This window comes from Pseudomonas sp. Xaverov 83, from assembly GCF_019352905.1.
GTDB lineage: Bacteria > Pseudomonadota > Gammaproteobacteria > Pseudomonadales > Pseudomonadaceae > Aquipseudomonas > Aquipseudomonas yamanorum.
This window is the reverse complement of the sequence record NZ_JAAAFU010000053.1, coordinates 123,319-177,993: the sequence shown is the minus strand read 5'-3', so window position 1 is coordinate 177,993 and position 54,675 is coordinate 123,319. Positions and strand designations below refer to the sequence as shown.

General features: G+C 60.8%; 58 protein-coding genes (1 of these 58 only partly in view). 24 read left to right on the top strand and 34 right to left on the bottom strand.

Translation table 11 applies throughout. The annotated features are described in order from the left end of the window. Both K0H47_RS18060 and K0H47_RS18055 read left to right on the top strand, forming a co-directional pair. On the top strand, positions 1-448 hold the 3' portion of the coding sequence (locus K0H47_RS18060; protein WP_177071634.1) for a tRNA (adenine(22)-N(1))-methyltransferase TrmK. The gene continues 272 nt to the left of window position 1, outside the view; the window shows 448 of its 720 coding nt (coding positions 273-720); the start codon falls outside the window, past its left edge; it ends in the stop codon at positions 446-448. Positions 449-603: 155 nt separating this feature from the next. Then, positions 604-1,476: a DNA/RNA non-specific endonuclease gene (locus K0H47_RS18055; protein ID WP_219273352.1), complete on the top strand. Its 873-nt coding sequence runs from the start codon at positions 604-606 to the stop codon at positions 1,474-1,476. A gap of 18 nt (positions 1,477-1,494) precedes the next feature. Here the strand turns inward: K0H47_RS18055 and K0H47_RS18050 are convergent, their stop codons facing one another. The 7 genes from K0H47_RS18050 to K0H47_RS18020 form a co-directional block, all read right to left on the bottom strand. Next, entirely contained in the window at positions 1,495-1,674 is a 180-nt protein-coding gene (locus K0H47_RS18050; RefSeq protein ID WP_081253191.1) for a DUF1289 domain-containing protein, read from the bottom strand. 4 nt (positions 1,675-1,678) lie between these two features. Next, complete coding sequence (locus tag K0H47_RS18045) at positions 1,679-2,050, bottom strand: hypothetical protein (RefSeq protein ID WP_219273351.1); 372 nt, start codon at positions 2,048-2,050, stop codon at positions 1,679-1,681. A gap of 247 nt (positions 2,051-2,297) precedes the next feature. Next, complete coding sequence (locus K0H47_RS18040; protein ID WP_219273350.1) at positions 2,298-3,512, bottom strand: MFS transporter; 1,215 nt, start codon at positions 3,510-3,512, stop codon at positions 2,298-2,300. 5 nt (positions 3,513-3,517) lie between these two features. Next, positions 3,518-3,847 (bottom strand): hypothetical protein, encoded by a 330-nt coding sequence (locus K0H47_RS18035; RefSeq protein WP_219273349.1) that lies wholly within the window; start codon positions 3,845-3,847, stop codon positions 3,518-3,520. A gap of 2 nt (positions 3,848-3,849) precedes the next feature. Beyond that, a complete protein-coding gene (locus tag K0H47_RS18030) occupies positions 3,850-4,413 on the bottom strand; it encodes an isochorismatase family protein (RefSeq protein ID WP_219273348.1) in 564 nt (187 codons plus the stop codon). A gap of 27 nt (positions 4,414-4,440) precedes the next feature. Next, a complete protein-coding gene (locus K0H47_RS18025; protein ID WP_219273347.1) occupies positions 4,441-4,890 on the bottom strand; it encodes a MarR family winged helix-turn-helix transcriptional regulator in 450 nt (149 codons plus the stop codon). Positions 4,891-5,100: 210 nt separating this feature from the next. Continuing rightward, positions 5,101-6,096 carry an AraC family transcriptional regulator gene (locus K0H47_RS18020; RefSeq protein ID WP_177071639.1) on the bottom strand — a complete coding sequence of 332 codons (996 nt, stop codon included), beginning with the start codon at positions 6,094-6,096 and terminating at the stop codon, positions 5,101-5,103. Between the two features lie 64 nt (positions 6,097-6,160). On the opposite strand from K0H47_RS18020, the gene K0H47_RS18015 reads away from it, so the two are divergent. Continuing rightward, entirely contained in the window at positions 6,161-7,393 is a 1,233-nt protein-coding gene (locus tag K0H47_RS18015; RefSeq protein WP_219273346.1) for an MFS transporter, read from the top strand. Between the two features lie 108 nt (positions 7,394-7,501). Here K0H47_RS18015 and K0H47_RS18010 read toward each other — a convergent pair whose 3' ends face one another. The 6 genes from K0H47_RS18010 to K0H47_RS17985 all read right to left on the bottom strand — a co-directional run bounded on the left by K0H47_RS18010 (position 7,502) and on the right by K0H47_RS17985 (position 13,297). Next, positions 7,502-7,879: a LysR family transcriptional regulator gene (locus K0H47_RS18010; protein ID WP_242488320.1), complete on the bottom strand. Its 378-nt coding sequence runs from the start codon at positions 7,877-7,879 to the stop codon at positions 7,502-7,504. Between the two features lie 6 nt (positions 7,880-7,885). Further along, on the bottom strand, positions 7,886-9,223 hold the full coding sequence (locus K0H47_RS18005; protein WP_219273345.1) for an MFS transporter: 1,338 nt from the start codon (positions 9,221-9,223) through the stop codon (positions 7,886-7,888). Positions 9,224-9,372: 149 nt separating this feature from the next. Beyond that, positions 9,373-10,713, bottom strand: coding sequence for an amidase (locus K0H47_RS18000; protein WP_219273344.1), 1,341 nt, complete (start codon positions 10,711-10,713; stop codon positions 9,373-9,375). Between the two features lie 6 nt (positions 10,714-10,719). Further along, the gene (locus K0H47_RS17995; protein ID WP_063031838.1) at positions 10,720-11,397 is read right to left on the bottom strand and encodes a DUF2848 domain-containing protein; all 678 of its coding nucleotides are present in this window, start codon (positions 11,395-11,397) and stop codon (positions 10,720-10,722) included. Between the two features lie 22 nt (positions 11,398-11,419). Further along, complete coding sequence (locus K0H47_RS17990; RefSeq protein ID WP_063031836.1) at positions 11,420-12,109, bottom strand: GntR family transcriptional regulator; 690 nt, start codon at positions 12,107-12,109, stop codon at positions 11,420-11,422. 285 nt (positions 12,110-12,394) lie between these two features. Further along, on the bottom strand, positions 12,395-13,297 hold the full coding sequence (locus K0H47_RS17985; RefSeq protein ID WP_201142548.1) for a LysR family transcriptional regulator: 903 nt from the start codon (positions 13,295-13,297) through the stop codon (positions 12,395-12,397). 175 nt (positions 13,298-13,472) lie between these two features. On the opposite strand from K0H47_RS17985, the gene K0H47_RS17980 reads away from it, so the two are divergent. Together K0H47_RS17980 and K0H47_RS17975 are read left to right on the top strand one after the other, a co-directional pair. Further along, positions 13,473-14,684 carry an MFS transporter gene (locus K0H47_RS17980; protein ID WP_219273343.1) on the top strand — a complete coding sequence of 404 codons (1,212 nt, stop codon included), beginning with the start codon at positions 13,473-13,475 and terminating at the stop codon, positions 14,682-14,684. A 92-nt stretch (positions 14,685-14,776) separates the two neighbouring features. Next, a complete protein-coding gene (locus K0H47_RS17975; protein ID WP_219273342.1) occupies positions 14,777-15,715 on the top strand; it encodes an alpha/beta hydrolase in 939 nt (312 codons plus the stop codon). Positions 15,716-15,791: 76 nt separating this feature from the next. Here K0H47_RS17975 and K0H47_RS17970 read toward each other — a convergent pair whose 3' ends face one another. Next, entirely contained in the window at positions 15,792-17,462 is a 1,671-nt protein-coding gene (locus K0H47_RS17970) for a M24 family metallopeptidase (protein WP_219273341.1), read from the bottom strand. 77 nt (positions 17,463-17,539) lie between these two features. Here K0H47_RS17970 and K0H47_RS17965 point away from each other — a divergent pair, with 77 nt between their 5' ends. The 3 genes from K0H47_RS17965 (at position 17,540) to K0H47_RS17955 (ending at position 21,240) form a co-directional block, all read left to right on the top strand. Beyond that, positions 17,540-19,039: a PLP-dependent aminotransferase family protein gene (locus K0H47_RS17965; protein ID WP_219273340.1), complete on the top strand. Its 1,500-nt coding sequence runs from the start codon at positions 17,540-17,542 to the stop codon at positions 19,037-19,039. A 77-nt stretch (positions 19,040-19,116) separates the two neighbouring features. After that, positions 19,117-20,331, top strand: a complete 1,215-nt coding sequence (locus K0H47_RS17960) for an MFS transporter (protein ID WP_219273339.1) — start codon at positions 19,117-19,119, stop codon at positions 20,329-20,331. A 108-nt stretch (positions 20,332-20,439) separates the two neighbouring features. After that, positions 20,440-21,240: a GNAT family N-acetyltransferase gene (locus K0H47_RS17955; RefSeq protein WP_219273338.1), complete on the top strand. Its 801-nt coding sequence runs from the start codon at positions 20,440-20,442 to the stop codon at positions 21,238-21,240. A gap of 148 nt (positions 21,241-21,388) precedes the next feature. Here the strand turns inward: K0H47_RS17955 and K0H47_RS17950 are convergent, their stop codons facing one another. After that, positions 21,389-22,108, bottom strand: coding sequence for a hypothetical protein (locus K0H47_RS17950; RefSeq protein ID WP_219273337.1), 720 nt, complete (start codon positions 22,106-22,108; stop codon positions 21,389-21,391). Positions 22,109-22,231: 123 nt separating this feature from the next. Next, on the bottom strand, positions 22,232-22,786 hold the full coding sequence (locus tag K0H47_RS17945) for a GNAT family N-acetyltransferase (RefSeq protein ID WP_219273336.1): 555 nt from the start codon (positions 22,784-22,786) through the stop codon (positions 22,232-22,234). Between the two features lie 120 nt (positions 22,787-22,906). On the opposite strand from K0H47_RS17945, the gene K0H47_RS17940 reads away from it, so the two are divergent. Continuing rightward, on the top strand, positions 22,907-24,034 hold the full coding sequence (locus K0H47_RS17940; RefSeq protein WP_219273335.1) for a saccharopine dehydrogenase family protein: 1,128 nt from the start codon (positions 22,907-22,909) through the stop codon (positions 24,032-24,034). A 3-nt stretch (positions 24,035-24,037) separates the two neighbouring features. Beyond that, complete coding sequence (locus K0H47_RS17935) at positions 24,038-24,529, top strand: DUF2269 domain-containing protein (RefSeq protein WP_219273334.1); 492 nt, start codon at positions 24,038-24,040, stop codon at positions 24,527-24,529. A 36-nt stretch (positions 24,530-24,565) separates the two neighbouring features. Here the strand turns inward: K0H47_RS17935 and K0H47_RS17930 are convergent, their stop codons facing one another. From K0H47_RS17930 to K0H47_RS17920, 3 genes are read right to left on the bottom strand one after another with little or no spacing between them, the layout of a single operon-like run. Further along, the gene (locus tag K0H47_RS17930) at positions 24,566-25,018 is read right to left on the bottom strand and encodes a thiol-disulfide oxidoreductase DCC family protein (RefSeq protein WP_219273333.1); all 453 of its coding nucleotides are present in this window, start codon (positions 25,016-25,018) and stop codon (positions 24,566-24,568) included. Positions 25,019-25,042: 24 nt separating this feature from the next. Further along, positions 25,043-25,702: an aspartate/glutamate racemase family protein gene (locus K0H47_RS17925; RefSeq protein ID WP_219273332.1), complete on the bottom strand. Its 660-nt coding sequence runs from the start codon at positions 25,700-25,702 to the stop codon at positions 25,043-25,045. 37 nt (positions 25,703-25,739) lie between these two features. Further along, positions 25,740-27,077, bottom strand: coding sequence for an MFS transporter (locus K0H47_RS17920; RefSeq protein ID WP_201142538.1), 1,338 nt, complete (start codon positions 27,075-27,077; stop codon positions 25,740-25,742). A gap of 219 nt (positions 27,078-27,296) precedes the next feature. Between K0H47_RS17920 and K0H47_RS17915 the strand changes: the two genes are divergently transcribed. From K0H47_RS17915 to msrA, 3 genes are all read left to right on the top strand, one after another. Beyond that, complete coding sequence (locus K0H47_RS17915; protein WP_063031801.1) at positions 27,297-27,773, top strand: hypothetical protein; 477 nt, start codon at positions 27,297-27,299, stop codon at positions 27,771-27,773. A gap of 12 nt (positions 27,774-27,785) precedes the next feature. Next, positions 27,786-28,028 carry a hypothetical protein gene (locus tag K0H47_RS17910; protein WP_063031799.1) on the top strand — a complete coding sequence of 81 codons (243 nt, stop codon included), beginning with the start codon at positions 27,786-27,788 and terminating at the stop codon, positions 28,026-28,028. A gap of 101 nt (positions 28,029-28,129) precedes the next feature. Further along, complete coding sequence (gene msrA / locus K0H47_RS17905; RefSeq protein ID WP_017478755.1) at positions 28,130-28,636, top strand: peptide-methionine (S)-S-oxide reductase MsrA; 507 nt, start codon at positions 28,130-28,132, stop codon at positions 28,634-28,636. Positions 28,637-28,761: 125 nt separating this feature from the next. Here the strand turns inward: msrA and K0H47_RS17900 are convergent, their stop codons facing one another. From K0H47_RS17900 to K0H47_RS17890, 3 genes are read right to left on the bottom strand one after another with little or no spacing between them, the layout of a single operon-like run. After that, positions 28,762-30,105 (bottom strand): cytochrome c, encoded by a 1,344-nt coding sequence (locus tag K0H47_RS17900; RefSeq protein WP_219273331.1) that lies wholly within the window; start codon positions 30,103-30,105, stop codon positions 28,762-28,764. 17 nt (positions 30,106-30,122) lie between these two features. Continuing rightward, the gene (locus K0H47_RS17895; protein WP_219273330.1) at positions 30,123-32,375 is read right to left on the bottom strand and encodes a molybdopterin cofactor-binding domain-containing protein; all 2,253 of its coding nucleotides are present in this window, start codon (positions 32,373-32,375) and stop codon (positions 30,123-30,125) included. After that, the gene (locus K0H47_RS17890; protein WP_063031790.1) at positions 32,375-32,827 is read right to left on the bottom strand and encodes a (2Fe-2S)-binding protein; all 453 of its coding nucleotides are present in this window, start codon (positions 32,825-32,827) and stop codon (positions 32,375-32,377) included. The genes K0H47_RS17895 and K0H47_RS17890 overlap by 1 nt, the downstream gene beginning before the upstream one ends. Positions 32,828-33,169: 342 nt before the next feature. Here K0H47_RS17890 and K0H47_RS17885 point away from each other — a divergent pair, with 342 nt between their 5' ends. After that, entirely contained in the window at positions 33,170-33,733 is a 564-nt protein-coding gene (locus K0H47_RS17885; RefSeq protein WP_219273329.1) for an NADAR family protein, read from the top strand. A gap of 175 nt (positions 33,734-33,908) precedes the next feature. Here K0H47_RS17885 and K0H47_RS17880 read toward each other — a convergent pair whose 3' ends face one another. Then, positions 33,909-34,487: a hypothetical protein gene (locus tag K0H47_RS17880; RefSeq protein ID WP_201139933.1), complete on the bottom strand. Its 579-nt coding sequence runs from the start codon at positions 34,485-34,487 to the stop codon at positions 33,909-33,911. A gap of 108 nt (positions 34,488-34,595) precedes the next feature. Then, positions 34,596-34,964, bottom strand: a complete 369-nt coding sequence (locus tag K0H47_RS17875) for a hypothetical protein (protein ID WP_219273328.1) — start codon at positions 34,962-34,964, stop codon at positions 34,596-34,598. 268 nt (positions 34,965-35,232) lie between these two features. Between K0H47_RS17875 and K0H47_RS17870 the strand changes: the two genes are divergently transcribed. Continuing rightward, entirely contained in the window at positions 35,233-35,466 is a 234-nt protein-coding gene (locus K0H47_RS17870; RefSeq protein ID WP_219273327.1) for a hypothetical protein, read from the top strand. Positions 35,467-35,488: 22 nt separating this feature from the next. Here the strand turns inward: K0H47_RS17870 and K0H47_RS17865 are convergent, their stop codons facing one another. Both K0H47_RS17865 and K0H47_RS17860 read right to left on the bottom strand, forming a co-directional pair. After that, positions 35,489-35,821: a DUF6124 family protein gene (locus K0H47_RS17865; RefSeq protein WP_167662448.1), complete on the bottom strand. Its 333-nt coding sequence runs from the start codon at positions 35,819-35,821 to the stop codon at positions 35,489-35,491. Between the two features lie 325 nt (positions 35,822-36,146). Further along, positions 36,147-36,419, bottom strand: coding sequence for a DUF3630 family protein (locus K0H47_RS17860; RefSeq protein ID WP_076016096.1), 273 nt, complete (start codon positions 36,417-36,419; stop codon positions 36,147-36,149). Positions 36,420-36,550: 131 nt separating this feature from the next. Here K0H47_RS17860 and K0H47_RS17855 point away from each other — a divergent pair, with 131 nt between their 5' ends. From K0H47_RS17855 to K0H47_RS17835, 5 genes are all read left to right on the top strand, one after another. Continuing rightward, complete coding sequence (locus K0H47_RS17855; protein WP_219273326.1) at positions 36,551-37,252, top strand: hypothetical protein; 702 nt, start codon at positions 36,551-36,553, stop codon at positions 37,250-37,252. A 35-nt stretch (positions 37,253-37,287) separates the two neighbouring features. Beyond that, positions 37,288-37,680: a hypothetical protein gene (locus K0H47_RS17850; protein ID WP_063031770.1), complete on the top strand. Its 393-nt coding sequence runs from the start codon at positions 37,288-37,290 to the stop codon at positions 37,678-37,680. A 124-nt stretch (positions 37,681-37,804) separates the two neighbouring features. After that, a complete protein-coding gene (locus K0H47_RS17845) occupies positions 37,805-38,245 on the top strand; it encodes a TspO/MBR family protein (RefSeq protein ID WP_063034020.1) in 441 nt (146 codons plus the stop codon). Between the two features lie 147 nt (positions 38,246-38,392). Further along, positions 38,393-39,292 (top strand): alpha/beta hydrolase fold domain-containing protein, encoded by a 900-nt coding sequence (locus K0H47_RS17840; protein WP_219273365.1) that lies wholly within the window; start codon positions 38,393-38,395, stop codon positions 39,290-39,292. Between the two features lie 33 nt (positions 39,293-39,325). Beyond that, positions 39,326-39,709, top strand: coding sequence for a c-type cytochrome (locus K0H47_RS17835; protein WP_093199451.1), 384 nt, complete (start codon positions 39,326-39,328; stop codon positions 39,707-39,709). Positions 39,710-39,825: 116 nt separating this feature from the next. Here K0H47_RS17835 and K0H47_RS17830 read toward each other — a convergent pair whose 3' ends face one another. The 3 genes from K0H47_RS17830 to K0H47_RS17820 all read right to left on the bottom strand — a co-directional run bounded on the left by K0H47_RS17830 (position 39,826) and on the right by K0H47_RS17820 (position 42,299). Continuing rightward, positions 39,826-40,164: a hypothetical protein gene (locus K0H47_RS17830; RefSeq protein WP_219273325.1), complete on the bottom strand. Its 339-nt coding sequence runs from the start codon at positions 40,162-40,164 to the stop codon at positions 39,826-39,828. A gap of 168 nt (positions 40,165-40,332) precedes the next feature. Continuing rightward, positions 40,333-41,544: a YeeE/YedE family protein gene (locus K0H47_RS17825; protein WP_219273324.1), complete on the bottom strand. Its 1,212-nt coding sequence runs from the start codon at positions 41,542-41,544 to the stop codon at positions 40,333-40,335. 98 nt (positions 41,545-41,642) lie between these two features. Continuing rightward, positions 41,643-42,299, bottom strand: coding sequence for an O-methyltransferase (locus K0H47_RS17820; RefSeq protein ID WP_219273323.1), 657 nt, complete (start codon positions 42,297-42,299; stop codon positions 41,643-41,645). A gap of 129 nt (positions 42,300-42,428) precedes the next feature. Here K0H47_RS17820 and K0H47_RS17815 point away from each other — a divergent pair, with 129 nt between their 5' ends. After that, positions 42,429-43,067, top strand: a complete 639-nt coding sequence (locus tag K0H47_RS17815) for a TetR family transcriptional regulator (protein ID WP_063031759.1) — start codon at positions 42,429-42,431, stop codon at positions 43,065-43,067. 34 nt (positions 43,068-43,101) lie between these two features. Here K0H47_RS17815 and K0H47_RS17810 read toward each other — a convergent pair whose 3' ends face one another. After that, on the bottom strand, positions 43,102-44,493 hold the full coding sequence (locus tag K0H47_RS17810) for an aldehyde dehydrogenase family protein (RefSeq protein ID WP_219273322.1): 1,392 nt from the start codon (positions 44,491-44,493) through the stop codon (positions 43,102-43,104). 104 nt (positions 44,494-44,597) lie between these two features. On the opposite strand from K0H47_RS17810, the gene K0H47_RS17805 reads away from it, so the two are divergent. Continuing rightward, the gene (locus K0H47_RS17805; RefSeq protein WP_063031754.1) at positions 44,598-45,473 is read left to right on the top strand and encodes a LysR family transcriptional regulator; all 876 of its coding nucleotides are present in this window, start codon (positions 44,598-44,600) and stop codon (positions 45,471-45,473) included. Positions 45,474-46,023: 550 nt separating this feature from the next. On the opposite strand, the gene K0H47_RS17800 is transcribed toward K0H47_RS17805, so the two are convergent. Together K0H47_RS17800 and K0H47_RS17795 are read right to left on the bottom strand one after the other, a co-directional pair. Then, a complete protein-coding gene (locus tag K0H47_RS17800) occupies positions 46,024-46,233 on the bottom strand; it encodes a hypothetical protein (RefSeq protein WP_093199424.1) in 210 nt (69 codons plus the stop codon). A 309-nt stretch (positions 46,234-46,542) separates the two neighbouring features. Continuing rightward, entirely contained in the window at positions 46,543-47,739 is a 1,197-nt protein-coding gene (locus K0H47_RS17795) for an amino acid aminotransferase (protein WP_003214471.1), read from the bottom strand. 343 nt (positions 47,740-48,082) lie between these two features. Between K0H47_RS17795 and uvrB the strand changes: the two genes are divergently transcribed. After that, on the top strand, positions 48,083-50,098 hold the full coding sequence (uvrB, locus tag K0H47_RS17790; protein WP_008438773.1) for an excinuclease ABC subunit UvrB: 2,016 nt from the start codon (positions 48,083-48,085) through the stop codon (positions 50,096-50,098). A gap of 165 nt (positions 50,099-50,263) precedes the next feature. Here the strand turns inward: uvrB and K0H47_RS17785 are convergent, their stop codons facing one another. Then, positions 50,264-51,814: an MDR family MFS transporter gene (locus K0H47_RS17785; RefSeq protein ID WP_063031752.1), complete on the bottom strand. Its 1,551-nt coding sequence runs from the start codon at positions 51,812-51,814 to the stop codon at positions 50,264-50,266. After that, positions 51,804-52,850 carry an HlyD family secretion protein gene (locus K0H47_RS17780; protein ID WP_063031750.1) on the bottom strand — a complete coding sequence of 349 codons (1,047 nt, stop codon included), beginning with the start codon at positions 52,848-52,850 and terminating at the stop codon, positions 51,804-51,806. Before K0H47_RS17780 ends, K0H47_RS17785 begins: the two co-directional genes overlap by 11 nt. Before the next feature lie 196 nt (positions 52,851-53,046). Between K0H47_RS17780 and gltX the strand changes: the two genes are divergently transcribed. Continuing rightward, on the top strand, positions 53,047-54,528 hold the full coding sequence (gltX, locus tag K0H47_RS17775; RefSeq protein WP_093199413.1) for a glutamate--tRNA ligase: 1,482 nt from the start codon (positions 53,047-53,049) through the stop codon (positions 54,526-54,528). Positions 54,529-54,675: the final 147 nt, after the last annotated feature.

Genomic DNA, 54,675 nt, shown 5'->3' with positions numbered 1-54,675 from the left:
GATCAGCATCTGCGGCATGGGCGGCGAGACGATCCGCGACATCCTCGACAGTGACAAGGCACGCCTCAACGGCAAGGAGCGCCTGGTGCTGCAACCCAACGGCGGTGAGCAACCGTTGCGCCAATGGCTGATGGAAAACGGCTACCGCATCGTGTGCGAAGAGCTGCTGCGGGAGAATCGCTTCTTCTACGAAATCATCGTTGCCGAGCGCGCCGGGCCGGTGAGTTATACCGCCGAGGAGCTGTACTTCGGCCCGCTGCAAATGCAGGCGCGCCGCCCGGAATTCCTGCTCAAGTGGCAGCACATCCTGCGCCACAAACAGCAGACCCTCAGCGACTTTGCCCAGGCGCGGCAGGCGGTGCCCGAGGACAAGGTGCGAGAGGTTGCCCAGCAGGCGCGGTGGATTACCGAGCTGCTCAGCACTAATGTGAATAGTGATGGTCAATAAGCCCCGCACGGAGCCGGCCGGCTCCGCATTGGTATTTTTGATCAAGGACAATGACAGAATGCTCGCCGCAAAGTGATCAGCCACTGCCCCCATCTGACCCTGTAAATCGGGCCTCGCCTTACGTTTTTCCTCCCTACCATTTGAAGATTTAACCCATGCACCTACGCAAAATTGCAGTTGGGCTGTCAGCCCTTGTTTTGCTCTCCACCGGGGCAGAAGCCCGTGGCCTGCTGGACCTCATCAAGCTGCCTGCCGAGCATCAGCAACACACCTCCCGCTCGGGTTCCATCAGCCAGAGTGCCGCTCTAAATCTCTATTCAAACAAACAGCAACGGGCTTCCTTCGATGGCTGCGCCGATCTGTTCCCGTCCGCGCAACCGATCAACACGGCCACGGTGCCGGCCACCCTGAAACCCCTGGCGCTGTGCTCGGATAATTTTGCGGTGCTGTACTCGCAAACCAGCAAGACCCCGTTGGTAGTGGTCGAACGCCTGAATGCCCGCCAGTTGCAGGACGCCAAAGGCGAAGAACGCACCAACCAGTTCTACCCCGACCCGCGCATTCCCAAGGGCGCGCGCGCCGAGTTGAGCGACTACCGTGGCCAACACCCGGCGGTGGACCGTGGCCATCAATCCCCGGCCGCCGATGCGCCGAGCACCAACGCCATGGCCCAATCCTTCGCACTGTCGAACATGGTGCCCCAGGAACCGACCAACAATCGCAAGATCTGGAGCAAGGTCGAGGCGGACGTGCGCAAGTTTGCCAAGCGCGCCGACGGCAACGTGTTCGTGTTCACCGGCCCGTTGTTTGACCCTGGCTACAGCACCATTGGCGACAACAAGGTCTGGGTGCCGACTCGCCTGTTCAAGCTGGTGTATGACGTGTCGTCCAAGCGGGCTTGGGCGTATGTACTGCCCAACGCTGAAACCCGTATCCAGAAGCCGATGGATTACGAAACGTTTGTGAAGACTACCGGTCTCAAGCTGCTGGGGAATTTGCCGGTTACCGGTTCGGTGGGCCGTACTTGATGGCTTGACGTGTTGGTGTCACTTGCCCTTTTTCAACGCCTTCAACCGCAACGTTGCGCGCTGCACAGCGGCCATCTTCTCTGGCCGCTTCATCTTTTTCCATTTGCGAATATCGTCCTTGGTGCGTCCACAGCTGACGCACAGCTCACCACTGAGCTGGCAGGTTGAGACACATGGATTCTCGATATCTTTAGCCAAGGCATCATCCCTTCACGGCATACCGTTTCACCAGGCGCAGGCGCCAATCGCCGCCATGCTGGAGGCGGCATTCTTCTTCGGAGTCGAAGCGCACGTAGCGGTCTGAAGAGGGGAGATCCACGCCGGCGTCTTCCAACGCCGTGGCTGTCAGCTCGCGCATCCGCAGGTCCAGCCTGGTTGAAAGGGCCAGTTCCCTGTTTGCCCGGGTATCGAAGACCCAGATGACCACCAGGCTTTGTGCAAAGGCCTGGTAGTCGACTTCGTGGGTCAGCCAGTCGAAGCCGGTGATTTCCGCCTTGGCGATTTCACAGGCTTCGGTCAGGGTCGCGACCAGGCGACGCTCGATGCGTGCGCTGTCGCGTTTGGTTGAAGACATGGGGATTCCTTGAGGAGCGAGGAGGGTGATGATACGCGAGAGATCAACTGAGGGAGCTGTCGAGGTGATCGTTCCCACGCTCTGCGTGGGAACGCCGCCTCGGACGCTCTGCGTCCAGCTGACGATGCAAGGCTCAAGTCCTGCGCAATGGTGACGCGGAGCGTCACAGGATGTATTCCCACGCAGAGCGTGGGAACGATCAACTGTGCGAGCCTGCGAAGATCAACTGTGGGAGCTGTGTTGCCCATCAGATATTTTTGGGCCGATCCAGCTTGTGCGTCATGGTGTACACCGCCACTCCGGCGGCCAGGATGCCCGAGGCGGCGCCGACTGCCAGTGCCCAGCGTGGGCCCAGGTGGTCGGCCACCCAACCCACTATCGGTGCTCCAATCGGTGTGCCGCCAAGGGCCACGCCCACTCGCAGGGCGATCACCCGGCCGCGCATGGCGGGCTCGGTGGTGAGTTGCATCAGGCTGTTGGTGGTGTTGCTGAAGGTCAGGGCGCCCACGCCGATGATCACCAGCGCCCCGGCGAACAGCCAGTAATTCGGGGCAATCGCCGCCAGGGTACAACCCACTCCGAACACCAGCGCGCCGTAAAGCAGCGACTTGAAGTGCGGCCGCTCGCGACCGGCGGCGATCAGGGCCCCGGCGATGGTGCCGATGGCCAGGGTCGACGTCAGCAGGCCATAGCCACGGGCATCGGCGTGGAACACGGTGACGGCCATGGTCGAGATAAAGATCGGAAAATTCATGCCGAAGGTGCCGATCAAGAACAGCATGATCAGGATCGCCATCAGGTCCGGCCGCGCCCACACATAGCGCAGGCCTTCAGTCAGGCTGCCCTTGGTGCGCAGCGCCCGCAGGCGGGTGTGCAGCCCGGAAACCCGCAGCAGAAACAGCGACGCCAGCACCGCGAAAAAGCTCGCGCCATTGAGCAGGAAAGCCCAGCCGGTGCCCACCGACGCGATGGTCACGCCGGCCACCGCCGGGCCAATCATGCGCGCCATATTGAACGAGGTGGAGTTGAGCGCGATGGCGTTGGACAAGTCTGCCTCGCCCACCAGATCCGCCACGAAAATCTGCCGCACCGGCGCATCGAACGCCGAGGCGCAGCCGGACAAAAACGCGAACACATACACGTGCCACAGCTGCACGATGCCGGTCAGGGTAAACACCCCCAGCATCAGCGCCAGCACACCCATCACGCCTTGGGTAACGATCAGCAGCTTGCGCTTGTCGTAGTGGTCGGCGGCGAAGCCGGTCCAGGGCAGCAACAGCAATTGCGGCCCGAACTGCAACGCCATGACGATGCCGACGGCCGAGGCGTTATGCGGGGTGAGCTGGGTCAGCACCAGCCAGTCCTGGGCCGTGCGTTGCATCCAGGTGCCGATATTCGACACCAGGGCGCCGGCGGCCCAGATGCGGTAGTTGACGCTGCGCAGCGAGCGGAAAATGCCCATCGAACTCACACCGGCCTTGAGGGATTACCACCATTGAAGCGCCCGAAATGCTGCGCCAGGAAAACACTCAGCGCCAAGGCCCCAAGCCCGAGGGCGAGCACATCAGCGGTGCTTTTGAGGTCGAAATCCCCGACCCGGCAGACCAGCACGTAGCCGATCACCAGGTTGAGAAAACCCCAGAGCACATTCAGCGTCGAGGAAGACCGCCCCTGGCCGCGCGGTTTGGCAAACGGCGTCTGGAAAGACTGCCCCATCAAACCACTGACGCAATGGGGCAGCGCGTTGGCGAGCAATACGCCGCCGAAGAAGTAAGACACCAGCTCATGCCATTGCATCGTCACGCACCCCTTGTTTCAAGCAAACCGATGATGTCTTGCGCCGTGCCGGTTTCCCCCAGCTTCGGGAATACCTGGTTCAGGCTGTAGTGATGGGCCTCGGCGTTCGCGTCGGTCATGGCGTCGACGGCCAGGGTCACGTTGAAGCCGGCCTCGTAAGCCTGGCGCGCGGTGGACTCCACGCCGGTCCCGGTGGCAACCCCGGTGATCACCACCTGGGTGACACCGAGGGCCTTCAACTGCGCCTCAAGATCGGTGCTGGCGAAGGCGCCCCAGGTGCGTTTGGTCACCCCAATGTCGCCGGGTTGCTGATCGAGTTCGGGCAGCAGGTCGGCCCATCCCGGTGGAAATACATCGCTGCGCCGTGGCCGCTCGGTGCGCCCGGGGGCGAAGCCTGTGACGTTGACCAGCACCACCGGCATGCCGCGCTCGCGGAAAGCCTCGAGCAGTGCACGGGAGCGTTCCACCACGCCGCCGATGGGGTGGATGAACGGATATTCGGCGATGCCTTTCTGCAAGTCCACGATGATCAGCGCGGTGTTGGGATCCAGCAAGGTGACGGCCATGGGATGTCCTCGAACGGGTGGGGAGGTTCAGAAATCGGCGAGGCGCTCCAGCAGCTTTACCGCTGCCGCGAGTTCAGCTTGTTCTTCGGCAGACAGTTGCTCCTGCAGCGCCCGCTGCAGCCAATCATCCTTGGCTGCCCGGCTGGCGATCAGGTGTTTACGAAAGCGGGGAGTCAGCTCGATCAGGGTTTGCCGCCCATCGCTGGGATCGGGTTTGCCCCTGATCGCTTTCATGGTCTCAAGCCCGGCCACGGTGATGCGCATGGACTGCGGCCGCACGCTCTCCGCCCGGGCCAGGGCCGATACAGTGCTGGGCCCGTCACGGTCCAGGCGCAGCAGCACCGACTTCTGGGCCGAGGTGAAATCATTGGGATGGGTCTGTTCCCGCAGCCGGCGTATCAGCTTGCCCAAGGAGATGCGAAGCTCGGCGGCCAGGGCGGCGGATTGGTTTTCGGAGGTGATGGAAGGCTTGTTCATGCTCGGACGTTAGCATGCATGCAGAAAAACTGTACAGTTTAGCTGTATGAATTTTTTGTCATAAATTCGGCTCTAACCGCAAAGCTCCGACAAAATGGCTACCCCAGGTTTGCCTTACGGTATTCATCGGGTGTCTCGCCCGTGAGCTTGCGAATTTCGGCCTTTACGGTGGCCAGCCTGGCCTTCCAGATCCTGACACCACCGCCTCCCTTAGCTCGCCTGTCGCCGGCTGGCCCCCGGCGGCTGCCCGGTAACGCGCTTGAACGCTCGGCTGAACGCCGCCTGGGAGTTATAGCCAAGGCGCTGCGCCACGGTTTCGATCGGCAGCCGTTCCAGCGTCAGCCACTGGCTGGCCAGGCGCATCCGCAGTTCGGTGGCGTAGCGCAGCGGTGGCGTGCCGATGGTGGTTTGAAAGTGCTGGGCGAACACCGAGCGTGAGGTATGACATTGCGCTGCCAGCTCCTCCACCGTCCAATCGCGCCCGGGTTGCTGATGCAACGCCAGCAGGGCCTTGGCCAGGCGTGGGTCGCGCAACGCCGCCACCAGGCCGGACGCATTCCCGCACGCACATTCAACCCAACCCCGAACTACCATGGCCGCCACCACCTCAGCGAGGCGCGCCAGGATGCCGGCGAAGCCAATGCGGGCGCTGCTGACTTCACGCTCCATGGCCGCCAGGATCGGCATCAGCCCCGGATAACGCTGGCCCTTGGCGTCGATCAGCATCAGGTCCGGCATCAGGCGGCCAAGGCCGTGCAAACTCCCCAGTTCAAACTCCATGCAGCCGCTGAAGAGCAGGGCGCTTTGCGTCACGGCCACATCGGCCCGGGCATCCACGGCACACACCGCATCACCGAGGGCTGCCGCGTTGAAGCTGTCGATGTCCTGTACCGGCACGTCCGGGCTGGAGAGTATCTGATGGGCACCGCCATGGGAGATGAACACGGCATTGCCTGGCGTCAGTTCATACAGGGTGCCGTCCTCGGTACGCAGGGTGACGCAACCGGCAGCGATAAGGTGGAAATAGGCGTGTCCGGGCTTGGCCGGGAAGCCCAGGCCAAACGCCGGTCCAGTCTGGATACGCCGGTACTCGACACCCCGCAGGCGCATGCCGCGCAGCAGTTCGTTGATGAGGTCAGAGGACTGGTCGAACGGATCGGTGGGCATCATTTCCGGGGTTTCGGTAAAGGATTCGAGATTTTGCATCATAGATCATCCCAATCGTCGCACCTAGACTGCCGGTCGCAATAACTTTTGAAGGATGACCGTGATGAGCAGTTGTGTGTGTGACGCCGTAACCGGTGCAGATGTAGCGCCCGCGACGCCGGCCTGGATGGCGGTGTTTTCGTTGGCGATGGGCGTGTTCGGATTGCTGACGGCGGAGTACCTGCCGGCCAGCCTGTTGACGCCGATGGCAGCCGAGCTGGGTGTTTCGGAAGCCTTGGCAGGGCAGGCGGTGACGGTCACGGCGGTGGTCGCCTTGTTCGCCGGGTTGCTGGTGCCAGGCCTGACACGCGGGATCGACCGCCGCGTGGTGTTGCTGTGCTTCAGCGCACTGATGATCTGTTCCAACCTGCTGGTGGCGGTCTCGTCGAGCCTCACGGTGTTGCTGCTGATGCGTATCCTGTTGGGCATCGCACTGGGTGGCTTCTGGAGCATGGCGGCGGCGGTGGCGATGCGGCTTGTGCCGGCGGCGTTGCTGCCGCGTGCCTTGTCGATCATCTTCAGCGGCATCGCGGTGGGCACTGTCGTGGCGGTGCCGCTGGGCAGCTTTTTGGGTGGGCTGTACGGCTGGCGCAGCGCGTTTTTCGCAGCCGCTGCAGTGGGCGGCGTGACCCTGGTGTTCCAGCTATTCACCCTGCCGCCACTTGCACCCCGCCGGACGGCACGCTTGAAAACTGTGCTTGAGGTGCTGCTGCGTCCAGGCATTGCCGTGGGCATGTTGGGATGTGTGCTGGTGCATACCGGACACTTTGCGTTATTCACCTACATCCGGCCATTCCTGGAAAGCACCACCGGCGTCGGCGCCGAAGGGCTGGCGTTGATGTTGCTGGGTTTCGGCGTTGCAAACTTCGCCGGCACGCTGCTGGCCGGGTGGCTGCTGGTGCGTCTGCCGCGCGGCACCTTGGTGTTGATGCCGGCCCTGGTCGGTGTGGCAGCACTCGCCCTGGCGCTGTTGCCGGCGACGGTGACGGGCCAGGTGTGGTTGTTGATGCTCTGGGGCCTGGCGTTTGGCGGCGTGCCGGTGGCCTGGTCAAACTGGGTTGCACGGGCAGTGCCTGATCAGGCCGAAAGTGCCGGCGGCATGGTGGTGGCTTCGGTGCAGTCTGCGATTGCAGCGGGTGCCGCGGCGGGCGGTGCGATGTTCAGCTTCAGTGGTATCGACGGTGTGTTTGTCGCGGCAGGTATCTTGATGCTGCTGGCGGCAGTGTTGATTGCGTTGAGGGTGAAGGTAGAAGCGCCTCCACAAGGTGCAGAGGCGGGGCCGGCGTTTCATCATTGAAAAGACGGTGTACTGGCAAATCGGCGAGTCAAATCATCCAGAAGCCATCGGCCTGCTGTGCCTAAGTCCTGGGCAGCATCGATGTAACCTTCATTGCGGCCGGAGGGGCTAAAGCCGTGGTCCTCGGTGAGACTGGCATGGACGAATTCCTCGACATTTTTGCCCCCCGGATTCAAGCGGGGCTTCCTGAGTAAGCGCCTGCACCGTCTGGTTCAGCGACACCAACATCGGTTGAACACAGGCCAGTAACGTCGTACCGGCCTGCGTGAGGGTGACCTCAGTACAGCGTCGCTCAAACAACTCAAGCCCCAAGCTTTTCTCCAGTTTCCTGACTTGCTTGCTGACGGCGCTTTGTGTGACAGCCAGCACATGGCTCGCTTTGGTGAAACTTTTTTGGCGAGCCACGGCCTCAAAAAACCACAGCGCATGGAGCGGTACAAGCGGTGGGTTCGCCGGTGAAGTGTGCGTGTTAATTTCAATCATCATCCCTGCTCACTGAACCGATGATTTGCTGACTTTGATCCCTTTGAACAGCACCAGCAGCAACACGGCTGCGAGTATTTCAAAGGCGGCCACCATATACAGGCCGGCAGCCAAACTGCCGGTCAGGGTTTTCAGCCAGCCAATCATGTAGGGCGCCACGAACCCCGCCAGGTTGCCGATGCAGTTGATCAAGGCAATGCCTCCGGCGGCTGCGGTACCGGCCAAAAAGGCCCCGGGAATCGACCAGAACACCGGGAACGCTGCGAGGATGCCCATGGCCGCAATGGTCAGGGCGATCAATGCCAGGACGGCGTTACCAATAAACAATCCGGTGCCAATCAGCCCTAGCCCGGCGAGCAGCGCAGCCATGGCGCAATGCACGCGGCGCTCAGAGGTTTTGTCGGAGTGAAAACCGTTCCACAGCATCGCCACGGTGCCCAATATGAACGGTATCGAGGAGAGCAGGCCGATGCGCATGGTGTCATCCACCCCCAGCGCCTTGATGACGGACGGGGTCCAGAACGCAATGGTCGCGTTGCCGCTGACCAGGCAGAAATACACCAGGGCACACAGCCACAGTTTGGGATAACGAATCAGCGAGCGCAGATCGCTGTGTTTGCCGGGAGCCTGGTCTTCGCGGGCGATTGTGTCGCTGACCATCGTGCGTTGTGCCGGGCTCAGCCACTTGGCATTGATAGGTTTTTCCGGCAGGTAGCGCAGTACCAGGACACCTGCGATCACCGAGGGAATGCCTTCGAGAATGAACAGCCATTGCCAGTTGGACAGGCTGCCGACGCCGACCATGTGGCTCATGATAAACCCGGCCAGTGGGCCGCCGACCACGCCAGCGATGGCGAAAGAGGTCATGAACATGCCGTTGATCTTTGCGCGTTGCGCCGCCGGAAACCAGTAGGTCAGGTACAGCACCACACCCGGGAAAAAGCCCGCTTCAAACGCACCGAGCAGAAACCGCAGCACGTAGAACGACCAGGCACTTTCGACGTAGGCCATGGCGATGGACGTCAGGCCCCACATTATCGTGATGCGGGCCAGTGTGCGCCGCGCGCCGATTTTTTCCAGCAGCAGGTTGCTGGGTACTTCGAAGAAGAAGTAACCAATGAAGAAAATCCCGGCGCCCAGGCCATAGACGGCCTCGCTGAAGCCCAGGTCCTGCAACATCGCCAGTTTGGCGAAACCGACGTTGACCCGGTCGATCCAGGCCAATACGAAGAGGAATACCAGGAACGGAAGCAACCGCCAGGCGATCTTGCGGTACACAACAGCCACGTCGTCGGACATCGGCGAGTGGTCCAGTTCCAGCGATGAAGTTGCGTTACTTGGGTTCATAAGTTGTCTCGTCAATTCGTTGCGCATGGGGTGCGCAAGCCGATTGGCAGGCGAGTGCGGGCGCACGGGCGGCCGCCGTGGAGTTTTTGCTGTGAGCCAATAAGTGAGCCAGGGCAGGTCGTGCCTGCCGCTGGTTCAGCGCTAGCGCATTACGTGTTTTCTCGTAACAGCGCCTCGATTGAGCGAGACACTTGCAGCACCCGTGCGTCCTGACCATGCAGGCCGGCAATCGACAAGCCTACCGGCAGTTCGTCGCCGCGCTGGCAAGGCAGGCTCAGGGCGCAGCCGTCCAGAAAATTCAGCACGCTGGTATTGCGCAATACCAGGCCGTTGGTGGCAAAAAAAGCCGCGTCATCCGCCAGGTCGGCAAGCTTGGGCGGTACTATCGCGACACTCGGCAGCAACCACGCATCGGCGTCACCCATGCGTTCACGCGCTACGCTGATCAGGCGTTGGCGTTCGGCCTGGATGTCCAGGTAATCGGCTGCGCTGATGGCCGCGCCGCGGCGTATGCGTTGCGCAACGCGTGGGTCGTAAGCCTCGCTGCGGTCGCCCTCGAGCCACTGGCGATGGCCCTGCCAGGCTTCGGCGGCCGTGAGCCCGCCTGCAGCATTGATGCGCGGCAGTTGGTGCAGCTCCGGGAAGTCGAACCAGCGGATACTTGCACCGGCCTTGGCGAGCAGGTCCAGGCTGCGTTCGAACGCTGCCGCCACGGTGGCATCCAGTTGATCGAGCACCACGTCGCGGGTGACCGCCAGGCGCAGCCCGGCCAACGGCGCGGCGCGGGTATCCAGCGATTGGCCGCTGAGTATCTGGTCCAGCAGGATGCAGTCGGCGACGCTGTTTGACAGTGCACCGACCGAGTCCAGGCTGGCGGCCAACGGGAAGGTGCCACTCATCGGCACACGGCTGGCGCTGGGTTTGAAACCGACGAGGTTGCAGAAGGCTGCGGGGATACGGATCGAGCCACCGGTGTCAGTGCCCAAGCCCGCCACCGCCATGCCCAGCGCCACGCTCACGGCGGCGCCGGAACTGGAGCCGCCAGCGATGCGCCCGTCTGCACACGGTGTGAGCGGCGTGCCGTAGTGGGGGTTCCACCCCAGGCCGGAAAAGGCAAACTCGCTCATGTTGGTGCGGCCCAGCAAGATCGCACCGGCCGCCCTCAGGCGCTCGACGACCACGGCATCGTGGCGGGCGGGCGGCGTATCGGCGAGTAATTGCGAGCCGGCCGCCGTGACCTGCCCGGCCAAATCGAACAAGTCTTTGATCGACACGGGCAGCCCGGCCAGCGCCGACGGCACATAGCCGGATGCGCGCGCAAGGTCGCTGGCCCGCGCAGCGTTCAGGGCGCTGTCGGCGTCGACGCTGATATAGGCCATGCCGCCTGCGGCGCGATGCGCGGCAATGCGCTTTAACGCGTCATTGACCAATGCCTCACTGGTGGTGCGGCCCTCGGCAAGGGCATGGGCAAACGCTGCAATCTCAGTCATCGTGAGTTACTCGGCGACAGGCAGCGGCTCGACACCGTACTGGTGGCGCAGGCTGCGGTTGAGGATGGGGTCGAACAGTTCCATTTCGAAGGCTTCGCCATAACCCAGTTCGCCGATCACCGACTGCGTGCCGCAGAACATTGCCGTATCGGCAGGCAGCGCGGCGTTGTTATTGAGTTTCGCCAGCAACGTTTCCGGCGCCAGCAGGTTGGTCACCGGCCCCTGCTGATACAGCGCTCGCACGCCATCACGCACACGCCAGGTGCGCATCACCAGGTGATCCCAATGCGGCTGGACTTCGGTGTAGCGCCACACCTGCTGGGCGATGGGTTTGTCGCACATCTGCTTGGACACGGTAACGTCATAGCTTTCGACCTTGCGGTCGGTGTGGTCTGAGCCCAGGCCGATCAACAAACCTTGGTCGCTTGGGATCAGTACGAACTCGGTCTCGCCGGAAGAATCCTTGCCCGGCACCTGAATCGTCTCGGCGTTGTTCAACAGGCTGGCGGACACGCGATAGAAGCACGGCACCTGGGTGGGCCGGCGTACGCCCAGCGCTTCCAGTTCGGCAATATGGTGTTCCACCGCTTCGCTGTTACGTCCCGCCCAGCCTGCGATGATCAGGTGTTTGATGCTGGCGTGGTGTTCGCCTTGGCCGACGACATGGAAAGTCATTTGAGTCATGAAAAGTGCTCGTAGTGAGTGATCAAAGCGTGCGCATGATTGCGCGGCGGAAATCGTCAATGTGGTGATGGATCGCGGCGATGGCGGCGGTGCCGTCGCGCTGCTCCACCGCTTCAAGGATTTGCAGGTGTTCGTGGTAGATGCGTTCGCTGTGATGGTTTTCCGACAGGGTCAGGTACCAGAAACGCGCCTGTTTTTCGTGCAGGTTGCGCAGCAACTCGGCCAGCACGCGGTTGTGGGCGGCGGCCGATATCGACATGTGAAACTCCAGGTCCAGCGACATCAGCCCGGCCACGTCGTGCTTGGCTAAAAGGGCAGGGGTGCGCTCGAGGATGTCGCGCATGGCCTGGATGTCAGTGTCCTTGGCGCGCTCTACCGCGAGCTTGACGCACAGCTGTTCGTTGCTCACGCGCACTTCGATCATGTCGAGTACATCGTTGAGTGACAGGGCCGTCACCATCACGCCTTTGCGCGGCATGATCGTGACCATGCCTTCCACTTCCAGGCGGTGCAGCGCTTGATGGATGGGGGTTCGGCCAATGCCCAGCGCAGCGGTCAGTTGCGCCTCGTTGATCGCATCGCCGGGGCGATACTCGCAGCTGATAATCCGCTGCTTGATTTGGGCATAGGCCAGCTCACGCAGTTGCGCTGCGCTTTTTGTGGGAGCCACCGTGGTTGGGTGATGGCTGATGAAGGTGGTCGGTTCGGACATATCCACTCCTGAAAATCATCTGATATATCAGATGATTTTCAGAATGAAGCAAGGGCTATGCCATTTTTCCGAAAACTGGCGAAGAGCCACGGCTGATGAGGGTTGTAGAGATTCAGAGGCGCTTTCGGGCATAGGCTGTGCGGTGTTACTTGTTACCGTTGTGCCCGGATTTGGTACCCCGGCGCCCGATGTTTGTGTGACTGAGGGGCGGGAATCCTAGTGATGCAGGCCAGTTGCTCCAGCCGAATGAGCAAGGACGATAATGCTGCCGACTACCTGCGTTGTTCACACGCTGCGCAAATTGGTGCTCTCGCTGAAAAGCCCAAGGATGAAATCGCGCACATGCACGATGCGTGGATTGCGCATCGAGGCTTTGTTCCACACCAGGTACAGAGTGTTGGTGGGCGCGGTCTGTTCAGGGGTGATCGAAACCAGTCGTCCCGACTCCCGCGCCTCGTTGCATTGATAGTCAGGCAGCACGCTCCAGCCCTGGCCCTTGATGACCAGGTCCTGGATGATGCGAAGATCCGGGACGGTCAGCGCCGCCTGCAGCGTGGGCGCAAACTGGAACATGGCTGTCCACACCGGCCGGATCAATGGCAGGTCCTCGTCATAAGCGATGAGCGGAAGATTCGACAACTGTTCCGCGGTCGGGCGTTTGCCAAGCAAGCCGGCAATCTGCGGCGCGAGCACCAGCAGAAAGCGCTCGGTGAGCAGCTTGGCGAACCCGTGCGAATGTTCATCTGGCATGGAAGCGGTGATAGCCAGGTCGGCAGTCGAGGCATTAAGCAGGCTGTATATGCGCTCCCGGTTGCCGGTGTGCAGGCGGATCCGGAAACCTTGAGTCATCAATGGCGCCAGCCCCGCAGCGACCTTCGCATTGATGAAGTCGGAGGGCCCGGCGATATGCACAGTGCCGCCGCCCTCGCTACCCAGGCGGTAGGAGGCCAGCCGCATTTGCAGGCCGTCAAGCATCGGCCCGATCGCGCGCGCCAACTCATCGGCCGCCTCTGTCGCTGTAACGCCGCGGGCGCGCCGCACGAACAGGGGCTTGCCTATAAACGCCTCCAATGCCTGGATGTGCTGGGACGCCGCCGGCTGAGTAATACCAAGCGCCTCTGCCGCGCGGGTAAACGACTGCAGCCGATAGGCCTCAATGAAAGTACGAAGGTGATCCAGATGGCTCATGAGGTCATCGCGTCCTGGCTGTCACGCTCTCACTACAGAAAATAGCGTCGACTCAAGCCATAAAAATATTTATCCGAAGGCCAAAGAATAATAATTTTTTCAATTTCAGGCAATTCTCTAAAATTTCGTATCCGTCGGGCTTCGCTCCGACCACCTGCCGTTCGAGAGATCCGTCATGCCATTTGTCGTTTATATCTTTTCGCTCAGTGCATTCGCACTGGGCCTTGCCGAATTCGTCCCTATCGGCCTGACTGACGTTATGGCCCACAACCTGAATATCGATGTCAATCAGATCGGTAGCGCTGTGACCGCCTATGCACTGGGTGCAACTTTCGCCGCCCCATTCCTGACGGCCCTGACGGCAGGGTGGTCGCGAAAGCGGGTCATGCTGATGACTGTTCTGGTCTTCACCGTCGGTAGCGTGGCTGCTGCTTTTGCGACGAACCTTTCTACCCTGCTGATTGCGCGCTTCGTGGCAGGCATGGGGCACGGCCTGTTCCTTGCGGTGGCTTCCAGCACGGCGGCGCGCCTTGCCGGCCCGAAGAAGGCAGGTAGCGCGGTGGCGGTGGTGTTTGGCGGCTTCACCCTTGCCATGGCGATTGGTGTACCCGTCAGCACATACCTGGGTGGCGTGATCTCTTGGCGCCCGGTGCTTGGCGCAATTGGGGCATTCGGTGCATTGGGCTTCCTTGGCCTGCTGCTAGGCATGAAGGAGCCACCGGAGGCTCAGGGTCGGGAAGGTGCCGGTTCCGTGGGTCAAGCCTTTAAAGCGATCTTTAACCCAGTTCTGCTGTTCGCGGCCCTCGTGACCGTCCTCGGCTATGCTGGCTCGTTCACCGCCTATACCTACATCGCCCCGTTACTCACCCAGGTGACTCAGGTCAGCAGCCACACCGTCGGCGTCTTCATGCTCGTCTATGGCTTGCTCGCCGCAACCGGCAACGTAATTGGCGGCGCACTGAGCGACCGGTTCGGGGTAAACCGCACAAGCGTAGCCTTGATCGCCGGCATTACGTTCATCGCCTTGGGTATGTGGGGTTTCGCGTCGTCGACGATCGCGATGGGCATCCTCGTCGGGCTGCTGGGCATGTTCACCTTCGCCGCAGTGCCGGCCCTGCAAGCCCGCCTGATCGGTGTCGCCGAGCTGCATGCGCCGCACGCCCACGGTGTGGCCGCCGGGCTGAACATCGCGGGGTTCAACTGCGGTATCGCGCTGGGCTCGTGGGTAGGCGGCGCGACGCTCGCCACGCTGGGCATTTCGTACACCGGCCTCGCGGGCGCGTTGATTTCGGTTCTGGGCCTCGTGGTGCTGCTCTTGCAATTGGCACGTCGTGGTGGCGGCGAGTACCGCGAAACGGTGTGTAAGGGCCTCCCGGCGTCACCATGATGACGAGAGAGTAGCCATATCGAAGCAGGCGGAGCGTCGCGTGCTGTTGCAGCACAGTTGGCGCCAATAGTAATGACTGGAAGGTAACGATCATGACAACCCTCACCGACAACGCCCTCGAGCGCATCACTGTCCGAATTCCGACTGCGTCAGGTGACGAGATCGAAGCGTGGGTCTACCTGCCCGGAGGGACTGGCCCCCATCCCGTGGTGGTGATGGCCCACGGCATCGGCGCGATCAAAGCATGCGGGCTGGCCCCGTTCGCCAAGCGTTTTCGCGAGGAGGGATTCGTCGCCATCGCCTTTGACTACCGCAACTTCGGCGGCTCCGATGGGCAACCACGGGAAGTACTCTCTGTTCCGCGCCAGCGCGAGGATTATGCAACGGTTATCGGCTGGGCCGCTGACCAGCCCTACATCGATCCCCGCAAGGTAATTATCTGGGGCACATCGTTTGCCGGTATGCATGTCGTCGAACTGGCTGCTTCGGACACTCGCCTGGCAGGTGCAATCACTCAGGCGCCACTCACGGACGGCTTGGCCGCAGCAATCATGGCCCCGCCCAAACTTGGAGTCCGTCTGTTCGGGTTGGCGCTGCTCGATGTTCTCGGCGCCCTGGTGGGCCGCCAGCCGATCTACATTCCCGGTCACGGCAAACCCGGGGAACTGTCCATCGGTGCCACACCTGACGGTTTGTTCGGGGAAAGGCTCATGACGCCGAAGGATGGGACGCCATGGCATAACCGGGTGGCCGCGCGGTCATTGCTGAGTTTCTCGTGGCGCCGACCCGTGCGCCGCGCCGCGTCAGTGCGCGTTCCCTTCCTGCTCGTCGTTCCGGAGTCAGACTCAATCGCGCCAGTGCCGGCTGCGCTCAAGGTTGCACGCAATGCACCACGGGCTGAATTATTCCGCAGCGCTGGTGGTCACTATGACGTCTACGAAGGCGGAGAAGGTTTTGCCGACGTGTTACGCACGCAGGTCGAGTTTCTCCACCGGCACGTCGAGACCGCAGCCGACAAAAGCCAGGCATGAGGCACATTCCGGACGGGCGCCCGTTGCTGGCCGGATAAGTACCAGCACTTCAGTTTGCCAACCGCACCACCCCCGACTAGACCGCGTTGGCCTCGCCAATCAAAATATCCTCGAAAAACGCCCCGATCGGTTGGGTGGGATGGCACAGCTGAATCTCCAAAACCCAGACCATCTCGCTCGGTACGATCTCGACCTCAGCCAGCTTGTCCTGCCCGAAAAGGGCATGCGGGAAGTCGGCGATGCGGTGTCCGGCCAGGTTGCGCTCAAGGCGCCAGCCCTTGGAGAGGGCGCTACCCTCAGCGAAGTCGTACAGCTCGCGTCCGGTCAGCCCGTGGTGCCAGGCGTCGCGGGTTTCGTCGAACACTTCATGCAGGGCCTTCGTGCAAGCGTCATGCAACGGGTGCTCGCCGAAGACGAAGGTGTCGCCATAATCGCCTTCATAGCCATCCCACACCGGGCCAAGGTCGACCACGGCGATGTCGGTGGCGCGCAGCTTGCGTTGTGGGTCGATGCCTTGGCGCGGTGTGCGGATGGTGTCGTCGCCAAAGCGGATATAGGTGGGGTGCCAGGTGTGGGACGCGCCCATGGCCTGCAAGGTTTGACTGGCCATGTCGAGGGCTTGCGCCGTAGTCATGCCGACTTTCAATTGGTCGGCGATGGCGGCCAGGGCTCTGACCGTCTGCTCGCGGGCAGCGAGCATGCCGTCCAGCGAGTAGCGTGGGCCGACTTTTTCCAGTACCGGGTGCCTTGTGTTGAGCGACTCCGCCTGGGTCAATGCACCGCTGGGAACGAAGGCTTCGGCGACAAAACGGTGAGCCTGGGCGCCTGCTGCCAGGCAGGTTTCGCGGACTTGGCTGATCATCTTGCTGTTGCCGCAGGCGTAGATTTGGCTCTCCGCCCAGTGGTGGGGCTGTGTCAGCGCGACCTGTTGCACTCGGGCGTCTACCGACTGCACTCGATGCCAGTGAAAGCGTGGATGTGCCTGGCTGGCTCGCTCAAGAAACTCAGCGTCGTAGAAGTCTGCCGGCGACGAGTTCCCCCAATACAGGGTGACTTCGGCCTGGCGGGCCAGGGCCGTCAGTAACAAGGGCTTGATGCCGGCATAACCGGTCCCGGTGGCGAACAGCACAACAGGGCGCTCATCGTCGTGTTGCCAGGTGCAGGCGCCTACGGGGCCTTCGAGTTTCACTGCGTCACCCACTTGCAGGGTCGGCAGGATGCGTTCGGAAAATAGCCCGCCGGGGACCTGGCGAATATGAAACACCAACCGGCCTTGATCCTGTGCGGGCAGATTGGCGACGGAGAAACAGCGGCTGTCGCCATCGTCGAGGCGAAACCTGAGGTATTGGCCGGCCCGGACGTCGAGTGGCTGGGCGGTCAGCAACACCAGCTCGACGATATCTGCGCTCAACGCGCGTTTGCTGATCACCTGTGCGCTGACTGCCAGCGCTGGCGTGTCCAGCGACCAGCCGGGAATTTCCAGGCGCAGGTCGCTGCAGGCATGGCTCTGACACAGCAACATCTCGTCAGCCGCGAGTGGGTAGGAGGGCGCCGGGGTGTCGGGTGTGAGCACCTTTTCGCGGAACTCGCCCGACACCACCTTGACCTTGCACGACCCGCAGGCGCCGCGCCGGCAGGAGAAGGGGACGGCAAGACCGCTGGCCAGCATGGCGTCGAGCAGCAATTGGTCGGCGGCTTCGAAGGATTTGCCCGAGGGCAACAATTCAACGACATGGCGGTTGTGCATAAACACCTCGGGGCAATTGAGGTTCGATTGTTGCGTTAGACTAGGACCAGAAGAACCTCCAGATTTGGATAATTCATATGGTCCAGCTTCGCAAATGGCGCCCGCTGCTCAAACTCGATGGGGCGCAGCCGCAGGCGTCCTACAGGAAAATCGTCGAGGGCTTGGTAAGCGCGATTGCCGAGGGCCGCCTGCGCCCCGGAACGCTGTTGCCCGGCACGCGGGAAATGGCGCAACTGCTGGACGTCAACCGCAAGACGGTAATCCTTGCCTACGAGGAGGCGGTGACCAAAGGCTGGCTGGTCAGCATTCAACGTCGCGGCACTTTCGTCAGTACGCAACTGGCGACAGGCGCGGTGACTGCCGCCAGTGCGCCGAAGTCGTTTGCCCCCGCGTTGCGGGACGTGCCCGCGGCTGCCTATTTCACCCCGGGCGAGCAGGTGACAAAACTGCAACACCGGCCGGGCGCGCTGTTTTTCGATAATGGCGCCTGTGACCATCGTCTGCTGCCCCAAGCCGTCCTGCATCGCTATTACCGCAACGCCTTGCGCAACAGCTTTACCACCAACACCGTGCGCCATGGCACCGAAGGCAGCGGCCAGTACCTGCGCAACGCCCTGGCGGAAATGTTGCGCCACAATCGCGGCCTGAATGTCGATGCGCAGCAGATCTGCCTGACCCAAGGCGTGCAGATGTCGCTGTACCTGACCGCCAGCGCGCTGCTCAAACCCGGTGATGTGGTGGTGGTCGAACGCCTGAGTTACCCACCGGCCTGGGAGATTTTCCGCCAGTTGGGCGCGCAACTGGTGACCGTGGACCTGGACGACGAAGGTTGCCGGGTCGACCAGCTCGACGAACTATGCCGCCGGCACAACGTGCGGATGATGTATGTCACGCCCCATCACCAGTTTCCTACCACCGTCAGCCTGCGTGCCGGGCGTCGCCAGCAACTCCTGGAATTGGCCCGACTGCATGATTTCTGCATCATCGAGGAAGATTACGACCACGAGTACCACTTTGCCGGACGGCCCTATTTGCCCCTGGCCAGCGACAGCGCGCAGCGTCACGTGATCTACATCGGCTCACTGTCCAAGTCCCTGGGCAGTACCTTCCGTTGCAGCTATATCGTTGCCCCGTCGAACCTCATCGAAGTGCTCGAGCGCACGGCGGCGGTGAGCCTGGGCCAGGGCGATGCCGTCATGCAGCGGATGCTCGCGGACCTGATCAACGATGGCGAGTTGAAGAAGCATCTGCGTCGGGTATCCAAGGAATACCGTCGGCGGCGGGAGACACTGCTGAGTTGTTTGCTGGAGGCGTTTGGCGAGCAGATAGCCGTGCAGGAGCCGGAAGGCGGGCTGGCGTTGTGGGTCAGGTTCTGCGACTCAATCGACGTCAATCAACTGGCTGAAAAAGCCCTGGAGCTGGACCTGGTGGTGCGCAGCGGTCGCCTGTGTTCACCCTTTGATCATCCCGAGAATGCCTTGCGCCTGGGCTTCGCCTCGCTCAACCCGGAGGAAATCCGCGCCGCCACGCAGCGCTTGGCTCAGGCGGCGCGGGCGATTGGGGAAGCGGCTAAATAATGATGCCGGCTGAAAGGTGAATGTGTAAGGATATGTTACTTAGCTTTTGATACTGCCCATTACAGGAACCGACTCTGATGCTCGCTGCCTTCAGACACTACCCGTTTTCGGTCAATCTGCTGCTGTCGTCTGCGTTGTTCCTGACACTGGGGCGCGCCATTACCCTGCCGTATATGGTGATTTATCTGTCATCCAACTTCACGTTGGGCATCAGCGAAATCGGCCTGGTCGTGGGCGGTGCAATGCTGGTCGGCTCGTTGCTAAGCCTCTACGGCGGCTACCTGACTGACAAAATCTCCAGCTACCGATTGATCCTCAGCTTCACGGGTTTTTTCACCGTTGGCTTCATCGGCATGTGCGTCACGTCCCACCTGTGGCTGTTTTTCCTGTTTCTGGTGTCGTTCAATTTTGCCTATTCGGTAATCGATATCGTGGTCAAGGCGGCGTTTGGCAAACTGCTGCCGGAAGCCGAACGCGGCAAAGTGTTTTCGGTGCGCTACACCCTGATCAACGTTGGCTACGCGGTGGGCCCGTTCATTGGCGCCGGGCTCGCGCACATGGACATGAAACTGCCGTTCCTGGTGTCTGCGATCCTGGGCATGGGCTTCTTCCTGACCTACATGGTGTGGGGCGACAGGAGCCTCAGCTCTGCCGACCCGGCCAATGCCCCGGTGTCGTTCGTCGCGGTGGGGCGCATCCTGCTCAAGGACTATCGCCTGGTCTGCTTCACGGTTGGCGGCGCGTTGAGCGCCGTGGCGTTCGGCCAGTTCACCGGCTACATCTCTCAATACCTGGTGACCACAAGCACACCGGAATTTACCTACCGGGTCATCAGCTCGGTGGTGGCCGTTAATGCGACGGTGGTGATCTGCCTTCAGTACATCGTGGGCAAGCGCATTACCAATGAACATCTGAATCAATGGCTGACGGCGGGCTTCAGCCTGTTTCTGCTGGGTGTTGTCGGTTTTGCGTTGTCCACCACCGTGCTGCATTGGGCGTTGGCTGTGGCGATCTTCACCGTGGGCGAAATCATCGTCTTCCCGGCCGAGTACATGTTCATCGACCGCATCGCGCCGGACCACTTGCGCGGCATGTATTACGGCGCGCAAAACCTGTCCAGCCTCGGCGGCGCGCTGGGGCCGGTGTTATGCGGGTTTGCCCTGGCAACGCAGTCGGCGCATTTCATGTTCTACATGCTCGCGGCGTTTATCGTGGCGGGCGGGGGCTTCTATCTGATGGGCGCCTCGTATTCCAAGCGTCACGACACTGCAGGCGACGATCGCGGCCAATGAGAAAAATAGAGAAGGAAAAAGCGCACGCTGAAGCTGGCTATCTTGCAGGTGCGTAGTGTTTGATTGACAGTTACCTTCCCTGGAAATCGCGTAATAAGGACGACGCACATGGATGTTGGAATGGCTCATGCGATCGAGACCGCAGAAAGCGAGTATCTGTGTTCCCGCGTTGAGAGTTTGTCTCGGATAAGTGGAAACCCTTTTGGTGCTCGTGTGTTTTTCAACGAAGCGTTTCCATGCTTTCAAGTGAAGGCATCGCCCAGCCCGATGTTCAATCGCATCTACGGCGACAGCTCCAGCAAACCCCAGGCACTGTTGACCTTGCTCAAGGAATCAGCAGAGTACTCGACCGTAACGCCTCTTATCGGCAAGGCCTCGACGTTGGAACAGCACGCGTTTGTGGGGGAGGGGCGACTGGAGCGCCTCAGGGGGTGGACGCACCAGCAGCTCGCGTGCTCCATCGAAAATGTGGTCTTGAACCACCACGCATTCGAAATCGAAGAAGCCACCTCACACACGCTGCCTGAGTTCGCCGCCGTTCATGCGAGTGGCTTTCATACCAAGCCAGAGCATCGTCAGATGAGCCAGGCTTCGTTTGCAGGACTGATGGCAAATGACCGTCTGAAAATCTACGTCCTTAAAGCTGATGGACAGGTGGTTGCAGGAGCGTTGATGTACCTGGCCAGTAACGGAGTTGCCTACCTTGGGACGGCTGCCACCCGAAAAGATGCAAGAGGCGTGGGTTATCACGGAGCCCTGATATCTCACCGGATAGAGCAAGCAAAGAAGCACGGCAGTCTTTTGATCGCTGCAACAGCGCTTCCCAGCTCGCAAAGTCGCCGTAATTTGCAGCGTGCAGGGCTAGGGGCATCTCACGCTCAAGCGCTTTATCGCTTGGTGGGTAGTTGAGGTGTGTCGGTGTGGGAGCGCCTGCTTTTGGCCGATAGCCGCCTGTCACGAAGCGCCGCTATCAATCCAAACCGGGCTGATCAGGTGGGTTACGCTTCCTCGTATTATCCCATTGCTACCTGTGCCCCCGAAAACATTACACGTGGTTTCAATCAGCTAGAGCTTTTAGAAAATGTTTTTCGGTTATGGCGGACTCTTCTAGCTTTCTTAAGAGCATGTGAACTCTTAGTAGATATGCAAAGTTTTCAAGGTCAGTTTTGGGGTTTTCAGATTTGCTCATGTCTGCTTCAAATGTTTGCTTATAACCAGAGGGACTGTGTTCTAGAGTAAGTTGCAGTCGGGGCTCGCTGTGACTAAAACTTGACTCGACACCTCCGCCGCAGACGAGTGCGTTGGTCAAACTAGCCTGTAAGCCTGCTAGTGGAATAACGGACTCGACTACACTGACAAATGCAGCAACCAGATCATAGTAAACTTCGACGTCTTCTATTTTTGGTGATTCATAGTGATGCTCGAGTCTATTTCGAAGCATATTAAGCTTTGTGAGTGATCGTGAGCGAAATATACCAGCGCGTTTCAAAAGACCAAGTTTGCGGTCTACTCCAAGTCTTTGGCTACGATAATAGGTGTCAAGGTTAAGCGTACAAAGCAGGTAGTCAAGCTGACAGTCCACCGCGCGTTTGAGGTTGGAAGTTGCATTGATCAGGCTATGGACGGAATTTGACGTATCTAAGTCCTTTTCCGCGAAGTCTAGAAAGTCGCGTGGAAGTAGCTCGAAACTGGGGGTTTGAGGCCATCCGCCGCCGTCACTATCTACATCCAGCTCACTTATATATTTATTGAAAAAATCGATAATCTCTTGTTCCATTTTTCTCGCCCGAAACTTTTTTATAATTGCAAACGGTGAAAGTTATCTATTCGGTCGCCTGCTTGAACGGCCCCTTCATTTTGTAGAAGCCGAATGACTATATTTGGCCGATAGCTGCCTGCCCTAAAGAACCGCCACCGCCTCATTACTCAGAGCCCCAGCCACCCGATGCCGGTAGATCAGGTCATCAAACACCTGCCCGTTAATTTGACAAGCATCGCCCTCACGTTGCTCAAACACGAAACCGCACTTCTCCAGCAGCCGGCAAGAAGCCGCATTACCCTCTGTCACAACTGCCTTCAGCACCTTCAGCCCGAGTGTGTCGTGGGCGTAATCCATAACCCGTTGCAGCGATTCAACACCGTATCCCTTCCCGTGTTGCCCGCTGAGGAACAAGTAGCCGACTTCTGCCGTCGCTTCTTCACCCGGCTCCAGCTTCAATCCCGTGACCCCAACGGCACAACCACTTTGCCGGTCGAACACGACCAGGCACAACCAGTGCCTGGAGCCTGGCAACCAGTGCGGTAACCGGGATTCAAATCTCTCGCGGGTTTCGGTTTCGGACGGGGCGTCGCAAACGTACTGGATCACCGTCGGGTCGGTGTGCAACGCGAGGAATAAATCCCAGTCGCCGGCTTCCAGTTGCCGCAGGTAAAGCCGCTCGGTGTATAGCTCCATGATTTGACGCTCCCTGTTGATCCTGGCTCAAGCGGTTAAACAAATCGGGTATCTTTAGCCGCCTCAGCCGCCAGTCTGCCTCAGGCTCAGCGCATGATCGATAGTTTAGGGAAAAATGGAATGACACTCAGGGTGATGGTGGTCGGTGGCTACGGCAATTTCGGCAGCATCGTTTGCCGGCATTTGGTGGCGGCGCCGGGCATTGAACTGGTGATCTCGGGCCGCGACCCACACAAGTTGCAGCGCAAAGTGGATGAGCTGAAAAGCCAGTCGGGCACCGGCTGCGAAGGCTGGTGCGGCGATGCCATGGGCGCCGGGTTCGCGTCCGTGTTGCGGTCGATGAACATCCAGTGGGTGATCCACACCGGTGGGCCGTTCCAGGGGCAATCCTATGCGGTCGCCCAGAGCTGCATCGACGCGGGCGTGAACTACTGCGACCTTTCCGACTGCCGCACCTTCGTCAACGGCGTGAGCGTGCTAGATGCACAAGCCCGGCAGGCAGGCGTGGCGATCCTCAGTGGTTGCAGCTCCGTGCCGACGCTGTCGTCCGCCATCATCGATCAGTACCGCTACCGCTTCACCCGCATCGACGCGATCGAACACGGTATTTCCTCTTCGGCCAAGATGCCGGGCCTGTCCACCGTCGAAGGCGTGCTGGCTTACGCAGGCAAACCGATCAAGCAACTCCGGCATGGCCAGGTGCATGAAGTGCTGGGCTGGCAGGACCTGACGCTGCGCAAGATGCCCGAGCTTGGCATGCGGGTGTTGGCGAATGTGGACGTGCCCGACATGGACATCTTCGCCAGTCGCTATGGCGCCCACACTTTGAGCTTCAAGGCTGGCGCGGGGCTCAAGCTGGGTGGTGTCGCCAACTACCTGCTGGCCCAGGCGCTGCGCACGGGAATCGTGCGAGACCATGTCGCCTGGGCCGCGCGCCTGCATCGGCTGGGCACCTGGTTCGAGTGCTTTGGCGATGGCAAAAGCGCAATGTACATCGACGTGCAAGGCCTCGGCACCGAAGGGCAACCGCTGTCCCTGGCGGTGCAACTGACGGCCCAGAATGACAAAGGCCCGGAAATTCCCAGCTGCGCCGCCGTTGCCCTGGCCCTCAAAATCGCCCAAGGCTACGTGCCCGAACCCGGTGCGCGGCCGTGCGTTGGCGAAATCACCGTCGACGAATACATGGCTGCCATCAACGACCCGGCGAACCTCAGCTTGGCCGTGCAATTCTCTGACGGGCAGGGCTGACCCATGCTCTACCTGGGCCTGAAGTACATTCACATCATCGCGGCGATTTTCCTGTTCGGCTTCGGCATGGGCTCCTACCTGTACCTGATCGCCGCAAGCCGCACGGCCAACCCGCAAGTGATCGCCCAGGTGGCGCGGATGGTGGTGCAGTTCGATACCTGGATTACCACGCCGGCGGGTTTTATCCAGATCATCACCGGCTTCCTGTTGATCAAGCTTGCCGGGCTGCCGTTGACCACTGAATGGGTGCTGACGTCGCTGGTCATCTTCCTGTGCGTGGGCGCGCTTTGGCTACCGGTGCTGGTGCTGCAGAAGCGGTTGCAGCAGATGGCGCTCAGTGCGGTCGAGACGGGCAGGGCGCTGGAGGATGGATACCGTAGCGTTTACCGGAAATGGTTCTGGATGGGCGTTTTCGGGTTTTCGGGGATGTTTGTGATTGTGCTGATCATGGTGACGAAGATGACGCCGTGGCAGTTGATCGGGCTGTTGGTATAGGAGGGCGGGCGATCCAGTTAATGCGCACCAAGGTATTCATGGCTGTTCCTTCAAAAAGCGCTGCTCATGATCCGGATCGGGCAACAGGCAAGTGTCGTACTTCCCGAAAAGCCGATAGCGATTGCGTGCGATGCGATCGTAAGCCCAATCCCGAAGAAAGCGCGGGATGGCGCGCAGGAGCAGCAATGGGCGCCAGCGGGCAGGCAGTTGCGCAATGATTTCGAACACCGCCTCCGAACGCTCCCAGTAATGCCTGTCGCGGATCACTGCGATGGTGTCGAACTGATCCAAAGGTAACCTGGCCCAGGCCAATAGCGCCTGACCTTCGGGCGACTGAACGGCCGCCAACCGCACACGCCGGTCGTGGTCGTGGCGAATCAGGAACCTTGCCCAGCCGTTGCACAGCTTGCACACGCCGTCGAACAGCACCACGGTTTCGCCGGGCTTGAGGAGTGGTGCGGGAGTAGGGCGGGTGTGGGAGGCGGGCATCAGCGTGGGTCCAGTCGGGCCGGGTTAGCCTGGATCATACCCGCGTTCGGCACGACTCAGTGCAGCCCTCAGCCCTGCTGATGCGCTGGTCAGCGGAGCAGGGCCCGCCGTTACCAGCGAAGCGGCGCCGCTCATGGACGCCTGCCCCAGTGCCACGATAGACGCGCCGTCCATATAGGCACGGTCAGCAGCCCTGGCGATGGTCGCCAGGTAACCCAGCAGATCGCCCGCCTTGAACATCGCCCATGCCCCCGGAACCCACTGCACCTCCACCGAGGCCCCGGCTTGCTGGGCCGCTTGGAGAAACAGGCGAGAAGTTGGCTCGATAGTGGTTTCGATGGCGCACAACACCGTCACCTTCCCGCCGGCATGAACCGCCGCGAAGGCCAGCGCTTCATCGGCGCGCAAAATCGGCACTTGGGTGTGAGCCCCGGCGAGTTCAACCACCGGGCCCAGGGTCGAACAGGTGAGCACCACCGCATTGCAGTGCCGGGCCAGCGCAACAAGCTCCCGTCGCGTTTGCTCGGCTACATCAGCGGTCAGATGGCCCGCGCGTTCGACCGCTGCCAGCAGATCGGCCCGGACTGCATGGTGCAATACCTGCGGCCCAATTCCCAGCGCTGCGGCGGCGGTGTCAAACACTGCAATGTTGCTCTCGGCGGTATGAAGGCAGGTAATCCGCATCGCTCAGGTCTCCGGCGCTTTTGAACACCCGTCGACTTTAACGCGACAACACCGGCGCCGCGCCTTTTTCCTCCGCGCCCACCTCATGCAGCGAAATCCGCGAGGTCTCCGGCAACGCCAACCCACCCGCCAGCGCCAGCAGCGCCACCGCAATCAGATAAAACGCCGGCGATAGATTGCTGCCCGTGGTGCTGATCAACCACGTCGCCATCAACGGTGCCGTACCCCCAAAGATCGTATAAGCCATGTTGTAAGTAATCGCCGAAGCGGTGTACCGCGTGCGGGTCGGAAAGGTCTCCGACAGCAACGCCGCCGTCACCACCCCACACAACACCGCGCCCACCGCCAGCAGCATCACCCCTACCACCGACGCCGCGAACGAGCCGGAACTGGCCATCAGGAACGACGGATACACCACCACCATCAACAACACACACGCCGTCATCACCGTGACCCGACGTCCCACCCGATCCGAATACAACCCCGCCAGCGGGCAAATCGCCGCCGCGAAAATCAGAGCAATCAGCGACACCAGCAACGCCATTGCGCGGCTTAGCCCACCCGCCACCTGCAGATACGTCGCGAAGTAGGTGGTGAACATATAAAACGACAGCGCCGTGAGCGACACAAAAGCGCCCAGGCAGCAGATCGCCGCACCATGGTTGCGCAGGGTTTCCTTGAGCGGGGAGTGGGCGACCGCGTGTTCCTGCTTCACCGCCTGGAACGCTGGCGTCTCATCCAGCTTCCAGCGCAGGTAAAGCCCCACCAAGCCCAGCGGCGCGGCGATCAGGAACGGCAGGCGCCAGCCCCAACTGCCCATCGCCTCGGCGGACAACGACGCTTCAAGTGCATAAGCCACCACCGCTGCGGCGGCGAACGCAGAGAACGTCGACACCGGCACAAAGCTGCCATACCAGGCGCGTTTGTCACTCGGCGCGTGCTCCATCAGATAGGCACAGGCACCGGCGTATTCACCCCCGGCGGAGAAGCCCTGGGCGCAGCGGATCAGCGACAACAGAATCGGCGCCGCTACACCAATCGCGGCGTAGGTGGGCAGCAGGCCGATCAGCGTGGTGGCGCCGGCCATCAGCAAGATCGTCATGGCCAGCGTGCGTTTGCGGCCGATCCGGTCGCCGAGCATGCCGAAGAAAATCCCGCCCAGGGGCCGAAACGCGAAGGCCACGGCAAATACCGCGAAGGTCTTGAGCAGCGCCGCGCTGGCGTCGCCGCTGGGGAAGAATTGTTGGGCGATGGTGGTGGCGAGGAAGCCGTAGACGGCGAAGTCGAACCACTCGACGAAGTTACCGATGCCGGCGGCGATGATCACTCTTCGCAGGGTTTGCGGGCTGACCTGTTCGGTGGAGGGGCTCGTCATGGGGGAAGGCCTCGGCGGTGGTAGGGGGATGCTTGATTATCGGGGGCGGCCGTTGGGCGGCGGGGCTCAAAAGAGTCGTCCGCGTAGTCAGTAGCGACTTGATGGGGTAGGGCAGAGGCAGGAATTGGGCCAATACATGTGGCCCGCAGGGTGAAATGATTTGAATCCAGCGCGCGCCTTGTAGAGAATCCCCGCCTTTGGCTCGAAAGGATGCGTGCGATGAAGTTCGATGGGACTTTCCAATACCTGGGCAATCACGGGATCGTTTTCAACGTCTCGCAGATCACCCTCACCGACAGCGACCGCGGACGCCTGAGCGAGCTGCATTTTGGCGAAGCGAAAAGCGCCCACTATGAGGTCAACCGTAAGGTCGTCGAGGTGTACGACAAGATGTTGGCCAAGAACCTGCCGTGCCAGATGATGATCGGCATCTCCAAGCCGCTGACCCGGCAACAGGGCGATACCCTCAATGCCCAGCGCACCAAGATCGCTAACCTTGCCGCCACCGCCTTCGGCTCTGCCGCCACTGTGGCCTCCCCCTACGCGGTTGCTCCTGTAGGGGGCGGTGTGCGGATGTACGTGAATGAAATCTTGCCCACCTATCATGCAGGCGACGTATTGGTCAGCATCGAGGCGCAGGTCAACGGCGGTATCGGTCCGCAGCGCACCGTTTCGACACTGATCATCAAGACCTGACTGGAGAAACACATGTCCGAAATTATCCAGTTGGTCATTGCCCTGGTGCTTTACTTTCTGTTGGATCGTTTTTTAAAGCCGTATCTGCTTCGCAAGTGGCTGGGGATGTTGCTGGTAGCGGGTGGTGCGGTGGGCTGCGTTGCTGCAAGTCAGATCCACTTATCAGGGTTTGATCTGGGGCTGATGTCGATCTTTGCCGTTCCGCTGGGATTAGGTTTGTTCAAGAGGCGGCGACGGTTCGAGCCGATTGGCTGACGAGAGGCAGGCATTTCCGCTGATTGGCGCCTGTTCAACCTTGGTATTACTCAACCCGGCCCCATAACTAGGGCTGTATCCATCCAGGGGAAGAACACGCCATGAGCAACCAAACTGAAACCGCCATCCTCGCCGGCGGCTGCTTCTGGGGCATGCAAGACCTGTTGCGACGCTACCCCGGCGTGCTGCAAACGCGCGTCGGCTACACCGGCGGCGATGTGCCGAACGCCACCTACCGCAACCACGGTAACCATGCTGAAGCCATCGAGATTGTTTTCGACCCGACGGTGATCACCTACCGGCAGATTCTCGAGTTCTTTTTCCAGATTCACGACCCGAGTACGCCTAACCGCCAGGGCAATGACCTTGGCCCCAGCTATCGTTCGGCGATTTACTACCTCAGCGAACAGCAACGCGACGTGGCGGAAGACACCGCCGCGGATGTGGATGCCTCGGGGTTATGGCCAGGCCGTGTCGTGACGGAAATCGAACCGGCGGGGCCGTTCTGGGAAGCGGAGCCGGAGCATCAGGATTACCTGGAGCGTATCCCCAACGGATACACCTGCCACTTCATCCGCCCAAACTGGAAACTGCCGAAACGCGGTTAAAAATGTGGGAGCTGGCTTGCCTGCGATAGCGGTGGCCCAGTCGAATAAATTATCGACTGATGCGCCGCCATCGCAGGCAAGCCAGCTCCCACACAAAGCCCTCGCCTACAAAATTTCCTATCCCCTCAGCGCATCTGCAGAATGATCGGGCTACTGCTCGCCGGGCCCGTGTGCTCACGCAACTTGCCCACCGCCTTCGCATCCACCGCACCGCCCTGATTACCCCAGGTACCGCGCACAAACGTCAGCACTTCAGCAATCTCCTGGTCCGACAACTGCTCCCGAAACGCCGGCATGCGATAAGCATCCGCCACATTCGCCGCTACCACCCGCTGTGAGCCATTCAGGGTGATGTTGATCGCCGAAGCATTCTCCTTGGCCAACGCCGAAGTCGCACCCGCCAGCGGCGGCATCCAGTCCGGTTGCCCTTTGCCTTCCAACCCATGGCAAGAAGCACAACGGGTCACATAGGTATGGGCGCCCGGCGCATCCAGGCGTTCCGCAGCCGACACCGCCTGATACTGCCAGGCCGCACCATCACGCTGCTCGTCACCCGGCAACGACCTGAGATAGCGTGCAATCGCCGCCAGGTCATCGTCGGTCATGAACTGCGTGGAGTTGTTGAACGCCTCGGTCATCGACCCATAAACCACCGCATGTTTATTGCGACCGGTCTTCAGGAACTGCACCACCTCCGGCTCGCTCCAGCGCCCCAGGCCCGTGTTGTGATCGTCCCGCAGGCTCGGTGCGTACCAGCCATCCAGCAAACCACCGGCCAGGTACGGCTTGCCGCTTTCATCCAGCGCCTTCTCGTTAAAGGCCAGGCCCCGTGGCGTGTGGCAACTGCCGCAATGCCCCGGCCCTTGCACGATGTAGGCGCCGCGGTTCCACAGTTCATCCTTCCCGGCCTTCGCTAGGTAGGGCTTGCTGTCGGTAAACACGCCATTCCACAGCGCGATGGGCCAACGCATATTCAATGGCCACGGGATCGAACTCTTGATATTCGCCTGCCGCACCGGCGCCACGCCCTTCATGAAGAACGCATACAAGGCACGCACATCATCGTCACTGAGCTTGGCGTAGGACGGATACGGCATCGCCGGATACAGCCGCCGCCCACCCGGCGCGACACCCTGGCGCACCGCGCGGTCGAAGTCGGCGAGGCTGTAGTGGCCGATACCCGTTTCCGGGTCCGGCGTGACGTTAGTGGCATGGATCGCCCCCAGCGGCGTGGCCATTTCCAGCCCACCAGCAAAAGGCGCGCCGTTGGGCACGCTGTGGCACGCCACACAATCGCTGAGCCGGGCGACATACTCGCCTCGGGCGATCAGCGCCGGGTCTGCGGCGACAGGCTCGGCGCCCAGCGGCGAAACCGGCTCACGGGTGACATACCAGGCCAACAGGCCTGCCGCGACCAGGCACGGCAGCGCCAGCCAGCCAACGGTTCTTGCGAATCGACGGTTGTTCATAAGTGCTCAGGCCCCGGTCAGGTGAAGGAGTAGCGGCTTAACGGCATGCTGCGAATGCGCTGCCCCGTCAAGGTTGCCACGGCGTTGGCCACGGCAGGTGCCACGGCTGGCAGCGGCGGTTCGCCGATGCCACCCATTTTTTCCCCGCTCTCGATCACGCGCACATGCACCCGCGCCATCCGCGAAGGCGGCAGCACTGGATACAAATCGTAGTTACGCGCCCGAGGCAAGCCGTCCACATACACCGCCTCTTCCAACAGCACCTGGGACAAGCCCAAGGACACCGCCCCATTCACCTGCGCCTCGACAATCGCCGGGTTGACGATGCTGCCCGGGTCGATCGCCTGCCAAATGTCATGCACCTTGACCTGCCCGTTCTCGATCGACACCTCGGCGATCACCGCCGTCTGCGTGCCGAACGGCGACGCCATCGCCACCCCACGGGCGCGCTTGCTGCCGTCTTCGGCGACAAACGGGCCACGTTTCCAGCCTCCCGACAACTCGCCCACCGCCTTCAGCAGCGTGGTCAGCCGCGGGTTGTCCCGCAACAGATGCAGGCGCAACTCGAACGGGTCTTTGCCGCCCTTGTCAGCCAACTCATCCAGAAAGGCTTCATAGAAAAAGTCATTCAGCGAGTTACCCACCGATCGCCAGTAACCCAGCATCACCGGGCCCTTCACATAAATCTGCGCGATGCGCTTATTGGGAATCGCATACGACTTCCCGGACAACCCCTCCAGCGCCGTCGGGTCGAGCTTCTCGCCCTGTTTACCCGCCAGAGCCTCGGTCGGCCCCTCCGTGGCACTCACCGCTTCAATCGCCACCGGCCAGCCATCACTGTCCAGCGCCCCACGGAAATTCACCGCCGCGACAGGACGCAGCACATCCCGCAGAAACTCTTCCTCACGGCTCCAGATCAACTTCACCGGGCGCCCGACCGCCTTGGCCAACTCAATGGCCTGCGGGTAAGGGCTGGCGGAGTCATACAGAAAATGCCGGCCGAAAAACCCACCCAACAGCGGCGAATGCAGGGTAATCCGCGACGGGTCGAGACCGGTGCGCTTGGCGATATCGGCCAGGAACATATCCTGCGCCTGATTCGGCAACCAGATCTCCAGCGAACCATCGGCATTGAAACGCGCCAGCGCCGAAGGCGGCTCCAGCTGCGCATGGTGCAGATACTGGTTGTGGTAAGTGGCCTCGATCTTGGTCTTGGCGTTGGCCAGCGTACCGGCCACATCACCCTCGTTCTCATCATCCCGGGCCGGGCCGGTTTCAGCGGCCAGGCGCTTGAAATGCTCGTCGCTGGAAAAGTCCTTCGGCATCCCGCGCACTTTCGAATCCGCCGTCGGCTCCAGCCAGTCCACCTGAATCGACTCCACCGCACGCTTGGCATGCCACCACCGCTCAGCCACCACCGCCACCGCACCCGGCAGGCGATGCACCGAATGCACCCCCGGCATGGCCTTGACCTGGTCCTCGTTGCGCAGGCTGCCCACCGTCATGCCCAAGCGGGGCGCATGCTGCACCGCCGCGTGGAGCATGCCGTCGACCTTCATATCAATGCTGTACAGCGCCTTGCCAGTGGACTTGTCATACGCATCCAGACGCTTCACCGGCTTGCCGATCCAACGGAACTGGCTCGGGTCCCGCAGCTTCACACTGGCCACGTCCGGCACCGGCAGGTCCATCGCCCGCCCGGCCAACTCGCCATAGGTAAGGGAACGCCCAGACGCCGCGTGCACCACCTTGCCCGGCTCGGTCGACAACTCACCCACCGGCACCTTCAACGCCTGTGCCCCGGCCTCCAGCAACATCGCCCGGGCCAGCGCACCCAGCCGGCGCATCGTCGGGTAACTCATGCGCACCGACATACTGCCGCCGGTGATCCGCATGCCATTTTCCATCACCACAAAGGCTTCGCCGGGCGGGGCGCACTCAACCAGGAACGTGGCCGGGTCGGCGTCCAACTCCTCGCCGACAATCTGCGCCATCGCCGTGAACGTGCCCTGGCCGCCTTCAATAAAGGGGCTGAGCAAACGAATCGTGTTATCCGGACGAATCTCCAGGAACGCCGGCACCTGCGTACCGCGCTCACCAGCCGCCGCCGCAGTGGCCGCCTGCACCCGGCCAGAACCCAACGGCAGACCAAAACCAATCACCAGCGCACCCACGGCCGTACTGGCCAGGAAACGACGGCGGGACAGATTCACCGGGTCATTCAACGCCGCGACCAAAGGCAGGGCAGTGGGATCAATGCGAACGTTCATCAGGCCTCTCCCTTCGCAAGGTCATGCACCGCCGCATGAATCGCGTTATAGGTGCCACAGCGGCAGAGATTGACCATCGCGGCGTCGATCTGCGCATCGGTCGGCTTGGGCGTTTGCTTGAGCAGCGCCGTCGCCGCCATCACCTGGCCGGACTGGCAATAGCCGCATTGAGCGACCTGATACTCGACCCAGGTCGCCACCACCCGCTTACCGACATCATCGGACTCGATCGCCTCAATGGTCGTGATCTCCCGACCGACCACCCCGGAGACCGGCGTGACGCAGGAACGGACCACATTGCCGTCCACAAGCACAGAGCACGCACCACACTGCGCCAGACCGCAGCCATATTTGGTGCCGGTCATGCCCAGGTTGTCGCGGATGACCCAGAGCAGAGGCGTGTCGGGTTCTGCATCGACTTGGTGGGTCTGCTGGTTAATTCGTAATTCCATGGCTCACCCGCTGATCATCGGTTGGTGTTGCATTTTTTTAGTATTTTTGGGCGGTGAAGTGGGGCTTCGCCGCAGGGCATCGTTGGCCCGTTATGGTTCACGCGCGCGTGGTTTAAGTAGTTTAGCGGGCGTTTGGATTGACTCTAGACCGTAGGTCAGGGGGGCGCTATGCGGGGGATGAAAGGTCGGAGGATTAGGCAAGTATTCGACAGGATTGCGATAGGGGAGGCGGGCATATGCGCGTGAGCGTCAATCGGTGGACGTTCGATCTACCAAGCTTCGTGGTTGCCCTGGTCAGCACGGTAGCTGTAACTTCGTCCTTTAGTTAGCGAGGATATTTCATTGAACGACTCTGAACATCTGAAAGAACTTTGCGCCCGTTTTAACGCTGGAGAACAGCTGAGTTATACGTTTTTCTGGGGGCACCAACGCAGCAAAACGGCCGTCACAGCGTCATGCTTCAGCCAATGGTTCGAGGCTGGGTTCAATGTCGAGGGGCAACATTACCCTACGGCCGAACACTTCATGATGGCCGAGAAAGCGGCCTTGTTCGACGATCAGGAAATCCGTGCGCAGGTGCTCCGCGCGCCTACACCTAATGCCGCCAAAGCACTTGGCCGCAACGTGCGGGGATTCAATGACAAGGTTTGGCTGCAACACCGATACGACATCGTCGTTCGAGCGAACCAGGCCAAGTTCTCTCAGAATCCACCGTTGAACGAATACCTTCTACAAACCGGTTCGCGCGTTATTGTCGAAGCCAGCCCGGTTGATAACATCTGGGGGATAGGGCTCGCACAGGACAATGCGGATGTGAGCAATCCGAATCTGTGGAAGGGGTTGAATCTGCTGGGATTTGCGCTGATGCAGGTGCGGGATGGGACAAGTATTCCAGCCTCAAGGTAGTGCCCTGAGCTTACTTACGAAAAACGCGAAAGCCTTGGTAAACGCCAGGGCTTGTTGCATGTGACCTTATCTAAGAAAGCGTGTTAATCAACAAAAGCTGAGTCGCCCGAGTTTTCGTCGATAAGTTCGAGCGGCGGCTTCTGGCTGTTAAGAGCGCCGGGGGGCGGTTCAGTGTTCACAGGCGAGATGCAAACTCATGGAGTTGGTCGAACAGCCTGAACCCGACATAGTCAGGTTTACGCTTGTACAGCGACCGATAATAGCAATCCCAGTAGCTGATCATTCGGTCTCGTGTGGCCTGAAAATACTTCGGGTTGTCTCTGATGAATGCGCCGTAAATCACAGGGTCAAGCAGGGAAAAGTGGGATTCGCACGTGTCGAGCATCTCGATCACATACTCGCCAGTGAGCTGAACAACGAATGGAACAACCCAGGGTTCGGAGATCGGGAGGATGCGCTCAAGTTGGCGCTGGCGCACATAGCCATTGTGGTGCCTGGTCAATAGGCAAGAGTACATAATGCTTTGCGTCCGGCTTAGAGACCTAACATCCTGCTCGCTGCCCTCGTGGTAGATTCGGTATGGAATGACCACACGATTTTTGTCTGTTGTGACCTCTATGCCTCGATGATCAGCAAATCGGGTATCGCCCATGATCAAGCTCAGACGAGCTGCCTCCAATTTCAGGTAGGGCGGAAAGGCGTTAGCGATTGATTTCGGCGTGACTGAAGTCTGTAGCGTTACATCGCGTTCCATGGCGAACCTTTTCATGATGATTCAGCTTTTACGACAAGTCTTTTATTTAGGATAACGACCTAGGCCGCGCCCGTCTGCTATTGGCCGATTGCAGTCTGTCAGGGCTTCCTAAGTTTGATCTATCTCGAGCATTAGCACCCAACGGTTAAATGGCGCCGAGCCAGCCAAGCCCAGCACGTCAAAAAGAACCCATCTCCGGTTCCTTACCGAAAAAGCCTGTACGGTTTGCCCAAGGGTGACGCGGTGTGTGTTGCTGGTCGATATGACCTCACCAGACGTGCTTCCTATGTAAGGCGAATTTCCAGGGTCAAGCATACCGACTTGCAATATCCCGCAGGCGTCCGGAAGGTCCAGAGACAATGTTTCACCCGTTTCCAGGCGCCCTACAACCACTCCATTAATAAAGATTGCCAGTGGGATAGCCTGGCCATAGGCGCTATCAAACAGTCCTTTTTTCCGTTTAATCGTGATTTCCATGTACTGCCCTTAAGGTGCTCACCACACAGAGTCTAGGTGCATTTTTACGGCGCACTACGAGAGAGCGGACTGGAGTCTGAAACTCCTCTAGTTTATTAGACAGGTGGAATGGCCGGTATTGGCCGAAACCAGCCCTTTAATTCCCATACCGGTCTACCATGCCACCCCCGGCAGTGGTTCCACGCGCTACCGACCTCAATCTCAAGGTATCGCCCATGACCTCGTTCACCCGCACCACCCCATCCCGCACCTCATCCGAGGCATCCCTATGAGCATCGACCAAATCAGCCTCCCAAAAGGCGTAGGCCCTCAAGCCATCAAGCTCCTCGACGCCATCACCGGTGCTGACACCAAAGAAGACCTGAACCGCGCAGGCGGCAAAGCCGAAGGTTTTGTATTGGGGCTGGAAAGTGCCAAAGCCATCAAAAGCCAAATCGCCGAGTCGTTGTATGTGGCATACGACGACGCGGCGACTAATCGGTTGGGTGAGTTGAAGGGCTAGTCCCGCAGGACCGCGTTGGGCTTTATGCCCGAGGTGTTTCGCGGTCCATCAGTTTGCCGATCAGCAGTACGCTCAATTCGCTCAGTTGGTGTATGGCCAATGCCACGTCGCGGTCTTTGCCGGTCAGTTCGTCGGACAGGTCGAGCAGCAGGGCGCTGACGGAGGAAACGGTTTCGTAGCTGTTGGCGATCAGGATTTCGCTGCTGACGCCGGAGGTGACGCTGAAGAGGGCGGTTGTCTCTGGGACTGTCTCGGCATCAGTGCCGGGATTGAGGTAGTGATCAATGGCGCGTTGGGCAGCCTGGTGGAGTTTTAGATCCGGTTTCTTCGGAGGATTCGGCGTTACTTTGAACATGGTGCAATTCCTGAATGGGGCCGACACCCTTTCGCTACTACACAAGAAGGGTGGCAGCTGTACGCAGGTTAGTAGACCGGGGAATTACACAAAGCCGGCGCACCCGAAGGCGCCCTACGCACAGCCACCATCAAACACAGACAGGAATGTCTGATAGATGTAGCTCATGCACTATGTGTAATTGACCCTAGGGCTACTAAACCCGATCACTGAGTTTTCAGCGACCGAGCAACCTTAGAGATGGCCACCCAGGTGCACAAGCCGGCGGATTCTGACGCAAGCGTAGGCAAAGGAGCAAGGTGCTACGGCCTACGCAAAGTCTCCTTTATCCCGCAAATGGAAGCACCAGCCGGTACGCCCTCAACCCCAAATCACTCAACCCCTCCAGGCTCTCGCCCTGGCCAGGCATGAGCAGGCTGATCCCCAGATAATGCTCTAGGTGCAGGGTGAGGGTCTGGCCTTCGACGCACAAATCCCAATAGCGCTGATCCAGCCCGTCGGCCTTTACGGTCCATTCACCTTTCAAGCCGTGCTCCAGCGTTTCGGCGATGGCCGCGAACAATTGCCAGTCGGACGTTTCCGAAATCTGTATTTCCATAAGGGATCATCGATAGGGTGAAAGGGCGTGTTTCGCCGTGAGATGCTTGTCGTAGAATGTGACAGAACCTGCGCAGCTTTCAAAGGAATGACCCCCTGGCAAGCCACGCCCCACCGCACGGAAGCCTGTTTATGAAAATCCCCCACTGGATTGCCCTGTTCCTGGGCTGCCTGTTACCGCAACTGTGCACGGCCAACACCCCGCACATCGACCCCCACGCCGAGAGCCTCTATCAGCAGGCGGTGCCGTACCTAAAACAAGCAGATGCCAAGCTGGAAGCGGTGCCTGCGAACTTTTCCACCGCCAGCGCAGACGAGAAAAAGCGTACCCAAGTGCTGGTGGAGGAGGCAGGCGAGTTGCTCAAGCCGGCGATCAAGTTGCTTGAACAAGCTGCCGCGCTGGACCACCCGGTGGCCCAGCATCGCCTCGCAATGATCTACGTGATGTTCTACCCGGTCGACGAGATCAAGGAAAAGGCCTGCCCGTTGCTCCAAAGCAGCTTCCTACAAGGCTTTGCACCACCGGCACTGCAGCTTTCATCCTTTTGCTTTGAATTTACGGACACACCCGAATTCCAGACAACGCTGAAGGCCATTGCAACCAGCGCGCCCGCGTATGAGCAGTATTTCCCGCAGCCTGCGGTGAAGCTTGAATGCAGGGCCGAGATGCCTCAGGGCATGGCGTTGCAGTGGGGCAGCAGTCGGGATTATCAGGCTGAAATGTACCGGCTGCTGGGGGACAGTAACCGTGCGCAGCGTGCGGAGTATTACCAGCGGGCGATCGCGATCAATGATTGCTACAAGGCGAAAAAGCGCCTGGGGTTAAGTCAGTAACCGGGCGGGTATGAATAGCGGTTAAGGAGAAGGGCATGGCGGGTGGCGAGATTGGGTGTGGTTCGTTTCAGGGTAGCGACAAGTCGGGGTCGGCCTTTGAGGCGGTGTTGGACGCGCTTCCGTTGCAGGCGCGGGACTGGGTCGAGGCGGCCAGGCAGCAACTGGACTCGGCTGACTTTGTGCTGTTGGAGGTTGACCATGCGCAGGGTCTGCTTCCCTTTTTGAAGGACTACCAAACATGCCTGATCGCCGAGATCGGTCACGATGATTGGGAACGGGCCGCGCGGGATGAAGCAGCCTCGCTTGATGATGTGGCTGCCAAGTGGGGCGCGGGCAAGGGCTGGCGGCTTTATTGCGTGGGGGATCTGGTGCGTGCTTGTGAGCAGTCGGCGGTGGAGCAGCAGCCTGTTTACATCGCGTTCAGCTAGGGCATCTGTGGCGGGGCGCAGAGGAAAGAAAAATACACTTTTTGCTGCGCGGGGCGTCCAACCCTGAAACCGCCGTCAAGGCTTTCATCTCCAGGCAGCTGCTCTCAGCTAAGGACCGATCATGGTGACGTTGTTTATTTTTCTTCTGGCCTGCGGTGCTGCGGCGAGCACCGGCATTATCTTCAAACCGGGCGACTGGTACGCCACCCTGGTCAAACCCAGCTTCACGCCACCCAACTGGCTGTTCCCGGTCGCCTGGACCATTATCTACCTGCTGCTGGCTTGGGCCGGCTATCGCCTGACCCTGATCCCCGGCAGCGAAATCGTGCTGGCTCTATGGGCTGCGCAGATCGCACTCAACACCCTGTGGACGCCGGTGTTCTTCGGCGCCCATCGCATTCTCGCCGGGATGGTGATCATCACGCTGCTGTGGCTGGTGGTCGCTGCCATGGTGCTGCTGACGGTGCGGCTGGATTTGATCACCGGGCTGATCCTTTTCCCGTACCTGGTGTGGCTAAGCGTTGCGGCAGCGTTGAATTTCTCCATCCTGCGCAATAACCGCTGAGCCTGGCGGCGTGGGCAGAGGGCGGAAACATCATTGCCATGATGCCCACGCACACTGGCCAAGGTGAACATCTCTTTTAGAGATAGAGGGAATATCGAATTGGGAACTCACACGCTGTGGCCTGCTGAAGAACATGAACTGGCGCAAATGCAGCGCTTCAACCAAAGGCTCGCCTGGTTGCCGCGCTTTCGCATCCGCAACCGCGTGACGCCCCGGGTGATCCAGGCGCTGTTGCGCTCCGGTCAGATGGTGGCCGGCAACAAGTTGCTCAAGCATGGCCTTCAGGCAGAAAGCCGCCGGGTGGGCTCGGTGCCGTTGCGCATCATCCGGCCGAAGGGCAAGGCCAAGGGCGTGGTGCTGGATATCCATGGCGGCGGCTGGGTGATCGGCAATGCACAGATGAATGACGACCTCAACGTGGCCATGGTCAACGCGTGCGACGTGGCGGTGGTGTCGGTGGATTATCGACTGGCGGTGAACACGCCGGTGGAAGGGATTCTGGAAGACTGCTTGGCTGCGGCGCGCTGGTTGCTCGCGGACTGTGAGGAGTTTGCTGGCCTGCCGGTGATCGTCGTCGGCGAGTCTGCCGGTGGGCATCTGGCAGCGGCGACGTTGCTGGCGCTGAAGCAATGGCCCGAGTTGCTGGCGCGGGTGAGCGGGACGGTGCTGTATTACGGCGTCTACGATTTGACCGGCACACCGAGTGTGCGCACGGCGGGGCGGGAAACGCTGTTGCTGGACGGGCCGGGCATGGTAGAAGCGCTGCGCTTGCTGACGCCGGGCTTAAGTGATGAGCAGCGTCGGCAGCCGTCGTTGTCACCGTTGTATGGCGACCTTGCGGGGCTGCCGCCGGCACTGATGTTTGTGGGGGATCTGGACCCGCTGCTGGACGACACGCTGCAGATGGCGGAGCGATGGGCGGGGTCTGAGGTGTATCTGTTACCGCAGGCGGCTCATGGGTTTATTCATTTTCCGACGGCGATGTCGGGCAGGGTGCTGGCTTACAGCCGTGAGTGGATCACGGGTCGTTTACGCTCGGTTAGTTGATATCGGATTTTTACAACAAGGCCACATGGAAAGATGAGCATAAGAAAAACATTCATCGCGTCGCTGGGGATTTTATCGCTGGTTCAAACGTCACTGTCCTTTGCGGACAACGTTAACGGGAAAAACATTTATCTGCAGCGATGCGCCATGTGCCACGGTGCGGATATCAAAGGCACGGGGCCCTTGGCGAATAAAAGCAATCCGCCTACGCCTGACCTGACAACGACTACTTTCAAAAAACGCTTGAGTGATTATCCGGGCGTTATCGTGTCGTCCGTCATTCTTCGTCCAAATGGCGACCTGATTCCCAGAACGTTGCGGGAGAACGGTGTGAAGCTGTCGCCGTTCACCTGGAAAGTTCAGGACTTCCGCGACTTGAATCAGTACATGAGTGGTGTGATTTCAAAAAGCCGATGATGCTGCTCGTTCCCACGCTCCGCGTGGGAATGCATCCCGTGACGCTCCGCGTCACCAACAGCGGGACGCAGAGCGTCCCCGGCGGCATTCCCACGCGGAGCGTGGGAACGATCAAATCACCACAGCAACGCTTCAACTTCTTCGTATCTCGAAGCCACTCTGAGGAAAGCTTCCCCCCAGCCGCTGCTAAGGCTGACTTCTTGCAGCGGACCAGTTGGCGCAAACAGCAGACTCACACTCATCTTTTCGGGTAACGCACCTGCGTTGAGCCTGTTGATCATGCCAAGTAACTCTCCTTTTGCTTGGACTTCGTTGTCCCACCTTGACCAACAGAAGTCATTGTCTGGAAGCGAAAGCAGCTCAATAGCGGCTTCCAGCACAAGGATGAGGCCGTCAACCGGGAAGTCATGATCTATCCCTTCATGAATCAGTTTCCGCGCACGTTCCAATTCCATTGGGCGGTTTCCTTCTAGTTGGATGGACGCGGGAGCGAAGGGCGGTTGTGATCGTTCCCACGCTCTGCGTGGGAATACATCCCGTGACGCTCCGCGTCACCCAGTGCGGGACGCAGAGCGTCCCCGGCGGCATTCCCACGCGGAGCGTGGGAACGATCAGTCACCGAGTCAGCAACCGCTCAATGCCACTTGCGGACGCTCGCCCGCAAAGAAGAACGGCCGCAACCGCACGCCCACACTGTTGCCGATAAACGCGGCCACCAACCACACCCAGCCATGCAGGCTGCCCGAGGCAATCCCGCTGAAGTACGCGCCGATGTTGCAGCCGTACGCCAGTCGCGAGCCATAACCCAGCAGCAACCCACCGATCACCGCGGCGAACAGCGAGCGTGCCGGAATCTTCAGGCTTGGAGCGAAACGCCCGGCCAATCCCGCAGCCAAAAGCGCACCAAGGATTATGCCGATGTCCATCACGCTGGTCACGTCTTCCCACACCGGCGCTGCCAGGGCCTTGGCGTTGCCCGGCATTTGCCAGAACACCCAGCTACCCACGTCCACGCCCAACCCGCTGGCGACCTTGGCGCCCCACAGCGCGAACGCCGAAGTGATGCCCCACGGCCGCCCGGCCAGTGCCAGGGTGGCGTAGTTGAGCAGGGCCAAGCCAATCGCGCCCCACACCAATGGCCACGGCCCGCGCAGGAAGCGGCGCAGGCCTTGGTGTTCGCTGGTGACGCCGGCTTCGAGCTGCCCGTGACGGCCTTTTTCCAGGCGCACGGTGACTGCTGCGATGATCCCGAACACCGCCAGGCTCAGCAGCAACGCCGGCACCACGCCGAAGCTTTTGACGATGGAAACCGCCGGGAATGAAGGAAGGGCAAACCACCAGTCGACGTGATGAGTCGCGATCAACGAACCACAGATAAAGAAGAACAAGGTCACCAGCATGCGCGCATTACCGCCGCCCACGGTGAACAGGGTGCCGGACGCACAGCCGCCGCCCAGTTGCATGCCGATGCCGAAGATGAATGCCCCGAACACCACCGACACCCCGGCCGGCGCCACCAGCCCGACCACGGGTTGGCCGAACAACGTGCCAGCCCCCAGCGCGGGGAAGAACAGCACCACGGCAATCGCCAGCATCACCATCTGCGCACGCAAGCCCGCGCCACGTCGGTCGGTGATGAACACCCGCCAGGCCGAGGTGAAGCCGAAAGCGGCGTGGTACAGCGTCAGGCCCAGTGCGGCGCCGACCACCAGCAACAGCACTTGGCGCGAGCCGACGCTGTTTTGCAGGAAGATGGCGCCGAACAGCAGAATGACAAACGCCAGCAGGGGCGCGAGCGGTTTGCGCGCAGGGGTTGTAGAGAGGCAAAGGCTCATCGGGTATCTCGGTTCGTAGGCCGTGGGTTAAAGGCGAGGGTGCCGAGTATAAACCTCGCACCCTTCCACTGGCGTCTCGAATCCTCCAATGAGGGGCATTAGCCGAGGCGAACTGACAGCTCGACGTCGTCACCGATCGGCACCGACAGGTAGCCATTTGCAGGCGAGCGCACCCGGGCCAGGTAGTCGGGGCAGTAGTTGGTGTTGTCGGCGATGATCAACGCGCCGGGCTTGAGGCGGCTTTCCACCAGGTTCAGTACATCGCCATACAAGGCTTTGGCGCCGTCGAGCAGCAGCAGGTCGACGCTGTCGGGCAGGCCGCTGGCCAGGGTGACCAGGGCATCACCTTGGCGGATCTCCACGAGGTCGCTTACGCCGCCTTGTTCCAGGTGTTGCCGCGCCAGGGCGATCTTCGAGGGCTCGAACTCGCTGCTGATCAGCGCGCCGCCGCCGTTGTCCCGCAGGGCGGCCGCCAGGTGCAGGGTGGACAGGCCGAACGAGGTGCCGAACTCGACAATGGCCCGGGCTTTGCTGCTGCGAGCCAGCATGTAGAGCAGGGTGCCGGTGTCGCGGGAGACGGGCAGCCACAGGTCTTTCAGCAGCCCGTAGAGTTCCAGGTAGTCGGTTTTGCTGCGCATCAGGCGATCACGTTCTTCAGGTGTCACGTTGTTGAGGACGGGGCTCGTGACGGCATCGGCTTGTGTGTACAGCCGTTCAATCAGAGCCGCCATCGGGGCCGAGGTAAGCGTATTCATGGGGAGGTCCTGTTGCAGGTTGAGCGCCGTGAGGCACCGGGCTAGTATGCGAATGATTCGTCGCATTTAAAGTATGCGAACAATTCGTCACATTCGCTATTCGCATTCAAACCGCAGCAGGCACGCCCCATGACCGATCGCCAGACCTCGCAGATTTCCTCACGCAAAGAGCCCAAACAGGCGCGATCCACCGAGTTGGTGTCGGCCATTCTCGAAGCGGCTATTCAGGTTTTGGCCAAGGAAGGCGCCAGCCGTTTCACCACCGCTCGGGTTGCGGAGAAGGCGGGCGTGAGTGTGGGCTCGGTGTATCAATACTTCCCTAACAAGGCGGCGATCCTGTTTCGGTTGCAGACCGATGAATGGCAGCAAACCTCGCAAATGCTCAGCCGGATTCTGGAAGACGTCAGCCAGCCGCCCCTTGAGCGGCTGCGGGCGTTGGTGCATGCGTTTATTCGTTCGGAGTGTGAGGAGGCGCAGATGCGGGTCGCGCTGAGTGACGCCGCGCCGCTGTACCGTGACGCGCCCGAAGCCCATGAGGTTCGGGCGGGAGGGCAACAGGTCTTCCAGACGTTCATGCTGGAACTGCTGCCGCAGGTGCCTGAGGCGACCCGCGACCTGGCGTGCGACTTGATCGTCACCACCTTCAGTTCGGTGGGCAAGGAATTCTCGGGAAGCCCGCGCACCGAAGCGCAAATTACTGCCTACGCGGATGCGATGGCGGATATGTTCGGTGCGTATGTGACGGTGCTTAACCAGGCAGCACGATGACCCACAGGGCGGGCCATCGTTTGCAGCGCTTGCCTTAGCGGCGGTTCCGCCACACGGTTTGCGCATTGCAGAATTCCCGCACACCAAAGTGCGACAACTCCCGCCCGAATCCACTCTTCTTCACACCCCCAAACGAGACCCGAGGGTCGGACACGCTGTAGGCGTTGATAAAGATCCCGCCGGTTTCCAGTTGATTGGCGATGTGGCGTGCCTTTTCCGGGTCGGTGGTGAACACGCTGGCGGTCAGGCCGAATTCACTGTCGTTGGCCAGGGCCACGGCGTGGTCGGCATCCCGGGCGGTGATGATGGAGGCGACCGGCCCGAACAGTTCCTGTTTGAACGAGGTCATCTGGTCGGTGACGTTGGCCAGCACGGTGGGTGCGTAGAAGTTGCCTGCGCCTTCGACTTTATGGCCGCCCAGCAGCAAGGTGGCGCCTTCGGCCAGGGTGGCCTGGACCTGGCCGTCGAGTTCGTCCCGCAGGTCGAAGCGAGCCATCGGGCCGATGTAGGTTTCGCTGGCGGTCGGGTCGCCCATCACCAGGTTGCGGCTGGCTTCGAGGAATTTGGCGGTGAAGGCTTCCACCACGCCTGCCTCGATGATCAGGCGCTTGGCGGCGGCGCACACCTGGCCGGAGTTCTGGAAGCGGCCGATCAGGGCGGCTTGCACGGCTTCGTCGAGGTTGGCGTCGTTGAGCACGATGAACGGGTCGGAGCCGCCCAGCTCCAGTACGCATTTCTTCAACGCGGCCCCGGCCTGGGAGCCGATGGCCATGCCGGCGCGCACGCTGCCGGTGAGGGTCACGGCGGCGATGCGTGGGTCGGCGATGGCTTTGGACACACCGTCCTGGGTGACGTTGATCACTTCGAACAGGCCATCGGCGAAGCCGGCGCGCTGGAAGGCTTGTTTCATCAGGTACGCGCTGCCCATCACGTTAGGTGCGTGTTTGAGCACGTAGGTGTTGCCGCTGAGCATGGTCGGCACGGCGCCGCGCAGCACTTGCCACACCGGGAAGTTCCACGGCATCACGGCGAGGATCGGGCCGAGCGGGCGGTATTCGATTTGCGCGGTGCCGTTGTCCACCAGGGTGGCTTCCGGGGCGAGCATGGCCGGGCCGTGGGCGGCGTACCACTCGGCCAGTTGGGCGCATTTTTCGATTTCGCCACGAGCCTGGGCGATGGGTTTGCCCATTTCCAGGGTGATCATCTGGGCCATTTCTTCGGCTTGGTCCCGCAGGGTGCTCGCCAGGGCCAGCAGCAATTCGGCGCGCTGGGCGACGGGGGTATTGCGCCCGTTGCGGAAGGCGTTGATCGAGCGGGTGAGGGCGGCGTCCAACTGCGCCTCGGTTTCGTACGGGTAGCTGGCGACCGTTTCACCGTTGGCGGGGTTGATCGACAAGGCGTGGGTCTGGGAAGAAATGGGGTTCATGGCACCGTCCTGCGCAGTGAATGGGATGGAGGCCAGCGTACGGGGCTGTATCTTTTTCGGAAACTGAATAATATTAAGCAATACGTTCACGTTTGGAGAATGACTTGGATCTGGTCCAGCTGGAAATTTTCAAAGCCGTTGCCGAGCAAGGCAGCATCAGCGCCGCCGCGCAGTTGATCCATCGCGTGCCGTCAAACCTGACCACGCGGATCAAGCAGTTGGAGCAGGACTTGGGCGTGGATTTGTTTATTCGCGAAAAGAGCCGATTGCGGTTGTCACCGGCCGGGTGGAATTTCCTCGGTTATGCGCGGCGGATTCTTGACCTGGTGCAGGAAGCCCGGGCGACGGTGGCGGGGGAGGAGCCTCAGGGCGCGTTTGCTTTGGGGTCACTGGAGAGCACGGCGGCGGTGCGCATCCCTGCGGTGTTGGCGGCGTATAACCAGAAGCACGCCAAGGTCGAGCTGGACCTGACCACCGGGCCATCCGGGGCGATGATCGAGGGCGTGTTGTCGGGGCGGTTGGCGGCGGCGTTTGTCGATGGGCCGGTGCTGCACGCGACACTGGAAGGCGTGGCGGTGTTTGAGGAGGAAATGGTGGTGATTGCGCCGCTGCACCACGCGCCGATCACCCGAGGGCAGGATGTGAGCGGGGAGAGCATCTACACGTTTCGCTCGAACTGTTCGTACCGGCACCACTTTGAGCGCTGGTTTTCACAGGATGGCGCGGTGCCGGGGAAGATCTTCGAGATGGAGTCTTATCACGGGATGCTGGCGTGCGTGAGCGCCGGTGCGGGGTTGGCGCTGATGCCGAGGAGCATGCTGGAGAGCATGCCGGGGTTCAGGACGGTGAGTGTGTGGCCGTTGACGGATACATTCCGGATTTTGAATACCTGGCTGATCTGGCGCCGGGGCACGGTGTCACAGAGCTTGAACAGTTTTGTGCGGTTGCTGGAAGAGCGTGGCCTGGCCCTGGCATCGTAGCCGTAGCAGCTGTCGAGCCCCAGCGAGGCTGCGTTGGCCGCGCTGCCGCTATCGAGTCATACACTCAAACCGAGTCGCGCCTGACGCAGCCTCGCTGGGGCTCGACAGCTGCTACGGGAAGTTCAACTCAGGGGGTTAACCGCCAGATTGCGGGGTGTCTGCTTGCACCGAGTTGCACAAACCATGGTTGCCGGAAGAGAGTGGACTGAAGGCGGAATAGGTCCCCGGTGGGAGCTGTCGAGCTTTAGCGAGGCTGCGATGACGTCGGCACCGTCGACATTGATGGTGCCTGACCCACCGCTATCGCGGCCTCGCTAAAGCTCGACGGCTCCCACATTTGGTCTTGGTCAGTTGCCAAATTGCAGGGTGTCTGCTTGTTCCGAGTTGCACCGGCCACAAGAGCGCGGACTGAAGGCGGAATAGGTTCTCTGTGGGAGCTGTCGAGCTTCAGCGAGGCTGCGATGACGTCGGCACAGGCGACAACGATGGTGCCTGACCCACCGCTATCGCGGCCTCGCTAAAGCTCGACGGCTCCCACATTTGGTCTTGATTAGCCGCCGAACTGGAAGGTGCCCATGGCCAGTTTGGCCATCAGGGCGCCGGCGCCCAGTTGCACCAGCCACAAGGCCAAACCGCCGAGGAATACCCCGAGGGCGATTTGCAGTACCAGGCTTTTCTGGCGCTTGACGGGGGGCGGGCGCGGGGTGAAGTGGTCCAGTTCGTCGCGGTCGGCACGCAGGTCCAGGTCGTCGTTTCTCATAGGGTACTCGAGGGGAAGGGACTGTCTTGCTGTCAGTCTAGGGGTAGCGGACTGAAAGCAGCGAATTTTTAGGGGGGATGCACTCATCTATTGAAGCAATCTGCTCACCCTGTGGTGAGGGAGCTTGCTCCCGCTGGGGCGCGAAGCGGCCCCCATTCAGGCACCGCATTCATTCAGAAAGTTCACGGTGGCAGGTTTCAGGGCCGCTGCGCAGCCCAGCGGGAGCAAGCTCCCTCGCCACGTTGGGCGCGTTCGCAGAATGAAAAAGGGGAAGCCACCGGCTTCCCCTTTTTTTGCATCACAACAGGCTTACAGCACCTGAACGATAGCCTTGGTCACAGCATCGATGTTCTTCTGGTTCAACGCCGCCACACAGATGCGGCCAGTGTCCAGCGCATAGATACCAAACTCGCTGCGCAGGCGCGTCACTTGCTCAACGCTCAGGCCGGAGTAGGAGAACATCCCGCGCTGGCGACCGACGAAGCTGAAGTCGTGGCCCGGTGCAGCCTTGGCCAGGTCTGCCACCATCTGCTCGCGCATGCCGCGAATGCGCAGGCGCATTTCGGCCAGTTCCGCTTCCCACTGGGCGCGCAGCTCAGGGTTGTTCAGCACCGCTGCAACGATCGCCGCGCCGTGGGTCGGCGGGTTGGAGTAGTTGGTGCGGATCACGCGCTTGACCTGGGACAGGATGCGCGCGCTTTCTTCCTTGGAGTCGGTAACGATGGACAGGGCGCCCACGCGCTCGCCGTACAGCGAGAACGACTTGGAGAACGAGCTGGACACAAAGAAGGTCAGGCCCGACTCGGCGAACAGGCGCACCGCAGCGGCGTCTTCGTCGATGCCGTCGCCAAAGCCCTGGTAGGCCATGTCGAGGAACGGTACGAGGTTTTTCGCCTTGACCACGTCCAGCACTTGTTGCCAGTCGGCCGGGCTCAGGTCGACGCCGGTCGGGTTGTGGCAGCAGGCGTGCAGCACAACGATGGACTGGGGCGGCAGGGCGTTGAGGTCTTCCAGCAGGCCGGCGCGGTTGACGTCGTGGGTGGCGGCGTCGTAGTAGCGATAGGTCTGTACCGGGAAGCCGGCTTTTTCGAACAGCGCCTGGTGGTTTTCCCAGCTCGGGTCGCTGATGGCGACGACGGCGTTGGGCAGCAGTTGCTTGAGGAAGTCTGCGCCGATTTTCAGGGCGCCGGTGCCGCCGACCGCTTGGGCCGTGATGACGCGGCCGGAGCTGATCAGTGGCGATTGCGCGCCGAACAGCAGCTTTTGCACGGCCTGGTCGTAGGCGACAATACCGTCGATCGGCAAGTAGCCACGGGCGGCGTGTTGCGCCACGCGAATGGCTTCCGCTTCGGCAACGGCACGCAAGAGTGGAATCTTCCCCTCCTCGTTGCAGTAAACGCCCACGCCAAGGTTCACCTTGGTGGTTCGGGTATCGGCGTTGAATGCTTCGTTGAGGCCCAGGATTGGATCGCGTGGTGCCATTTCGACAGCGGAGAACAGGCTCATTTTTGCGGCAGCTCTATAGAGAGTGGAGGGACGTGTCGCGCTCCAGCCGAATGCACTAGAGCGGTGCACAAACGGGGAGCTAGTATAGAGGCCATCACGGCTCGCGGCGACAGCCGAAACGGCTTTTCGGCCAAGTTTTTCGGTTTATTTACCGACCGTTAGTCTTATTGCAACATTGACTGGCAATGGCATGTAGGACGATTGCCTTGAAACCCGTCACATTTGCCTCCACTTCTACAGCTATCATGGTTTTTTCCTGCAATCTGCGCCGAACAGTCGCGGGTCGCGGTCTTTTTCGTCCCCGTTGCTTTTTCCGGCCTCGGGGTGACTCAAGAGGTACGTTATGTCGGATTTCCAGCTAGTCACCCGCTTCGAGCCTGCCGGCGATCAACCGGAAGCCATCCGTCTGATGGTCGAAGGCATCGAAGCCGGCCTGGCACACCAGACCTTGCTCGGGGTGACCGGCTCCGGTAAGACCTTCAGCATCGCCAACGTGATCGCCCAGGTGAATCGGCCGACCCTGGTGCTGGCGCCGAACAAGACCCTGGCCGCGCAGTTGTATGGCGAGTTCAAGGCGTTCTTCCCGAACAACGCGGTGGAGTACTTCGTTTCCTACTACGACTACTACCAGCCCGAAGCCTACGTACCGTCGTCCGACACCTTTATCGAGAAAGACGCCTCGATCAACGACCACATCGAGCAGATGCGGCTCTCGGCGACCAAGGCGCTGCTGGAACGCAAAGACGCGATCATCGTCACCACGGTGTCGTGCATCTACGGCCTGGGCAGCCCGGAAACCTATTTGAAGATGGTGCTGCACGTCGACCGCGGCGACAAACTCGACCAGCGCGAACTGTTGCGTCGCCTGACGAGCCTGCAATACACCCGTAACGACATAGACTTCGCCCGGGCGAGCTTCCGCGTGCGTGGCGATGTGATCGACATCTACCCGGCGGAATCCGACCTGGAAGCGATCCGCATAGAGCTGTTCGACGATGAAGTCGAGAGCCTGTCGGCCTTCGACCCGTTGACCGGCGAGGTGATCCGCAAGCTGCCGCGCTTCACCTTCTACCCGAAAAGCCACTACGTGACCCCGCGCGAAACCCTGATGGGCGCCATCGAGGGCATCAAGGCTGAGCTGGTGGAGCGCCTGGAATACCTGCGTTCCAACAACAAGCTGGTGGAAGCCCAGCGTCTGGAGCAACGCACCCGCTTCGACCTGGAGATGATTCTCGAACTGGGCTACTGCAACGGCATCGAAAACTACTCGCGCTACCTCTCGGGCCGCGAATCCGGGCAGGCGCCGCCAACCCTGTTTGACTACCTGCCGGACGACGCCTTGCTGGTGATCGACGAATCCCACGTCAGCGTGCCGCAGGTGGGCGCGATGTACAAAGGTGACCGCTCGCGTAAAGAGACCTTGGTGGAATACGGCTTCCGCCTGCCGTCGGCGCTGGATAACCGGCCGATGCGTTTTGACGAGTTCGAAGGCATCAGCCCGCAGACGATTTTTGTCTCGGCCACGCCGGGTAACTACGAGGCCGAACACGCCGGGCGTGTGATTGAGCAATTGGTGCGCCCGACGGGCCTGGTGGACCCGCAAATCGAAATCCGCCCGGCGCTGACACAGGTGGACGACTTGCTCTCGGAAATCACCAAGCGCGTGGCCCTGGAAGAGCGGGTGCTGGTCACCACACTGACCAAGCGCATGTCCGAAGACTTGACTGATTACCTGGCCGACCACGGCGTGCGCGTGCGCTATTTGCACTCGGACATCGACACCGTGGAGCGCGTGGAAATCATCCGCGACCTGCGTTTGGGGGCGTTCGATGTGCTGGTGGGGATCAACCTGCTGCGTGAAGGTCTGGATATGCCGGAAGTGTCCCTGGTGGCGATTCTCGATGCCGACAAGGAAGGCTTCCTGCGGTCCGAGCGCTCCTTGATCCAGACCATTGGCCGGGCGGCGCGGAACCTGAATGGCCGGGCGATTCTGTATGCGGACCGGATTACCGGTTCCATGGAGCGCGCGATTGGCGAGACCGAGCGGCGTCGCGACAAGCAGATTGCCTACAACCTGGAACATGGCATCACGCCGAAGGGCGTGTTCAAGGATGTGGCCGACATCATGGAAGGCGCCACCGTGCCGGGCTCGCGCAGCAAGAAGCGCAAGGGCATGGCCAAGGCGGCGGAGGAGAACGCCAAGTACGAAGCGGAATTGCGTTCGCCGAGCGAGATCACCAAGCGGATTCGTCAGTTGGAAGAGAAGATGTACCAGTTGGCGCGGGATCTGGAGTTTGAAGCGGCGGCGCAGATGCGCGATGAGATTGGCAAGTTGCGGGAGCGGTTGCTGGCGGTCTGATGATCGTTCCCACGCTCTGCGTGGGAAAGCAGCCCGGGACGCTCTGCGTCCCAAGAGCGGACGCGGAGCGTCCAGTGAGGCATTCCCACGCAGAGCGTGGGAACGATCTTCAACAGCTCGGTCAAGTGTGGGAGCGGGCTTGCTCGCGAATGGCGGCGCCTCGGTCTAATGAGATTCCCCAGCCTTGAGCCCCGCCGGCAATGCCTTGGTCAACAAAATCGCCACCATGCTGATCCCCAACGCCAACCCCACAAAGTGAAACGCATCGTTGTAGGCCATGATCTGCGCCTGTTGATGGGCAATCTCACTCAACTTGCCCAACGCCGCCGTCTCACTGCCAAACGTCTCTGTCAGCCTGGCCATGCGCTCCGCCACCTGCGGATTGGTCGGCACAATCGCCTCGCGCAGATAATCAAAGTAGGTTTTGGTGCGCGCATCCAGCAGCGTTGCCAGCAGCGCAATCCCGATCGCCCCACCCAGGTTTCGCAAAATATTGAACAGACTCGACGCCGACCCCGCGTCCTTCTGCATGATGTACGCCGTGGCAATCAACGAAATCGTCACCATGATCAACGGCTGCCCCAGCGCGCGGATGATCTGGATGCGGTTGAACTGGTCGCCGGCGAAGTCCGGGTTCAACACCCCTGACGAAAAACTCGCCAACCCGAACAGCCCGAACCCCAGCGTGCACAGCCATTTGGGCGACACGTATTTCATCAGCTTGGGCACCAGCGGAATCAGGAACAGCTGCGGAACCCCCATCCACATGATCACTTCGCCGATCTGCAGGGCGTTGTAGTTCTGGATCTGCGCCAGGTACAGCGGCAGTAGATAGATCGAGCCGTACAACCCCACGCCCATCCCCAGGCTGGAGATGCTCGACAGCCCGAAATTGCGATTGCCGAGAATCCGCAGGTTGATCAGCGGGTTGGGCTTGGACATCTGCACGATCACGAAGGTGATCAAACTCAACAGGGCGACGGTACCCAGGCTGACAATCAGGTTCGACTCCAGCCAGTCCTTGCGATGGCCTTCCTCAAGAAATACCTGCAAACACCCGAGGCCCACGGCCATGGTGACGATGCCGAGGTAGTCGGTGCTTTTGAGCAGGTCCCAGTTGGAATCCTTTTTCTCCAGGCCGTACAGCAGCCCGGCGATCATGATCAGGCCCGGCGGGATGTTGATGTAGAAGATGTATTCCCAGCCCCAGTTCTCCGTGAGCCAGCCGCCGATGGTCGGGCCGATGGAGGGGGCGAAGGTGGCGGTCATGGCGAACATGGCCATGCCTTTGGCGCGGTGATGTTCGGGCAGCTTGATCAGGGTGAGGGTGAACGCCAGGGGGATCAGCGCGCCGCCGGTAAAGCCCTGCAAGGCGCGGAACACGATCATGCTTTCCAGGCTCCAGGCCATGGAGCACATCAACGAGGCGATCAGGAATCCGCCGGACACCCACACCGCCAGGCGACGCGCCGACAGCAGCTGCACCAGCCAGGCGGTGAGAGGGATCATGATGATTTCGGCCACAAGGTAGGAAGTGGATATCCACGAGCCTTCTTCCAGGGTGGCCGACAGCGCGCCTTGAATGTCCTTGAGGGACGAGTTGGTGATCTGGATGTCGAGCACTGCCATGAAGGCGCCGAGCATCACGCTCATGACCGCGATCCAGTCGCGCCGGGTCGGTTCGCCGACCGGCGGCAGTAGTTGATCACCGGCCATCGTGCGGGTCTTGGATATTCACTTTGACCGTCACCGACATGCCCGGGCGGATTTTGCCCAGCAGCGGGTTATCGGCGGCGAAGGTCAGTTTGACCGGAATCCGTTGTACGACTTTGGTGAAGTTGCCCGTGGCATTGTCCGGTGGCAGCAGGCTGAACTGCGCGCCGGAGGCGCCGAACAGGTTGGCAACGCGGCCTTCGATTGGAGTATCGCTGTAGGCGTCGAACGTCAGCTCGGCTTTTTGCCCGGGTTGCATGTGGCCGATCTGGGTTTCCTTGAAGTTGGCCTGCACCCAGATGTCCTGGTCCGGGACGATCGACAGCAGGTAGGCACCGGCTTGCACATATTGACCGTTGCGTGCGGCACGCTGGCCGATCAGGCCGCTGATGGGCGCGTGGATTTCGCTGCGGGTCAGGTTCAGTTCGGCCTGGGCCAGGTCGGTCTTGGCGTTGGCGATCATTGCGTCGAGGCGCTTGATCTCGGCGTTCAGGGCGTTGACCTGCTGGCGCTGGCCCTGCAGGTCGGCCTGGGCCATGGTCACTTGGGAGCGGGCGATGTGGTTGTCGGCGTCGAGGGTGGTGACCCGTTCTTCCGAGACGTAGCCGGGCTTGCGCAGGGTTTGTGCGCGGTTCAGGTCGATCTGCGAGCGCCCGAGGGTGGCCTGGCTGGAAGAAACCTTGGCTGCACCGGCGGCGATCAGGCTGGCTTGCTGGGTGAGTTTGCTCTGGGCCTGCACGCGCTCGGCTTCGCGCATGGCCAGGGCGGCGTTGGCGCGGTCGACGGCGAGGTGGAAGTCGTCACCTTCGAGCTTGACCAGCAGTTGGCCTTTTTCAACGTGTTCGTTGTCGCCCACCAGCACCTCGACGATGCGCGCGCCAAGCTGGCTGGAGACGCGGGTGATCTCGCCCTGGACGTAGGCGTTATCGGTGCTTTCATAAAAGCGGCCCTTGAAGAACCACTGGGCGAAAAAGCCCGCGGCAATCAGGACCACGATCAACAGGAAGATAAACAGGCGGCGTTTGAGCGGGGCAGGCATGGCGATAAGGTCGTCGACAAAAGGTAATGGAATATAGCCAGCGAATGATCTGGCAAATAGCCATGGCGGGACTTGAGACCGGAGCTTGTCTCATATGCCCTTTGTTCGCCTCCCCACGCTGGAGCCCAAGGGCTTGGGGCTGTTACCATTCGCCCCTTGTTTCATTTTCAGTTTTATCGCCAATTCGAGACCCGCCATGACCACCGTCCGCACGCGCATCGCGCCATCGCCTACTGGGGATCCCCACGTAGGTACTGCTTACATCGCCTTGTTCAACTACTGCTTTGCCAAGCAGCATGGCGGTGAATTCATCCTGCGGATCGAAGACACCGATCAACTGCGCTCCACCCGTGAGTCGGAACAGCAGATTTTCGATGCCCTGCGCTGGTTGGGCATTACCTGGGCTGAAGGCCCGGATGTCGGCGGCCCACACGGCCCGTATCGCCAGAGCGAGCGCAGCGACATCTACAAAAAATACACCCAGCAGTTGGTCGACATGGGCCACGCCTTCCCGTGCTTCTGCACTGCCGAAGAGCTGGACCAGATGCGCGCCGAGCAACAGGCCCGTGGCGAAACCCCGCGCTATGACGGCCGCGCACTGCTGCTGTCGAAGGAAGAAGTGGCCCAGCGCCTGGCCGCCGGCGAGCCGCACGTTATCCGCATGAAGGTGCCGAGCGAAGGCGTGTGCGTGGTGCCGGACATGCTGCGCGGTGACGTCGAGATCCCGTGGGACCGCATGGACATGCAAGTGCTGATGAAGACCGACGGCCTGCCGACGTACTTCCTGGCCAACGTGGTGGACGACCACCTGATGGGCATCACCCACGTACTGCGTGGCGAAGAGTGGCTGCCATCGGCGCCGAAACTGATCCTGCTCTACGAGTACTTCGGCTGGGAACAACCGCAGCTGTGCTACATGCCGCTGCTGCGTAACCCGGACAAGAGCAAACTGTCCAAGCGCAAGAACCCGACTTCGGTGACCTTCTACGAGCGCATGGGCTTTATGCCTGAGGCGATGCTCAACTACCTGGGCCGCATGGGCTGGTCGATGCCGGACGAGCGCGAGAAGTTCTCGTTGCAGGAGATGGTCGATAACTTCGACTTGTCCCGTGTGTCCCTGGGCGGGCCGATCTTCGACATCGAGAAACTGTCGTGGCTCAACGGCCAGTGGCTGCGTGACCTGCCGGTGGAAGAGTTCGCCAGCCGCGTGCAGCAGTGGGCGTTGAACCCCGAGTACATGATGAAGATCGCGCCGCTGGTGCAGGGCAGGGTGGAGACGTTCAGCCAGGTTGCACCGTTGGCGAGTTTCTTCTTTGCCGGTGGCGTTAACCCGGACGTGAAGCTGTTTGAGTCGAAGAAGCTCTCGGCTGACCAGGTTCGCCAGTTGATGCAGTTGATCCTGTGGAAGCTCGAAAGTCTGCGCCAGTGGGAGAAGGATGCGATCACCGCGACTATCCAGGCGGTGGTTGAATCCCTGGAGTTGAAACTGCGCGATGCGATGCCGTTGATGTTTGCTGCTATCACCGGGCAGGCGAGTTCGGTGTCGGTACTCGATGCGATGGAAATTCTGGGCCCGGACCTGACCCGTTTCCGTCTGCGCCAAGCCCTTGATTTGCTTGGTGGTGTGTCGAAGAAAGAAAACAAGGAATGGGAAAAGCTGCTGGGCGCTATCGCTTAAGCCGGCGGTTGTAACGGCCAAACCCCGGTTTTCCGGGGTTTGCTCGGTAAGTGATTGTTATCTCGGCAAAAAATTTTGAAAATTGTTGAAAATAAATTTGACACGTTTCGAATACGCCATTAAGATTCGCCCCGTCCTCACCGACGA

Coding starts and splice junctions, on each gene's coding strand:
- K0H47_RS18055 (WP_219273352.1), top strand. CDS start 604: ATGCACCTACGCAAAATTGCAGTTGGGCTGTCAGCCCTTGTTTTGCTC.
- K0H47_RS18045 (WP_219273351.1), bottom strand. CDS start 2,050: ATGTCTTCAACCAAACGCGACAGCGCACGCATCGAGCGTCGCCTGGTC.
- K0H47_RS18040 (WP_219273350.1), bottom strand. CDS start 3,512: ATGGGCATTTTCCGCTCGCTGCGCAGCGTCAACTACCGCATCTGGGCC.
- K0H47_RS18035 (WP_219273349.1), bottom strand. CDS start 3,847: ATGCAATGGCATGAGCTGGTGTCTTACTTCTTCGGCGGCGTATTGCTC.
- K0H47_RS18030 (WP_219273348.1), bottom strand. CDS start 4,413: ATGGCCGTCACCTTGCTGGATCCCAACACCGCGCTGATCATCGTGGAC.
- K0H47_RS18025 (WP_219273347.1), bottom strand. CDS start 4,890: ATGAACAAGCCTTCCATCACCTCCGAAAACCAATCCGCCGCCCTGGCC.
- K0H47_RS18020 (WP_177071639.1), bottom strand. CDS start 6,096: ATGCAAAATCTCGAATCCTTTACCGAAACCCCGGAAATGATGCCCACC.
- K0H47_RS18015 (WP_219273346.1), top strand. CDS start 6,161: ATGAGCAGTTGTGTGTGTGACGCCGTAACCGGTGCAGATGTAGCGCCC.
- K0H47_RS18010 (WP_242488320.1), bottom strand. CDS start 7,879: ATGATGATTGAAATTAACACGCACACTTCACCGGCGAACCCACCGCTT.
- K0H47_RS18005 (WP_219273345.1), bottom strand. CDS start 9,223: ATGAACCCAAGTAACGCAACTTCATCGCTGGAACTGGACCACTCGCCG.
- K0H47_RS18000 (WP_219273344.1), bottom strand. CDS start 10,713: ATGACTGAGATTGCAGCGTTTGCCCATGCCCTTGCCGAGGGCCGCACC.
- K0H47_RS17995 (WP_063031838.1), bottom strand. CDS start 11,397: ATGACTCAAATGACTTTCCATGTCGTCGGCCAAGGCGAACACCACGCC.
- K0H47_RS17990 (WP_063031836.1), bottom strand. CDS start 12,109: ATGTCCGAACCGACCACCTTCATCAGCCATCACCCAACCACGGTGGCT.
- K0H47_RS17985 (WP_201142548.1), bottom strand. CDS start 13,297: ATGAGCCATCTGGATCACCTTCGTACTTTCATTGAGGCCTATCGGCTG.
- K0H47_RS17980 (WP_219273343.1), top strand. CDS start 13,473: ATGCCATTTGTCGTTTATATCTTTTCGCTCAGTGCATTCGCACTGGGC.
- K0H47_RS17975 (WP_219273342.1), top strand. CDS start 14,777: ATGACAACCCTCACCGACAACGCCCTCGAGCGCATCACTGTCCGAATT.
- K0H47_RS17970 (WP_219273341.1), bottom strand. CDS start 17,462: ATGCACAACCGCCATGTCGTTGAATTGTTGCCCTCGGGCAAATCCTTC.
- K0H47_RS17965 (WP_219273340.1), top strand. CDS start 17,540: ATGGTCCAGCTTCGCAAATGGCGCCCGCTGCTCAAACTCGATGGGGCG.
- K0H47_RS17960 (WP_219273339.1), top strand. CDS start 19,117: ATGCTCGCTGCCTTCAGACACTACCCGTTTTCGGTCAATCTGCTGCTG.
- K0H47_RS17955 (WP_219273338.1), top strand. CDS start 20,440: ATGGATGTTGGAATGGCTCATGCGATCGAGACCGCAGAAAGCGAGTAT.
- K0H47_RS17950 (WP_219273337.1), bottom strand. CDS start 22,108: ATGGAACAAGAGATTATCGATTTTTTCAATAAATATATAAGTGAGCTG.
- K0H47_RS17945 (WP_219273336.1), bottom strand. CDS start 22,786: ATGGAGCTATACACCGAGCGGCTTTACCTGCGGCAACTGGAAGCCGGC.
- K0H47_RS17940 (WP_219273335.1), top strand. CDS start 22,907: ATGACACTCAGGGTGATGGTGGTCGGTGGCTACGGCAATTTCGGCAGC.
- K0H47_RS17935 (WP_219273334.1), top strand. CDS start 24,038: ATGCTCTACCTGGGCCTGAAGTACATTCACATCATCGCGGCGATTTTC.
- K0H47_RS17930 (WP_219273333.1), bottom strand. CDS start 25,018: ATGCCCGCCTCCCACACCCGCCCTACTCCCGCACCACTCCTCAAGCCC.
- K0H47_RS17925 (WP_219273332.1), bottom strand. CDS start 25,702: ATGCGGATTACCTGCCTTCATACCGCCGAGAGCAACATTGCAGTGTTT.
- K0H47_RS17920 (WP_201142538.1), bottom strand. CDS start 27,077: ATGACGAGCCCCTCCACCGAACAGGTCAGCCCGCAAACCCTGCGAAGA.
- K0H47_RS17915 (WP_063031801.1), top strand. CDS start 27,297: ATGAAGTTCGATGGGACTTTCCAATACCTGGGCAATCACGGGATCGTT.
- K0H47_RS17910 (WP_063031799.1), top strand. CDS start 27,786: ATGTCCGAAATTATCCAGTTGGTCATTGCCCTGGTGCTTTACTTTCTG.
- msrA (WP_017478755.1), top strand. CDS start 28,130: ATGAGCAACCAAACTGAAACCGCCATCCTCGCCGGCGGCTGCTTCTGG.
- K0H47_RS17900 (WP_219273331.1), bottom strand. CDS start 30,105: ATGAACAACCGTCGATTCGCAAGAACCGTTGGCTGGCTGGCGCTGCCG.
- K0H47_RS17895 (WP_219273330.1), bottom strand. CDS start 32,375: ATGAACGTTCGCATTGATCCCACTGCCCTGCCTTTGGTCGCGGCGTTG.
- K0H47_RS17890 (WP_063031790.1), bottom strand. CDS start 32,827: ATGGAATTACGAATTAACCAGCAGACCCACCAAGTCGATGCAGAACCC.
- K0H47_RS17880 (WP_201139933.1), bottom strand. CDS start 34,487: ATGGAACGCGATGTAACGCTACAGACTTCAGTCACGCCGAAATCAATC.
- K0H47_RS17875 (WP_219273328.1), bottom strand. CDS start 34,964: ATGGAAATCACGATTAAACGGAAAAAAGGACTGTTTGATAGCGCCTAT.
- K0H47_RS17870 (WP_219273327.1), top strand. CDS start 35,233: ATGAGCATCGACCAAATCAGCCTCCCAAAAGGCGTAGGCCCTCAAGCC.
- K0H47_RS17865 (WP_167662448.1), bottom strand. CDS start 35,821: ATGTTCAAAGTAACGCCGAATCCTCCGAAGAAACCGGATCTAAAACTC.
- K0H47_RS17860 (WP_076016096.1), bottom strand. CDS start 36,419: ATGGAAATACAGATTTCGGAAACGTCCGACTGGCAATTGTTCGCGGCC.
- K0H47_RS17855 (WP_219273326.1), top strand. CDS start 36,551: ATGAAAATCCCCCACTGGATTGCCCTGTTCCTGGGCTGCCTGTTACCG.
- K0H47_RS17850 (WP_063031770.1), top strand. CDS start 37,288: ATGGCGGGTGGCGAGATTGGGTGTGGTTCGTTTCAGGGTAGCGACAAG.
- K0H47_RS17840 (WP_219273365.1), top strand. CDS start 38,393: ATGCAGCGCTTCAACCAAAGGCTCGCCTGGTTGCCGCGCTTTCGCATC.
- K0H47_RS17835 (WP_093199451.1), top strand. CDS start 39,326: ATGAGCATAAGAAAAACATTCATCGCGTCGCTGGGGATTTTATCGCTG.
- K0H47_RS17830 (WP_219273325.1), bottom strand. CDS start 40,164: ATGGAATTGGAACGTGCGCGGAAACTGATTCATGAAGGGATAGATCAT.
- K0H47_RS17825 (WP_219273324.1), bottom strand. CDS start 41,544: ATGAGCCTTTGCCTCTCTACAACCCCTGCGCGCAAACCGCTCGCGCCC.
- K0H47_RS17820 (WP_219273323.1), bottom strand. CDS start 42,299: ATGAATACGCTTACCTCGGCCCCGATGGCGGCTCTGATTGAACGGCTG.
- K0H47_RS17815 (WP_063031759.1), top strand. CDS start 42,429: ATGACCGATCGCCAGACCTCGCAGATTTCCTCACGCAAAGAGCCCAAA.
- K0H47_RS17810 (WP_219273322.1), bottom strand. CDS start 44,493: ATGAACCCCATTTCTTCCCAGACCCACGCCTTGTCGATCAACCCCGCC.
- K0H47_RS17800 (WP_093199424.1), bottom strand. CDS start 46,233: ATGAGAAACGACGACCTGGACCTGCGTGCCGACCGCGACGAACTGGAC.
- K0H47_RS17795 (WP_003214471.1), bottom strand. CDS start 47,739: ATGAGCCTGTTCTCCGCTGTCGAAATGGCACCACGCGATCCAATCCTG.
- uvrB (WP_008438773.1), top strand. CDS start 48,083: ATGTCGGATTTCCAGCTAGTCACCCGCTTCGAGCCTGCCGGCGATCAA.
- K0H47_RS17785 (WP_063031752.1), bottom strand. CDS start 51,814: ATGGCCGGTGATCAACTACTGCCGCCGGTCGGCGAACCGACCCGGCGC.
- K0H47_RS17780 (WP_063031750.1), bottom strand. CDS start 52,850: ATGCCTGCCCCGCTCAAACGCCGCCTGTTTATCTTCCTGTTGATCGTG.
- gltX (WP_093199413.1), top strand. CDS start 53,047: ATGACCACCGTCCGCACGCGCATCGCGCCATCGCCTACTGGGGATCCC.